Source organism: Pseudomonas sp. PA15(2017) (assembly GCF_001945395.1).
GTDB lineage: Bacteria > Pseudomonadota > Gammaproteobacteria > Pseudomonadales > Pseudomonadaceae > Aquipseudomonas.
On the sequence record NZ_MSXV01000003.1, the window covers coordinates 1 to 57,671 of the forward strand.

Here is a 57,671-nt window from a genome sequence, read left to right on the forward strand (position 1 = left end):
TGCTCACCTGAAAGGTTGGTCGCGACCTTTCGAATCGTACAAAAGCAAACGCCCCGAACAATGTCGGGGCGTCTGATGGGATCACTACCTGCATCAGCGACTTTTCACACGCTCTGCTCGGGAGCCTTTTTCTTGGCCGCTACTCCAGCGGCCCGATGGGGAAGAATACCCCGCCACTCCACACGCCCAGCCAGGGTTGGCCATCGATTTCGCGAGTCTGCGCCAGCTCCACCAGCTGATAGAACACGTTGCGGTGAATCAGTGCTTCCAGGTTGGCGCGCACGTGCACGTAGGGCGAAGGCTCCTGGGTTTGCGGGTCGAGTTCTACCCGCAGCGGATGCTCGGCACCTGCTTCGACCTCGTCGCCGACGTTGGTGACGAACTTCAGCACCTGGGTTTCGCCCTGCCCGCTCGCCTGCAGCGACACCGCCACGAAGGGTGCGTCATCGACGGTGATGCCGACCTTCTCCACTGGCGTGACCAGGAAGTAATCATCGCCATCGCGGCGAATGATGGTCGAGAACAACCGCACCATCGCCGGCCGCCCGATCGGCGTGCCCATATAGAACCAGGTGCCGTCGCGGGCGATGCGCATGTCGATGTCGCCACAGAAATCAGGGTTCCACAGGTGTACCGGCGGCATGCCCTTGCTGCCCGCCGGCGGAATCTGCGCCAGCAAGTTGCCGGCCTTGTCGCCCTCGCTCATTGCCACTCCCAGGTTATCGGCTGAAACCCAGGAGTGTACGCGCATAATCCTCGAGCGGCGCCCGGATCAGGTCTTCGGGCCTGGCATCGTAAAAGGTCAGGAAGCCGCCGCGGCTGCGAATGCGCGCGGTGTCGACCAGAAAACGGGTGTTGGTTTCGATCAGCATCAGTTGCAGCACGCTGCGGTCGGTGCCCAGGCGATCGAACTCTTCCTGATTCTCCCATTCCTCCATCGTGCCGATGCGATCGTCTGCATAGGCGAAACGGGTGTAGAGCAGATAGTGGGCGCCAGCGGCACGGGCCTCACCCAGCGCTTCGTCCAGGCCGACCGGCGTGCGGGCGCGGCGAACCATGGGGAAATACTCGACGAAGCCGCGAAACGCTTCCTCGGCCACCACGTTGGGCCGCGGGTAGGCGTGCTTGCCGCTGGGGGTGAATGGGCCCTGGGCGATGTAGATGAACGAATCGGGCTGCAGGCGCCAGGAAGCCGAACGGCGGATCGTGCTGTGGTCCAGCACGCCGGCATCGCGCAGGTGGTAGGTGGCACCATCGGCCATGTCGCTGACGTTCATGCAGCCGGTCAGGCTCAGCACGAAAGCCAGGGCGAACAGGTTACGCATATGAAATCTCCCGACACCGGCGACGGAAAACCGGCGAATGACTGCCTCAAGCAGGTTTCGCGCCAGGAGACCCGCGCGACCTCGACAGGCCTCGCCACGACTCAGGCGGGAGGCGTTTCGCTGTCGCGCTTGCGCTTGTTGCCCATGCGCACGCCGATGTCCATCAGGAACTGGAAGAAGCCTTCCTGATCCTCGAGCACGTTGCTCCAGAACGGCGAGTGATAGAGCGCCACGGCGCCGTGCACCAGCGCCCAGGCTGCGCAGTAGTGGAAGTACGGCGGCACGTCCTCGAGCTTGCCTTCGGCGATGCGCCCCTTGATCAACTGGGTCAGCCGCTCGAAGTTGGAGGCGCGGATGGCATGCAATTGCTCGACCAGTTCCGGCACCTGGTTGCCCTTGACCACCTTCTCTTCCAGGCGATCGAACAGACGGTAGCGCTGCGGGTCGCGCATGCGGAACTCGAAATAGGCCCGCGACAACGCCTCCTTGTCACGGTCGATGTCGGACGAGTGCAGCAGCTCGTTCAGATCACGCTCGTAGTCGAGCATCAGGCGCAGGTAGATTTCCGCCTTCGACTTGAAGTGCTTGTAGATGGTGCCTTTGCCGATGCCCACGGCGTCGGCAATCATCTCCACCGTCACGCTGTCCTCACCCTGCTCGAGGAAGAGTTTCAGAGCGATGTCGAGGATCTCCTGCTCACGGCGGCGAAACTCACGGATCTTGCGGGGTTCTTTCTGCATAGGGAAATGACAAGGTCGGAATTCAAGTCCGCTATTATGCCCAACTAACGCCAAATTGCACGGATCACGCGACATGAATGCCATCATTGACGAGTTTCCCCAGCCGACCGATCTCTACTACCTCAATCACGCCGCCGTTGCACCCTGGCCAGCACGCAGCGCACGGGCCGTGGAGCGCTTCGCTCGGGAGAACATCGCTACCGGCGCCCGCGACTACGCGCAATGGCTGGTCATTGAACGCACCCTGCGCGAGCGCTTGGCGCGTTTGCTCAACGCCGCCTCGCGCGCCGATATCGCGCTGGTGAAGAACACCTCCGAAGCCTTGTCGTTCGTTGCCTTCGGCCTGGACTGGCGCGAAGGTGACCAGGTGATCATCAGCACCGAGGAATTCCCCTCCAACCGTATCGTCTGGGAAGCGTTGCGCCCGCGCGGCGTGAAAGTGGTGCAGGTCGACCTGCAGGGCGGCGATGCTGAAGGCGCCCTGCTCGCCGCCTGCACGCCGCGCACCCGGCTGATGGCGATCAGCGCCGTGCAATACGCCAGCGGCCTGCGCCTGGACCTCGAACGCCTGGGCGTGGGCTGCGAGCAACGCGACGTGCTGCTGTGCGTCGATGCCATCCAGCAACTGGGCGCCCTGAGCATGGACGTGCAGCGCAGCCGCTGCGCCTTCGCCATGGCCGATGGGCACAAATGGATGCTCGGCCCGGAAGGCCTGGGCGTGTTCTACTGCCGCCAGGACTTGCGGGAGCGCCTCGCCCTGCACGAATACGGCTGGCATATGCTGGAAAACGCCGGCGACTATGACCGCGATGACTGGGCCCCCGCGCGCAGCGCCCGCCGCTTCGAGTGCGGCAGCCCCAACATGCTCGGCGCCATGGCCCTGGAGGCCAGCCTGTCGCTGCTCGAGGAAGTGGGCATGCCTCAGGTCGAACGCGCATTGCACGAGCGGGTGCAATGGTTGCTCGATGGGTTGGCCGAGATGGCCGGCGTACGCCTGCTCAGTGCCCAAGAGCGCGACCGGCGCGCCGGCATCGTCACCTTCACGGCGGACGGCTGGGACAATCGCCAACTGCACGAACGTCTCAAGGCCGAGCAGATCATCTGCGCCCAGCGCGGCGGCGGCATTCGCCTGTCACCGCACTTCTACACAGAAGCGCGGGTGATCGACCACACCCTGCAACGCCTGCGGGCGATCCTCAGCGAATAGGCACTCACAGCCGGCGGGAGTATTCCAAATCCGTTTAAAGCCGCCATGGATGATGGCCGCGGATGATCGATACTCAAGCGTACCGGTGCGGCATATTCCCCCAAGTGTCGCAGCGGCCGAAGTGCCGAGGACCGCGCACTTCGTTTGACTCCTAATGGTCTTGACCCGGATTCCGTCCCGAAGCCGGGTTTTTTTATGCCTCTTTCGCATAGATTAGAAAGTTAGGGGTGCTACCGGACTGGCCATAAAGTTTCAGCTGCCGATGGCTTGGCTCTCTCCATTCGGGCTAGGCGCCCCCGCCCTGCTGCGCCGGGGTTTCCTCGCTCTATCACCACTCCAGGGGCACGCTGCGAAGGGCCATCCCTGGCCCATCGCAGCTCTCGCGACATCCATGTCGCTCAATCCCTTACATAGCGACTCCACTCGGCCTCCTGGAGGGGGCTTGGGCGTCGCTTATACGATCGCAGCTCGAGAGCAAAAGCGAAACTAGACGCCGCCGAACTTGAGTCTGCGGAAATCTTGCAAGCTCGCGCTCCGATCCCGTCAGGAAGCCGAGTGCAGGTGTTGCGTAGGGGAGCGAGCCGCATGGATGCGGCGAGAGGCTTAAAGGGCCAGGGACGGCCCTTGTAAGCCGGCCCCCGGAGCGGCGCCGGAGCGAGGGAAGTTTCGCGTAGCGAAACCTGGATGTCGGGGTGCCCTTCTTTGGCACACCTTTCTTGGGCAAGCAAGAAAGGTGTGGCGCCCGTAGGGGGCGCAACAAATAGGTTCAGTCGACGCGTTAATGGATAGTGTCAAGCTAGTAAGTGATATGCACACAAGCTTGCCAGTCTGGTGGCAAGCAGATCTTCACAGCGAAGACGACAAAACCGCTAGCGGTTTTCCTGGGCACGTCAAGCGTCAGCGGCGACTCGGGCCAGGGGGAACAACCGCCTGAAGTTGTCGCCAGTCTGCTGCGCAAAGGTTTCGTAGCTGACACCACGCAGCGTCGCCAGATACTCGGCGACATCGCGCACGTACTCCGGCAGGTTCGGCTTGCCACGGTGCGGCACGGGGGCGAGATAGGGTGAATCGGTTTCCACCAGCAGCCGGTCGGCCGGCACCTGGCGAGCGACTTCGCGCAGCGCCTCGGCATTGCGGAACGTAACGATGCCGGACAGCGAAATGTAGAAGCCGATATCCAGCGCCGCCCTGGCCATTTCCCAGTCCTCGGTGAAACAGTGCAGCACGCCACCCTGAGGCAGCGCGGCTTCGCGCAGCAACTTCAGGGTATCGGCGCGGGCTTCACGGGTATGCACGATGACCGGCTTGCCGGTAATCTGCGCGGCCTGCAGGTGCAGGCGAAATGCTTCCTGCTGCAGCTCGGCCGCTTCGGGCTCGTAGTGATAATCCAGACCGGTCTCGCCGATGGCCACCACGCCAGGATGGTCCAACTCGGCGAGCAGCCAGTCCAGCGCCGGCGCACTGCCGGGCTCGAGATCCAGCGGGTGGATGCCGACGGAGCAATCGACATCGGCATAGCGACCCGCCAACTCGCGCACCGCGGCAGCGTTGTCGGCGCTCACGCCAATGCACAGGAAATGGCGGACGCCACGGGCGCGGGCAGCGGCCAGCGCATCGTCCAGGGAACCGCCATGGGCGGCCAGGTCGAGACGGTCGAGGTGGCAGTGGGAATCGACGAGCATAAATCAGAACCTTGAGCGGCAGGCGGGATGCGGCACGTCACCTGACAGACCAAGGGGTCTGCCAGCCATGCGCATAAAGGGCCGCTGTTACATCGTATGGGTGGGACGATCGGACTTGAGGGCGCCAGCCAGGTAGGTCTCGATCTTGTTGCGAGCGGTATTGTCGCCTTCGTTGAACTGCACGCCTACGCCAGCGGCGCGGTTGCCCTGGGCGCCTTTCGGGGTGATCCACACCACTTTGCCGGCCACCGGGATCTTTTCCGGCTCGTCCATCAGGTTGAGCAGCATGAACACTTCATCACCGAGCTTGTAGCTCTTGTTGGTGGGAATGAACAGGCCGCCATTCTTGATGAAGGGCATGTAGGCGGCATACAGCACGGACTTGTCCTTGATGGTCAGGGACAGGATGCCGTTACGGGGTCCCAGATTAGGTGGCAAGTTCATGCGTGATTCCTGAAGTCATGACGTGAGCCCGATTCTAGCTCGGTCCAGGCAGGCTTGCCCACTGCACCAGCAAGGCTTCGAGAAGCAGCACACGGTTGAGGTTGGCTTTGCCCAATACTTTCTGGCGCTGCTGCAGCAACCATTCCTGGATGGCCATTACCTTGGCCTGGGACGCTTTCTGCGCCAGGTACTGGACCACCTTGGCCATGTCCGCCGGGCCAAGGCCCTGTTCGTCCTGGGTCAGCTGGTAGCGCAGGGTCAGGTGCGCCCAATCGCAGAACCAGTCGAACAACAGCGTCAGCGGCACGTCCTTCCAGCCTTCGGCCAGTTGGCTGGCAGAAGCCTGCTGCTTGTGCAGCTTCTTCACCCCGTCGACCACCAGCGCGCGCTGCTCGCGCACGCCCTGCTCCTGCAGCCTGGCAGCCGCCAGCGGCGAGCCCGCCGCCAGGTACAACAGTTCGCGGATTTCCTCCTCGTTGCAAGCAGGCAGGGTTTCGCTCAACCACTGCAGGCTCATCGCCTCGCTAGGCAGTGGGCAAGCCTGCTGCACGCAACGACTCTTGATGGTCGGCAGCAGGCGGCTCGGCTGATGGCTGATCAGCAGCAGCACGGTATCGCCCGACGGCTCCTCGAGGCTTTTCAGCAGCGCGTTGGCCGCGTTGAGGTTCATCGCTTCGGTAGGCTCGAGCAGCACCACCTTGCGCCCGCCGAGCTGCGCGGTCTGCACCACGAAATGGACCAGCGCACGTACCTGGTCGACCTTGATCGGCTTGTCGGCCTCTTCCGGCTCCAGCACGTAATTGTCCGGGTGACTACCGGCCGCCAGCAGATGGCACGACTTGCACTGCCCGCACGGCTGCAGGTCCACCGGCGACTTGCACAGCAGCAAGGCCATCAGGCGCTCGGCCAGCGCGCGCTTGCCGATACCGGCCGGGCCATGCAGCAGATAGGCATGCGCGTGCTGCGTACGCCCAGCCAGTTGCTGCCAGAGCGCGGTCTGCCAGGGGTACACGTCAGCCACGCTGCAGCTCCATCAGTTGCGGCAGTAGCGCATCCAGGTCCCGCTGCACCGCCTCGAGGGACTGCGACGCATCGAGAATCCGATAGCGCGCAGGCGCCGCCTCGGCGCGCTGCAGGTAGGTAGCACGCACCGCGTCGAAGAAGCCCCGGACTTCCTGCTCGAAGCGATCCAGGCGACCGCGCGCGGCGGCACGGGACAGACCCACTTCCACCGGCAGATCGAACACCAGGGTCAGGTCCGGGCGCAGCGAGCCCTGAACGAAGGTTTCCAGCTGAGCGATGCGCTCGACATCCAGGCCACGACCTCCGCCCTGGTAGGCATAGGTGGCATCGGTGAAGCGATCGCAAAGCACCACCGCGCCACGCTCGAGGGCTGGAACGATAACCTGGGCCAGGTGCTGGGCGCGGGCGGCGAACACCAGCAGCAGTTCGGTATCGCTGGCCATGGGCTCATCACTGGGCGCCAGCAGCAGCTCGCGCACCCGCTCGGCCAGTGGCGTGCCGCCGGGCTCGCGGGTCAGCAGCACGTCGATCCCCTGCTCGCGCAGACGCGCCGCCAGGTACTCCCGATTGGTGCTCTTGCCGGCGCCCTCGGGGCCTTCCAGGGTGATAAACAAGCCGCTCACTGGGTGTCCTTTTCGCTGGTCTGGGGAATGGGCGCCGGGCTGGAACGGTAGTCCGCGCGGCGCTTCAACTGGTACTCGCGAACCGCGCGGTTGTGCGCGTCGAGGGTTTCCGAAAACACGTGGCTGCCGTCGCCGCGGGCGACGAAATACAGGGTCTTGCCATCGACCGGATGCAAGGCCGCATGGATCGCTTCACGACCGACCAGAGCGATCGGCGTCGGCGGCATGCCGTCGATGGTGTAGGTGTTGTAAGGCGTGGGTTCGCGCAGGTGCGCACGGGTGATGCGCCCCTGGTAGCGCTCACCGAGACCGAAGATCACCGTGGGGTCGGTCTGCAGGCGCATGCCGATGGCCAGGCGGCGCACGAACACGCCGGCGATCTCGCCGCGCTCTTCGGGCACGCCGGTTTCCTTCTCGATCATCGAGGCCATGATCAGCGCCTCGTAGGCATCCTTGTAGGGCAGCGCGTCGGCGCGCTTCTCCCACTCCTCGTCGAGCACCACCTGCAGGCGCTTGTGGGCCTGCTTGAGTAGGTCCAGGTCGCTCATGCCGCGTACGTAGCGGTAGGTATCGGGGAAGAAGCGCCCTTCGGGGTTTTCGCCGGGCTGGCCGAGCTTGGCCATGATCTCGGCGTCGCTCAGATCGCTCAGGGTCAGTTCCAGCTTGTCCTGGCGCGCCAGGGAAGCGCGCACCTGGCGGAAGGTCCAGCCTTCGACCAGCGTCAGGCTGTACTGCACCACTTCACCGCGGCGCCACAGGTCGAGCATGTCGCGTACCCGCAGGTCGGGGGTCAGGCGGTACTCGCCGCTGTGCAGCGGCTGGCCCTGCAGGTTGAAGCGCCAATACAGGCGCAGCCAGAAGGCGCCGTCGATCATGCCGTCGGCCTCCAGGCGATTGAGCACGCCGCCGGGGGTGGCGCCGGCCGGCACTTCGATCAGGCGCTCCTCGCTGAGGGTCAGCGGCTGCTCGAGCGCGCGATGCTGCTGCCAGGCGACCAGGCCAAGGCTAAGGCCGGCCAGCACCACGACGATTTCGAGCATCAACAGTAATTTGCGAATCACGAATCAGCGGTCCAGTAGATGTCGGGCAAGGGTCTGCAGTTTACGGGTGAGCGGGCCCACCGGCCAGTGACGGGCCTGCAGCCGACGTACCGGCCACACGCCATACAGGCTGTTGCAGAGAAAGACTTCATCGGCGCCCAGCAGTTCGTCCAATTCGATATCGCGAACCTGGCACTCGATGCCCAGCGCCTGCGCCTGTTCGAGCAGTTCGGCGCGCATCACCCCGGCCACGCCGCAGCGCTGCAGGTCGGCCGTGACCAGCACGCCGCCGCTAACCAGAAACAGGTTGCTGAACACCCCTTCGATCACCCGCCCGGAAACATCGCGCATCAGTCCTTCGGCGTACTCGGCATCCTGCCATTCGGCGCGCGCCAACACTTGTTCGAGGCGGTTGAGGTGCTTGAGGCCGGCGAGCAGCGGCTGCTCGGCCAGGCGCGTGCTACAGGGATGCAGACAAACGCCCTGCTCGGCGTGCTGGGCGGGATACGCCGGCGTGGCGGCGGACTGCAGGATATGCCGCGGTGCGCCGGTCGACGGCGCATAGCCGCGCTGGCCATCGCCGCGGGTGACGATCAGCTTGGCAACGCCCTCACCCAGCCCGACGCAGAAGGCCGTCAACTCGCGGCGCAGCCGGTCGACATCCAGGCCGATATGCAGGCGCGCACAACCAGCCGTGACCCGCGCCAGATGCCGCTCCAGCAGCACCGGCCGGCCGCCACGCACCGCCATGGTCTCGAACAGGCCGTCACCGTAGGCCAGGCCGCGGTCAGCCAGGGGCAGCGACGCCACTGGCTGACCGTCGACCCACTGCAGCATCAGTCGGCGTACCGACGGAATACCAGCGAGCCGTTGGTGCCACCAAACCCGAAGGAGTTGGACAGCACCACGTCCATCGGCATCTTGCGCGCCTCAAAAGGCACGAAGTCGAGGTCGCAGCCTTCGTCCGGCTGATCCAGGTTGATGGTCGGCGGCGCGATCTGGTCACGCAGTGCCAGCACGCTGAAGATCGCCTCCACCGCACCAGCGGCGCCCAGCAGGTGGCCGGTCATGGACTTGGTCGAACTGACCGCCAGCTTGTGGGCGTGCTCGCCGAACACGGTCTTGATCGCCGCCACTTCCGCCTTGTCGCCGGCCGAAGTCGAGGTGCCGTGGGCGTTGATGTACTGCACCGCGGACGGCTCGATACCGGCATCACGCAGGGCGTTGGCCATGCAGCGGGCAGCACCGGCGCCATCTTCGGGTGGCGAGGTCATGTGAAAGGCGTCGCCGCTCATGCCGAAGCCGATCAGCTCGGCATAAATGGTCGCGCCGCGGGCCTTGGCATGCTCGAGCTCTTCGAGCACCAGAGCGCCGGCGCCGTCGGAGAGCACGAAGCCGTCACGGTCCTTGTCCCACGGACGGCTCGCCCTGGTCGGCTCGTCGTTGCGGGTGGACATCGCCCGCGCTGCGCCGAAGCCGCCCAGGCCCAGGCCACAGGCCGCCATCTCGGCGCCACCGGCGATCATCACGTCCGCCTCGCCATAGGCGATGTTGCGCGCAGCCATGCCGATGCAGTGAGTGCCGGTGGTGCACGCCGTGGAAATGGCGTAGTTGGGGCCCTGCAGACCCAGGTGGATCGACAGGAAACCGGAAATCATGTTGATGATCGAGCCCGGCACGAAGAACGGCGAAATGCGCCGTGGCCCCTGCTCATGCAGCGATTTGCAGTTGTTCTCGATGTTGGTCAGGCCGCCGATGCCGGAGCCCATGGCCACACCGATGCGGTCACGGTTGGCGTCCGTGACTTGCAGCCCGGAATCGCGGGCGGCCTGGAAGCAGGCGGCCAGGCCGTACTGGATGAACAGGTCGAGCTTGCGCGCCTCTTTGGGCGACAGATAGGGCTCGACATCGAAATTCTTCACCGAACCGCCGATGCGGGTCGAAAAAGCGGAAAGATCCATGTGTTCGATCAGGCCGATACCACTGCGGCCGGCCAGAATGCCCTGCCAGCTGCTCGGCACATCGTTACCCAGCGGCGACAACATGCCCATACCGGTAACCACGACGCGTCTACGCGACACAGCAATCTCCTCTTATCAGGTTTTTCGACACCGCGATGCACCTGGCAAACCGTTGCCCAGGCCGTCGATCATCCGGCGATTGGCTCAGGGTAGCGGTTACCCGAGCGGATGACGCCCAAAGGCGCTCTTGCAAACTTTTACAGCGAGCCTTCAAAGAAAAGCCGCACGCCTTTGCAGACGTGCGGCTTTTCCGATTCGGGAAGCGACGAACTGCTTACTGAGCGTGAGCAGTAACGTAGTCGATGGCTTCCTGAACAGTGGTGATCTTCTCGGCTTGTTCGTCCGGGATCTCGGTCTCGAATTCTTCCTCGAGAGCCATCACCAGCTCAACGGTGTCAAGCGAGTCGGCACCCAGGTCTTCAACGAAGGAAGCGCTGTTGGTTACTTCTTCTTCCTTCACGCCCAGTTGCTCGGCAACGATTTTCTTGACGCGTTCTTCGATGGTGCTCACGTGTTATCACTCCTATTGGACAAATCCAGCCAGCTGGTTGTGCCGGCAAGTGTATAGAAAGGGTTTTCAGCTTTTCAAGCTGAAAGCCAGCGGCGCCCACGGAAATACGCCAACGATTCGGTGCGCAAACTTACAGCTTTATCACCAAGTTTGCATCGAATCGCAGACGTTCGCCGACGGCGCCCCTCGGATTCAGCTCATGTACATCCCGCCGTTCACAGGGATAGTAGCCCCTGTGACGTAAGCTGCACCATCGGAAGCGAGGAAAGAAACCACGTTGGCGATCTCTTGCGCTTGCCCCAAACGGCCCAGCGGAATCTGTGTCAGCAGCGCTTCACGCTGCGCTTCGGGCAATTCACGGGTCATGTCGGTATCGATGAAACCCGGTGCCACGGCGTTGACCGTGATCGAGCGCGAGCCCACTTCACGGGCCAGCGCACGGCCAAAACCTTCGAGGCCGGCCTTGGCGGCTGCATAGTTCACCTGCCCGGCGTTGCCCATGGCACCCACCACCGAACCGATGTTGATGATACGCCCGAAACGGGCCTTGGTCATGCCGCGCAGCACGGCCTTCGACAGGCGATACAGGCTGTTGAGGTTGGTATCGATCACGTCGTACCACTCGTCGTCCTTCATGCGCAGCATCAGGTTGTCACGGGTGATGCCGGCGTTGTTGACCAGCACCAGTACCTGGCCAAAATCCTTCTGGATCTTCTCCAGGGTCGCCGCGACGGACTCGTCATTGCTGACGTTGAGCATCAGGCCGGTGCCTTCGATGCCGTTTTCCTTGAGGGTCGCGGCGATGCGCTCGGCACCCGCCTCGGACGTGGCGGTACCGATCACCACGGCGCCCTGACGGCCCAGTTCCAAGGCGATGGCCTGGCCAATACCACGGCTGGCACCAGTGACCAGCGCAACCTTACCTTGCAGACTCATAGCATTCTCCCTTGTTCAGGACTGTACGTCGGCCAGTGCGGCGCGCGCAGCGGCAAAGCTTTCGGGGGTGTCGAGATTGTGGGTGTTGACGCCCTTGACACAACGCTTGTTCAGGCCCGACAGCACTTTGCCCGGGCCACATTCGACCAGATCGGTAACGCCCTGCTCACCCAGGCGAACGATGGACTCGACCCAGCGCACCGGGCTGTACAGCTGAGCCAGCAGGTCGCGCTTGAGGGTATCGAGGTCCGTCACCACGGCCGCGCTGACGTTCTGTACCAGCGCAAGCTGCGGCGCCTGCCAGGCGATGGCGTTGACTGCCTCGGCAAAGCGCTCGGCAGCCGGGCGCATCAGCTCGCAGTGCGACGGCACGCTGACCGGCAGTGGCAGCGCACGCTTGGCGCCACGGGCCTTGCAAGCCTCGACGGCGCGGGCGACAGCGGCCGCGGAGCCGGCAATGACCACCTGCCCCGGCGCGTTGTAGTTCACCGCGCTGACCACATCGCCCTGGGCAGCTTCGGCGCAGGCAGCCTGCACGTCAGCATCTTCCAGGCCGATGATCGCCGCCATGCCGCCCTGCCCGGCCGGTACGGCCTGCTGCATCAGCTGGCCACGCAGCTCGACCAGCTTGACCGCTTCGGCGAAGCCGACGGCACCGGCAGCGACCAGCGCACTGTACTCACCCAGGCTGTGCCCGGCGACGAACGCCGGACGCGCACCACCTTCGGCCAGCCACAGGCGCCACAGGGCGATGGAGGCGGCGAGGATCGCGGGCTGGGTCTTGTCGGTCTGGTTGAGCTGCTCTTCCGGGCCCTGCTGGGTCAGTGCCCACAGGTCATAACCCAGGGCGCTAGAAGCTTCGCCGAAGGTATCGAGGATCAGCGCGTGCTCTGCGCCGTGTCCGGCCAACATGGCCAGCGCTTGCGAGCCCTGACCGGGAAAGACGAATGCGAGGGATGCAGACATGGAACGGTTCCCTTAGTGATCTTCTCGTCGAAAAATTTACGCCCGCCACTCGCGAGCGCTGGAAAACTGACACCTTGGATGGCTGGCCATCCCGAACGGTCACATATTACGGATCAAGTGCTCGATTCGACCACCCAGTCGCGCCGGTAAATTCTCCTGCACATCGGTCATCGCCCGGCGGATGGCGCTCTTTATACCATCCGGCCCGGCACTGCCGTGGCTCTTCACCACGATGCCCTGCAGGCCCAGAAAACTCGCACCGTTGTGACGCGCCGGCGCCAGTTCGCCACGCAAGCGGCGCAGCAGCGGCAAGGCCAGCAGACCGGTGACACGCCCCAACAGCGTGCTGCGAAACAGCGCCTCGAGCCGCGACACGATCATGGTCACCAGCCCTTCACTGGACTTGAGCAAGGCATTGCCGACGAAACCATCGCAGACCAGCACGTCAGCCTCGCCGCCATACAGGCCATCGCCTTCGACGAAGCCGATATAGTTGAGGCCATCGACGCCCTCGAGCAGCGCAGCGGCCTGTTTGACCTGCTGGTTGCCCTTGGTTTCTTCGCTGCCCACGTTCAGCAAACCGACGCGCGGCGCATTGGCGCCCTGCACTTCGGCCGCCACCGCCCCCATGATCGCGAACTGGCACAACTGTTCGGCCGTGCAATCGACGTTGGCACCCAGATCCAGCAACAGGCATACGCCCTTGCGACTGGGAATGGCGGCGATCATCGCCGGCCGATCGATACCCGGCAGGGTTTTCAGCACGTGCCGCGACAGCGCCATCAGCGCACCGGTGTTGCCCGCGCTCACGCAGGCATGGGCCCGCCCGTCGCGCACCGCCTCCAGCGCCACGCGCATGGAAGAGTCGGGTTTGCCACGCAGCGCCTGCCCGGGGCGCTCGCCCATCTCGATGCTTTGCGCCGCGTGCTCGACGCGCAGGCGCGCGCGATCCACACCGGCAATACCAGCGAGCAGTTCTTCAATCAGGGGAGCTTGGCCAACGAGGACCAGATGCAGCGAGGGGAATTCGGCCAGACAGGCGACGCTGGCTGGAACAATGCAGTGGGGACCGAAGTCCCCACCCATTGCATCAATCGCGATGATCGGAGCGGACAAGATTTACTCGTCAGCGCCCTTGTCGATCACTTTGCGACCACGATAAACGCCTTCCGGCGATACGTGGTGACGCAGGTGAACTTCACCGGTGCTCTTCTCAACGGACAGAGCGTTACCCTCGAGCGCGTCATGCGAACGACGCATGTCACGGGCGGAACGGGATTTTTTGTTCTGCTGAACAGCCATACTAGTTAACTCCTAAACGTTTGGGTCACGCTTTAACTGTGCCAATACACTGAACGGGTTGGACCGCGTCACCTCGTCCTCGCTCGGCTCGGGCTCATCGAGGCCCGCCGGCTGCTGGCAATCTTTCGGGTCATGCATCGGCACGATGGGCAAGGCGAGCAACAGCTCATCCTCGACCAAGGCCAACAGATCCAGAGGATCTTCACCCATTTCCAGTACGTCATAGCCTTGCGGCACGGACTGGGTATTCGCGCCTTCCTTCACCACAGCGTAATCACATTCGCTGCGGATCGGTAAGGTGACCTGATCCAGACACCGCTGGCAAACCATCTTGACTTCGACCTCAAGCTGGCTGTGGATAACCACAGCATGGCGCTCGTCACGCTCGAAGCTGAGCTTCGCACGCACGTTACCGCCATTATCGGCGAGAGGATCACAGAGCCTCGAAAAATCGGCTAGCGGCAATTCACCTTGAAGGGTGGCGCCGCGATCAGCGAGTTTGCGTGGATCAACGTGAGGTGGAATCGGGCCATTTGACATAGGCGCCGCATTCTATGGATGCAACCGTGCGCTGTCAAAGGAAATTCCGCCTGTCCAGGCCCTTGGCCGACGACTAGAATCGGCGCTCCGTTCCACACGAGGTCAATGCCCATGCTGCCCCTGGTTCTCGCTTCCAGTTCTCCCTATCGCCGCGAGCTGCTGAGCCGCCTGCGCCAGCCCTTCGAATGGGCCGCGCCGAGTATCGACGAGTCGCGCCAGGATGGCGAGCCGGCCGAGGACCTGGTGCGCCGCCTGGCCCAGGAAAAGGCTGCGGCATTGGCCGGGCGATTCCCCGCTCACCTGATCATCGGCTCCGACCAGGTGGCCGTGCTCGACGGCCAGGTGCTCGGCAAGTCCCACGGCTTCGAGCGCGCCCATGCCCAGCTCAGCGCCGCCAGCGGCAAGCGCGTGACCTTTCTCACCGGCCTGGCCCTGCTCGACAGCAGCAGTGGCGCCTGCCAAGTCGACTGCGTGCCTTATACCGTGCATTTTCGCACCCTGGATGCCGAACAGATCACTCGTTACCTGCAGGCCGAAGAGCCCTACGACTGCGCCGGCAGTTTCAAGGCCGAAGGCCTGGGTATCAGCCTGTTTCGCCGCACCGAAGGCAGCGACGTCAACAGCCTGATCGGCTTGCCGTTGATTCGTCTGGTGGAAATGCTCGATGAGGCGGGGGTGAAGGTGCCCTGAGCTCAGAGGTCTGGTAGATGGGTTCGCACTCCCCCTACGATCCATCTAATGTGGGAGGGCGCCATGCGCCCGATTCGCGGGCATGGCCCGCTCCCACAAAATAGGTAGGTAGCCGCTACGGCGCACTGGCAACCAACCGCTCCCACAAGCCACTGCGCCTTTCGACTCGTCGCCCAATGGCCGCTTCGAAAATACCGGCACGGCTCTCGATCAGACTGAAGCAATCCCGCGCGCGGGTGATGCCGGTGTACACCAGTTCCTTGGTCAGCACCGGGTTGAGGGTATCCGGCAGCACCAGGGCGCAATGGGCAAATTCAGAGCCCTGGGATTTGTGCACGGTCATGGCGAACACGGTTTCCACCGCACCCAGGCGGCTGGGCAGGATCGAGCGCAGCTCGCCCGAGCCATCGTTGCGTGGGAACACCACGCGCAGCGCTGAGCGCAAAGGGCCACCCGTCTCCAGCGCCGGCTCGGGCAAACGCAGGGCGATGCCGATATCGCCATTCATCAGGCCCAGGCCGTAATCGTTACGGGTGACCAGCACCGGCCGCCCTTCGTACCAGCCATGCTCCTGCTCGATCAGCCCACGCTGCAGCAGCGAATGGGCGATACGCCCGTTGAGCACCTCGACGCCCCAGGGGCCCTTGCGCACCGCACACAGCAACTGGAAGCGATCGAAGGCCGCCAGCACCGCGGCCGCCCAGCCGTTCCAGCGCTCCTCGCTGTCGATCAAGCCTGGGCGCTGCTCATGCAGCACGCTCAGGTAATCCGCGTAGCCCACTGCCCGCCCCTCAGCGCCGGGCAAGCCATCGAGCAGCAAGCGTTCGAAGGCGCGATCATGCTCGCCGGCCAGGCGCAACTGGTGCAGGTCCGCCCCGCCACCTGCCAGCACCTCACGGGCCTCAAGGGCCGCACCGCGATTCACCGCCAGGGCCAGGCGGCCGATACCCGAGCCCCCGGCAAAGCGCCGGGAATGGCGGAGCATCACGATGTGCTGCGACAGCGCCTGCTCGCCCGGCTGCAGCCCTGCCCCTTCGATACGCTCGCCGGTCTGCTGCGCCAACCAGGTACGGGTGGCCTCGCTGTAGCCGCCGGCTTCGGCATCGCGGCACAAGTCGCCGAGTACCGCACCGGCCTCCACCGACGCCAGCTGATCCTTGTCGCCGAGCAGGATCAGCCGCGCATGCATCGGCAGCGCGTCGAGCAGGTTGGCCATCATTTCCAGGTCGATCATCGAGGCTTCGTCGACCACCAGCACATCCAGCGGCAGCGGGTTGGCCGCATGGTGACGGAAATGACGGCTGTCCGGCCGGCTGCCAAGCAGGCGGTGCAGCGTGGTGACGGTATTGGGAATCTGCTCGCGCACCTGCTCGCTGACCGGCAGGGTCGCCACCTGGGCGCCGATGGATTCGGTCAGCCGCGCCGCCGCCTTGCCGGTAGGCGCGGCCAGGCTCAGGCGCAGCGGCGCGCCGCGATCCAGCGCGGCGGCCTGCAGCAGCGCCAGCAGGCGCACCACGGTCGTGGTCTTGCCGGTACCGGGGCCACCGGTGATCAGCGTGAAGCGCCCCCGCGCCGCCAGGGCGCAGGCCAGTTTCTGCCAGTCGGTGAGGCGCTGGCCATCGAGCTGCAATGGCTCGGGGAACAACACGGCCAGGCGCTGAGCGAGATCGGCCGGCGCATCGCCCGCCGCCCGCAGGCGCTCGCCGATATCCTCGGCGACGCTGCGCTCGTAATCCCAGTAGCGGCGCAGGTACAGGCAGGTGCCGCGCAGCACCAGCGGTGCGACTTCATCTTCGGCATCGCGCAACAAGGCGCTGTCGGCACAGGCTGCCAGCCAGGCGCCCGCACTCAGGCCGACCAGCACCTCGGAGGGCAGCAGGCTGACGCCCTCGGCGTCCCCCTCCGGCGGCAGCGACAACGCCGAATCCGGATCGGCCAGGGTGGTCTGCAGGTCGAGGCACACATGGCCCTGGCCCAGTTGATGGCTGGCCAGCGCCGCCGCCAGCAACAGCAACGGCGGTGCCTGGGGGTCCAGCTCGGCGAAGAAATGCGCCAGGGTTCGGTCCAGTTCGCGCAGCCAGCCGCGTTCGCTCCAGGCGGCGAGCAGCTCGAACAGCGTGTCGCGGTTTTCCAGCATCGACGTCATGCCGGCTCCTCCACCAGATCGCCGAGAAACAGCGCGTCCAGCCTTTCGATCAGCGCCCGCTGCGGGCGCGCCAGATACTGGCCCGCGCCCGGCGCACGCAGGAACAGGTACAGCGCGCCGCCCACATGAGTGTCGTAGTCATAGTCGGTCAGGCGCAGCCGCAGGTGGCGATGCAGCGCCAGCACGTAGAGCACGTACTGCAGGTCATAGCGATGGCTGGCTACGGCAGTGTTCATGGCCTCGGGGGTATAAGCCTGTTCGTCAGCGCCGAGCCAGTTGGACTTGTAGTCGACCACGTAGTAACGCCCCTCATGTTCGAACACCAGGTCGATAAAGCCTTTGAACATGCCATTGAGGGTGTCCGGGCTGAGCACGGGCCGCGCCACGGTCGGCATCTCGAAATGGCGCACCAGCGCATCCAGGCGCAGCACGTCGACCCGGCGGGCCTCGAACCAGAACTCCAACTCGGCCTGGTAGTCGCTCAACTGCGCCAGGCTCACCGTGTTTCCATTGCCCAGCGACAGGGGCTGCACCAGCAGGCTCTGCAGCCACAGCCACAGCGGCTCGATCCAGGTTTCCAGGCCGCGCCGCTGGCAACGCCGCGCCAAATGCTCACGCAGCACATCCGGCGCCGCTGCCATGGCCGCGAAGCCTTCGGCGGCGGCGATTTCCAGCAGGCCATGGAAAAAGGTGCCGGGATTGGGCCCGCGGGGAAAGCGATGCAGCCCCTGGGCCGAGACCGGAATCTGCTCCAGCGCCAGTGCCGGATCTTCGTCGTCACTGGCGATCTGCACGGCCGAACTGTCCGGCGAAACGTCGTCGTGGCGATCCACTGGGTGGCGATCCACTCCGGCAGCTTCGCCCTCCTCCATACGCAAGGCGCTGTAGGAAGCGATCCACCAGTGTTCGGCGGCGCGCCGTGCTGGCGTGCGCCAATGGGGCTCGAAAGCGTCGGCATCCTGGGCGCGATAGGCCTGGTCGCTGGCCTCGGGCGCAGGCAACGCCACGCAGCGCGGTGGATCGGCCAACGGGCTGAGCCAGTCGATCAATTGCCCGCTCTGGGCCAGGGGCTGGCCAGCGCCGAGCAGGTAACCCAGGGCGCTCTGGTGCAGGCGCGAGGTCTTGGCGGTGCCGATCTTCAGGTCGACGATACCCAGCCAGCAGGCATGCCGCGCCCGGGTCAGCGCCACGTAGAGCAGGCGCAGGTCTTCGCCGAGGCGCTCGCGCTCGGCCTTCTCCAGGCTCTCCTCATCGGGCTTGAGCAGCAGGCGGCGGCGTTCGCCGTCGTGCTCCTGCACCGGCTTCTTGTCGTCCAGCGGGCGGAACGAACAGATGAAGGGCAGGAACACCAATGGGTATTCCAGGCCCTTGGATTTGTGGATGGTCACCACGCGCACCAGGGCATCGTCGCTTTCCAGGCGCAGCACCTGCTCCTCGGCTGCCTGCCCACGCCCGGCCAGGCAGTCGCCCAGATGACGGATCAGCGCCAGCTCACCGTCCAGCTCGGCAGCGGCCAGCTGCAGCAATTCGGCCAGGTGCAGCAGATTGGTCAGCACCCGCTCGCCATCAGGGCGGCTCATCAGCCGTTGCGGCAGGCCGAAATCCTGCAGCAACTGGCGCAGCATCGGCAGCGCGCCCTGGCGCTGCCAGCGCTGGCGGTAACCACGGAACTGCATGACCCGCGCCTCCCAGAAGCGCTCGTCGAGGTTCAGTTGCTCCAGTTCGGAGAGGCTCAGGCCCAGGGTCGAGGTGGCCAGCGCGGCACGCAGGGGGCGATCCTGATCGGGCTCGGCGCAGGCACGCAGCCACAGCAGCAGATCGTGGGCCTCGACCGTGGCGTACACAGAATCCTTGTCGGACAGGTACACGCTGCGCACCCCGCGGGCCGCCAGCTCGCCGCGAATCGCCTGGGCTTCCTTGAAATCGCGCACCAGCACGGCGATATCGCTGGGGCGCAGGGGCGTCAGTTCGTCGCCCTTGAGAAAACCGGCGCGCTGCTGCTGGCCGAGCACCAGCAGGCGGACGATTTCGCTCGCCGCGCTGGCGGCCAGGGCATCCAGATAGCGCCCCTTGGCGACTGCTTCCTCGCTGGGCAGGTGCCAGAGGTTGAGCGCCGGCTGCACCTGGCCCTCCACCGTCCAGACTTCCTGGCGGCCCTGGGCACCGACCGCGATGAACGGCAGGTCGTCACGCAGCAGAAAGGCGCCCTGCCCGCCTTCACGGGTCTCGGCCCGTTCGAACAAGCCGTTGACCGCCGCGACCATGGCCTCGCTGGAGCGGAAGTTGGTGTCCAGGTTGTAGTGCCGTCCGGCCGTGGCCCGGCGAGCGCGCAAGTAGGTGTGGATGTCCGCGCCGCGGAACGAGTAGATGGCCTGCTTGGGGTCGCCGATCATGAACAGGCCGCAGTCGTCGCGATTGGCCTCGACCTGATACAGGGTATCGAAGATGCGGTATTGCAGCGGGTCGGTGTCCTGGAACTCGTCGATCAGCGCCACCGGGAACTGCTGGCGAATCACCTCGGCCAGACGCGGGCCGCTGTCGCCCTGCAGCGCATCGTCCAGGCGGGTGAGCATGTCGTCGAAGCCCATCTCGGCGCGTCGCCGTTTCTCGCGGTCGAAGTGCTGGCGAATCCACGCGGCGGCATGGCGCAGCGCGGCCTCGTCCGGTGCCGGCAAGGCGTCGAGCTCGCCCTTGAGCGTGACCATGGCCTGCAGCGCCGGGTGCGCGGGTGGCGAGCCGATCTTCCAGGCCTCGGCCAGGCCGTCCGGGGTCAGGCGGGTGAAGCCGGTGCCGATATCCAGCGCCTCGTCGTCGCCATCGGCCCAGGCGCGCAGCTTGTCGAGCCAGGGGTTGTAATAGCGCGCCTGCAGCTTACGGGCATCGACCTGTTTCTCCGCAGCGGCCTGATCGAGCAGGCCCTGCAGAGCATCGGCCCAGGCGCTCCAGGGCTCCTTGAGCGCCTGCAGTGCGCGCTGGCGGTCACGCAGGGTGCCGTCGAGCAGATCGCCCAACGCCGGGGCAGCGCCGTCGTTCTGCTCGCCCAGCAGCGGGCGGATGCGCTGGCCCAGCGCATCCGGCGCGTTCCAGGTTTCCGCTACCCAGTCCAGAGCCAGGCCCTGCAGCGGATAGCAATGCTGACGCCAATAGTCGCGCACCACTTCGGCGAGCAGCTCGCTGTGGTCGGTTTCCAGGGTTTGACTGAACAGGCTGCCACTGTCGAAAGCGTGCTCACGCAGCATGCGCTGGCACCAGCCATGGATGGTCGACACCGCCGCCTCGTCCATCCACTGCGCCGCCAGCTCGAGGCGCCGTGCGCATTCGGGCCATTCGGCCGAAGCGAAGTCGGCCTTGAGGGTGGCCAGCAGCGCGTCGCCTTCGCCATCACCGCGAAACACCGTGGCCGCTTCCACCAGACGCGCGCGGATGCGGTCGCGCAGCTCACGGGTGGCGGCATCGGTAAACGTCACCACGAGGATCTGCGGCGGCAGCAGCGGCTCGCGAAAGGCCGCGTCGCCGCCGTGACGCAGGATCAGACGCAGGTACAGCGCCGAGATGGTGTAGGTCTTGCCGGTGCCGGCGCTGGCCTCGATCAGGCGGCTGCCGTGCAGCGGAAAACTGAGCGCCAAGGGGCGTGCTGGCTGGCTCATGGCTGGTCATCCTGAAGTTCGCTGATCGCCGCCTCGAACAGCGACTGGTAGAGCACGGCGCCCCAGTGGGCGAACTGGCCATTGCCCAGCAATGCGTCGAAATCCGGGTACTGGCGGGCCAGGCTGGCGCTCTGCTGCACTTCACCGGTGGTGGTGTGGCCGTCGCCTTCGTAGACCTTGCGGGCCGCCTCCGTGACCTTGTCTTCATCCTCGCGCTTGGCGAGCAGGGCGAACCAGGCCGCGACCGTTCCGATCGCCACCGGTAGTGGCGCCTGCATGCCAGCGGCGTAGGCGTCCAGCCACTGGCGCAGCAGGTGGTCCGCATCGGCCTGGCTCAGCGGCTCGATGGCCAGACGCACGTCTTCGGCGACCAGCAGCGTGGTCAGCGGATGGCCACAGGCAGCGGCCGCCACATGACTGACCCAGGGCCGCAGCAGGCGATGCCACTTGTAGGAACGGTCCTTGCGCTTCAGCCCGCCAGGCTGCAGTTCAAGGCGTGCCAGGGCGTCGCCGGCCGCGTGCAGATCGCCGAGCCAGTCCTCCAGCGCCAGGCCGGCATGGGCGAAGCTCAGGCGCAGCGGCGATGGCAGGCGCTCAGGCCACCGCGCCAGCATCGCGGCGTAGCCTTGCAGCTGCGCTGGCAACGGTTCGAGCAATTGCGCGCGCAGGCGCTCACCGAAACCGGCCACCGGTAACCGGCCACTGCGCTGAATGCGCCGCGCGGCCCGCTCGAGTGCCGCATCGACAGGCTGGTTTTCCTGCAGGGCCAGCGCGGCAGCCTGCAGCAACGCCTGCTGGATTTGGTGGCGCTGCAAGCCATCGAGAGCAAAGGGCTCGGCATCCAGCTCGGCCTGTTCGGCTTCGTCCAGGTGCACCTTGAGGCGCGCGGTGAAGAACTGCTTCACCGGGTCACGCAGGAAGCGTTGCAGGGTTTCCAGATTGAGCGCGTCGTCCACGACGAATGCGCCCAGCGGCTGCTCGCCGGGCTGCGCCAGCGGCGCGCGGTGGGAGGCAGCCCATTCGTGCACATAACTGAACAGCGGCCCATCGCCGGAGAAGTAACGGCGGCTGAAGGGCTGCAGCGGGTGCTCGGTGGTCAGGGCATGCAGTAGATCGCTGCCGTCCGCCAGGCGCCAGGCGCTGGCCAGGTGATCACGCAGTTGTCCGATCAGCACTGAAGGCGGTCGCTCGGTATTGTCGCGGATGCTGCGCCCGACCCAGCTGATATAAAGGCGCTCGCGCACCGCCAGCAGCGCTTCGAGCAGCAGGTAGCGGTCGTCCTCGCGGCGCGAGCGGTCGCCAGGGCGGTAGTCGCCGCCCATCAGGTCGAAGTCCAACGGCGCCTGGCTGCGCGGGTAATCGCCATCGTTCATGCCCAGCAGGCACAGGTGACGGAACGGGATGGCGCGCATCGGCATCAACGTGCAGATGTTCACCGCCCCGGCCAGAAAACGCTGGCTGAGGCCGCCCTGATCCAGCCCACCGAGCCAGGCTTCACGGACCACGGTCAGCGGCAAGGCTTCTTCCAGGCTGGCCGCCTCGCACAGTTCCAGCCAGCCCTCCAGGGCATCCTGGGCCTGGTTGCGCAGCACTTCGTCGCGTTCGTCCTGGGGCAGGAAGAAGTCGTCCAGCAGCGCCCGCAGGCGCTCGCCCCAATTCACCGGCAGCAGGGTTTCAGCGAGGCTGTCGCCGTGCAGCTCCAGCGCATCCAGCAGCCGGGTCAGCGGGCCTATCAGCGCAGCATCCAGGCCACCGATCTCGTCGAAGGGTTCGATGCCCGCCCGTGCGCCGGCGCCACCCACGGCGTAGCCGAGCAGCATGCGGCGCAGGCCGAAGCGCCAGCTGTTCTGCTCCAGCCCGGCGCCCAGGCCGAGGCCTTCGCGCTGCTCGGCATCCAGCCCCCAGCGCACCCCGGCGCCTTCCAGCCAGAGGCGCAGCAGCGGCAGTTGGTTATCGGCGATGGCGAAGCGTGCGCGCACCGCAGCCACATCGAGCAGGTCGAGAATCTCGCTGACGCTGAAGCGGCTGTCCGGCAGGCGCAGCAGGTGCTCCAGGGCGATCACCAGCGGCTCTTTACCGCGCAGCCCCTGGTCCGCCAGGGTGAAGGGAATGAAGCGCGGGTCGTCGCTGGCGAATTGGCCGAACACCGCGCGGATATGCGCGGCGTAGGTGTTGACGTCCGGCACCATGACGATGATGTCGCGCGGGCGCAGCGTCGGGTCCGCGCTGAATGCGGCGAGCAAGTGATCGTGCAGCACCTCGACTTCGCGCTGGGCACTGTGGGCGACATGGAAACGCAGCGAATGATCCCTGGCCGGGTCGACTGCCGGCCAATGGGTGCGGCTTTCTTCGACCGGGCGCAGGTCGAGAATGTCGTTGTGCAGTTGGCCCAGCAGCTTGTCTTCGCTCATCGCGCTGAACAGGTCGATGCGCTCGAACTGCTCGCGGTAGCGCTGCGGTTCGTCGTACTGGTCGAGCAGGTTGATGTAGTCGCGGCCCTGCTTGCCCCAGGAAGCCAGCAGCGGCTGGCCATGCTGGTGCAGCGCCTCGACGTCGAACAGGCCAAGCTGACCGACCTGCCCCGCCTGGCCGTCGGCCTTGCGCTTGTGCCGGCGGTACTCGTGGCGCAGCAGGTCCTTGTCTTCGACGATATCGCCCCAGTGGTGCTGTGACGGGTTGTGCACGTAGAGCATCACCTGGCTGAAGCGCGCCATGGCCGCCAGCGCCTCGAGCATCTGTGCCGGCAATGAAGAAATGCCGAACACCGTGACCCGCCGCGGCAGGCCGCGGGGTGGCGCATCCAGCTCGGCCAGCCTGGCGACGAAGCGCGGATGCACGCCGGCGCGGCTTTGCGACAGATGCTCCTCACCGACATCGGCCAGCAGCGTGCGCCACAGCAGCGGCTGCCACAGCGCGGTGTCATCGAGCGGTTTCACGCCGCCACGGGCGTTGCGCAGTTGATCGTGCCCTGCGGCCCAGTCCGCCAGCCAGTCGGCACGGTACATCTGGTACTGGTCGAACAGGTCGGCCAGGCGCTCGGCCAGTTGGTGACGCTTGCGCAGGTCGGCGTCGTCGGCCAGGAAACGGCGCAGCGGCGCGAAACAGGGTTCGTCGAGCAGGCTCGGCAACAGGCGCATCAGCCGCCAGGTCAGCGGCGCCTTGTCCAGCGGCGACTGCGGGGGAATCGCCTCGCTGCCCAGCACCGTGCGGTAGGCCTGCCAGAGAAAGCGCGCCGGCAGGCTCACATCGGTGGCCGCTGCGATGCCGCAGCCGTCCTGCTCGGCCAGCGCCAGCTTGAGCCACTGGGCGATGCCGTTGCTCTGCACCAGCAGCACCTCGTTCTCCAGCGGGCGCAGCGGGTACCGACGCATCCACTCCACCGCCAGGGCGCGCAGCTCCTCGAGGCGGTTGCCATGGATGACGATCAGACCGGGGTTAAGCGCCGACATGCAGAATTCCTGAGAGCAGAATCAGACGGCGAATGATGACAGAGCATGGCGCCGGAGTGTGATGCAAGACGGCAATTGATTGGCGACCCCAGGCGCTGGGCCGCCGGGCATCGGATTTCCTGAACACCGGCACATGCCGGTACTCATTTGTATGACCACGCCGTGGCGATGCCCCATAAAACAACGATAACCGTAACCGAGGTGCCTGCATGCAGCCTATTCAGCCGCTACCGTTTCAAGCTGATTTCGAACAGCCCGGCGATGACGAAGCCGACACCATCCAGGAAATGGTCGAGGTGATGCGCAGCATCGGCGACAAGACTTACGAGGACACCGGCCACGGACTGCGCACCGTACATGCCAAAAGCCATGCGCTGATCCAGGGAACGCTGCACGTGCTCGACGGCCTGCCGCCCGCCTACGCCCAAGGCGCCTTCGCCACGCCGGGGCATTATCCGGTGATCATGCGCCTGTCCACCAATCCGGGCGACATCCTGGCCGACAGCGTGTCGACCCCACGCGGCCTGGCGATCAAGATCATCGGTGTAGCCGGCGAGCGACTACCCGGCAGCGAGGGCGACCGCACCCAGGATTTCGTGATGCAGAACGCCCCCGCCTTCACCGCCCCCGACCCGAAGGCCTTTCTCAAGACGCTGAAACTGCTGGCCAAGACCACCGACCGCGCCGAAGGCCTCAAGAAAGCGCTGTCCGCCGTGCTGCGCGGCACCGAAAAGGTGGTCGAGGCATTCGGCGGCGAGAGCCCTACGCTCAAGAGCCTGGGCGGCCATCCGCAGACCCATGTGCTGGGTGAAACCTTTTACACCATGGTGCCGGTGCTCTACGGCCCCTACTTCGCCAAGCTCAGCGTGGCGCCGGTCAGCGCCGAGCTCATCGCCTTGACCGACGCCCCGGTGGACTTGAAGGACAAACCAGACGGCTTGCGTCAGGCCGCCTGCGAGTCACTGGCGCAACATGGCGGCGTATGGGAAGTACGCGTGCAACTGGGCGTCGACATCGACAAGACGCCGATCGAGGACGCTTCGGTGCAATGGCCAGAAAACCTGTCGCCCTATGTGGCAGTAGCGCGTATCGAGATACCGATACAGTCCGCCTGGGACGAGGAACGCGCTGCGCGGATCGACGATGGCATGGCCTTCAGCCCCTGGCACGGCCTGGCGGCGCACCGCCCCCTTGGCGGCATCATGCGCTCGCGCAAGCCGGCCTACGAGATGTCCGCCAGGCTGCGCGGCCAGCGTAATGGCTGCCCGATGCACGAGCCGACGGCGGATGTAAGGCCTTAGTTCAGGTACAGCCGTACTGAACATCCGATCGAGAGGGGCACGAGGAGGCGTGGCGCCTTGCCGGTTCGGCTACCCGACATCCTTGCGCGTGGTGCGCTCGTTGCTGACCCGCGCGCGGCGAAAGTTCCAGCCCAGGAACAGCCGCGAGGCCAGGTTGTCGCGGCTGTGGGGTTCGCCGTAATGCAGTAGCACGGTGGAGCGCAGCGCCTGCGGGTCGCAGGGCTCGTTGGCGTGCAGCGAGCGGTAACCCCAGAAAAAGTAGGCGTTGCCGGGCACGATCTTGATGGTGACCGGTTTCAGCCAGCCGCGTTTGACCGCGAAGGTGACCAGCTTTTGGGTCAGGGTGTTCTGCATCACGGCCTTCTCCAGAATGTTGAAATACAGGTTGGAGCGGACGTTGCGCAGGTTGGGGAAGAAGATGAAGTCGCCGCAATAGCGACCCTCGGTGGGTGTGACCAGCGGGATCAACGCCGTAAGCGCCGCGGCGTCGTAGTGGAAGTAATAGGACTCGCGTTTGCCGGTCTGCCCCTGCAGGCAGCGCAGCGCCGGAAAGATGTCCGGTGAGCGCGGCGGCTGGCCGATGCCGCCCTGGTAGATCCGCCGGAACAGATCCTTGACCTGGGGCGAGACGCTCATCTGCTCGAAGATGCTGCCCTTCACGGCAGCCTGGCCCTGCAGGGCGAAATACTCGTGCTCGTGGCGCTCCACCTCGTATTTGACATGGGCACGGGCGGCTTGCAGTTGTTCCTCGCTGAGAAACCCTTCGATAACGGCATACCCTTGCTGCTGCATGTCATGGAGCAGGCGCGGCACCACCTGCGGGTCGGCTTTGGCGAAGTCGGGCATGGGGGCGGCGTCCTTAACTGAGAGCGACGATCAGGCTGCAGACGACTCGATGCATGGTGCTTTCGAATCGCCTGCAATTGATACAGGTTTTCACTGTGTAGCTACTGGAACGCCGCAGCACCCGCTTTAGCGCGCGGTTTCTGACGAATGGGTGCTGGCCTTAAGATGGCCATCACGCCTCGATCAGGGCTGTTGCGCCGACCAGCCCGTGCGTATTTCACCGTTATCCAGGCCCTGCACCGAATTGCCGAAAGCGTCCCTGGCGTTCAGGTCGGCGCCCTTTTTGGCCAGGCCATCGAGCATTTCCTTGCGCTGGAACAACGCCGCATACATGGCCGCTGTCTGGCCGCTGTCGTTGCGCTGATCGGGGCTGCAGTCGGCGTCGAGCAGGCGCCTGGCGATGCGTACCTCGCCCTTGAATATCGCGCCCATCAGCGCGGTATTGCCACGTCGGTCCTGGGCGCAGGCGTCCGCCCCTGCACCCAGCAGGCGCTCCACCGCGGCGCGGTGGCCGTGGTAGGCCGCCAGGATCAACGCGGTGTAGCCCTTCTCGTCTGCGCTATTGAGGTTGTAGCCGGCAGCGACGAACTCATCGAGCATCGCCACGTTGCCCTCGCGGGCGGCCTGGAAGTAGTAGTCGCGCAATTGCGCCTGGATGCGCTCGGCATCCGGCTGCGGTGTGCCGGCCAGCAGCGGTGTGGCGCTACTCAGGGCCAGGGTGAAACAGAAGGTACGCAGCATGCAATCCTCCCAAGCGGCATTGCGCCGCATCTGTCGCGGCGTGCGGCTCGCCCGAGCCGCACGCCATGGGCTGCCAAACTTAGTCCTGCAGTTTGGCAGCCAGCGCCTTGACGCGGGCCAGGTCGCCACCAGCCACCTTGGCCAGGCCTTCGCCGTATTGCGCATCGGCCTTGTAGAAGAACGACAGCATGATGTGCTTGCTCTCGTCTTCGGCCTCGGCCAGAGCGCCGCCCAGGCTGGCGATCAGGTCGCCCCGCATCTTCTTGTCATAGGAGCGGTACAGCTCACCGGCCTGCTTGAAGTTCTGCTCGCGCTGAATCTTCTTCTGCTCGGTGCTGCCGCTCAGTGGCAGGTTGCTGTAGCGCGCATGCTCACTGGCCGGGCGCGGATTGATACGGCTGGGCTCGTAGTTCACCTCGGTGGTGGTATGGCCGCTGTTCGCCGCGCCGTCCTGGTTGCCGTTGTTGACCGGCACCTTGGCCTGATTGATCGGCAGGAAGGCATGGTTGGCGCCCAGGCGATACATCTGCGTGTCGGCATAGGAGAACAGCCGGCCCTGCAACAGACGATCCTCGGAGGGCTCGATGCCCGGCACCAGGTTGGAGGGCGCCATGGCCACCTGCTCGGTTTCCTGGAACACGTTGTCCGGGTTCTTGTTGAGCACCATCTGGCCGACTTTCTTGTAGGGCACGTCCGGCCAGATCTTGGTGGCGTCCAGCGGGTCGAAGTCGTACTTGGCCAGGTCAGCCGGTTCGAGCACCTGGATGTATAGATCCCACTTGGGGTAGTCGCCGGCGTTGATCGTGGTGATCAGGTCGCGGCTCATGTGGTTGAAATCCTTGCCCTGAATCTGTTCGGTCTGCTTGGGGTCGTTGTTCTTGATACCCTGCTGGCTGCGCCACTGAAACTTGACGTAGCGATACTCGTTCCTGGCGTTGACCAGCTTGTAGGCGTGCACGCTGTTGCCGTTCATTTGCCGGTAGTTGGCCGGCGTTCCCTCGTTGGAATACAGCAGCGTCAAGGTGCGAGTCGCCTCGGGCACGTGGCTGAAGAAGTCGAACTGGGTGCGATTGCTGCCGTAGTTGGTGTTTGGGTCGGGCTTGAAGGCATGCACCATATCCGGGAACTTGATGGCGTCACGGATGAAGAAGGTCGGGAAGTTGTTGCCGACCAGGTCCCAATTGCCTTCGCTGGTGTAGAACTTGGTGGCGAAGCCGCGCGGGTCGCGCAGGGTTTCCGGGGAGTGGTTGCCGTGTACCACGCTGGAGAAGCGCACGAACACCGGCGTGGTAGTGCCCTTGGTGAACACCTTGGCGCGGGTCAGGTCGGCAATGTCTGCCGTGGCGGTGAACTCGCCATGAGCGCCGGTGCCGCGAGCATGCACCACGCGTTCGGGGATACGCTCGCGGTCGAAGCGCTGCAGCTTCTGGATCAGTTGCACGTCCTGCAGCAGGGTCGGGCCCGTGCTGCCGGCGGTCTGAGAGTTCTGGTTATCGCCTACCGGTGCGCCATTGTCGCGGGTCAACGGCGCCGCGTGGGCCGACAGTCCGAGCAACGAAGCGGACAACGCCGCAGTCATCAAGCCAAGGGTGGGCGCCCATGGGGTCGTGGGTTTCATCGGTGAATCCTCGTCGTTTTTATGAGTACTTGCGCGTCATGCGCTTGCACTAAATTACGAGAGGCCCGCCGCTTCGCTAAATTGGAAAAAGGCAGTGCCATGATAGGCAATGTTTATTATCCGATAGAGCGAGGTCGTGATAAGCGAAGCGGTAATAACCCGCCGCACATGTAGGAGCGTCGCCCCGGCGTAAGGGTTCGTGGCCATGCCGCGATTACGGCGCAGACCAGACCATTCGCCCCGAGGCAGGGCTCCCACAGGACGCCGGCCGGCCCACGCTATCTCGGATAACCCACCCTGCGCCTCACACCCGGAAGTGGCTGACCATGGTTTGCAGTTGATTGCCCAGACGCGCCAGCTCGACGCTGGAGGCGGCGGTTTCTTCGCTGGCCTCGGCGGTCTGCTCGGAGATGTCGCATACGTTGACCACGCTGCGGCTGATCTCCTCAGCCACTGCGCCCTGCTGCTCGGCGGCAGCGGCGATCTGCTGGTTCATGGCCTGGATGTTCGACACCTTGCTGGTAATCGCGCCCAGAGCGTCACCGGCGCGGCGGGTCAGCGCCACGCTGCTGTCGGTCAGCTCGCGGCTGCCCTGCATGATCACCGCCACTTGCTGGGTGCCCTGCTGCAGGCCGGCGATCAGCCCCTCGATCTCCTCGGTGGACTTCTGCGTGCGCTGGGCCAGGCCGCGCACCTCGTCCGCCACTACCGCGAAGCCACGCCCGGCCTCCCCGGCCCGCGCCGCCTCGATGGCCGCGTTGAGGGCCAGCAGGTTGGTCTGCTCGGCTACGGCCTTGATCACGTCCATCACCCCACCGATCTTCCTGCTCTCGCTTTGCAGCTCACCCATGGCCTCGCTGGAGCGGCTCACTTCGGCGGCCAGGCGGTCGATCTGGGCGATGGCCTCGGCGACCACGCGATCCCCCTGGCTCGCTTCCCGGTCTGCGTCCACGGCCGCTTGGGAGGCCTCCGCCGCGCTGCGGGCGACCTCCTGCACGGTGGCGGACATCTCCTGCATGGCCGTGGCCACCTGATCGGTCTCCACCTTCTGGCTATTCACCCCGGCGCTGGTCTGCTCGGTCACCGCGGACAGTTGCTCGGCCGCGCTGGCGATCTGGGTGACGCCATCACGAATGCCACCGATCAATTCGCGCAGGGTGCTGCCCATGCGCCCGATGCCCTGCTGCAGCACGCCCAGCTCGTCACGGCGGCTGACCTGCAGCGTGTGACTGAGGTCGCCACTGGTAATGCGCTCGACAGCGATCAGGGTTTCCTGCAGCGGCGTGGTGATCTGCCGGGTAATCAGCCAGGCCGAGAGAATGCCCACCAGCAGTGCCAGCAGCGTCGCGGCAGTCATCATGCGGGTGGCGAAGGCGCTGTCGTCATCGCGCAGGGTGACCTGCATGGCCAGCAATGTATCGCTGCCCTTGACGATCTCCTGCACCTGGGCGGTCATCGTATCGCGTAGCTGCACGCGCTCGGCGGTTGCCGTACGGTAGGTGACGAGCAGGCTGCGGTAGTCGCGCACGGTGCTTTCCAGCTGCTGGATCACCTCGCTGTAGTCACCGGCAAAGGCCGTGGTCAGGCCGTCGAGGCCCTGGTCGACCCGCTCGATCTGCTGGTTCAGCGCCTGTTCGGTGCGCTCGCTGACATCGGCGGTGTAGTTCAGCACCCGGTAGCGCAGGGTCTGCACGTCGTCCTTGGTGCGAGCGATGGCCTGGTAGCGTGCGAAGCCCGTTTCGCTGCCGGCAGCATTGCGTGATACCTCGTCCCTGACGCGGTCGATCAGCTCACCGGCGCGGTCGGCCAGGTCGACCATCTCGACACGGGTCTTGTTGGCAGTGGCGTACAGCAGGCTGGTCTTGTCGTAGGCCTGCTGGTACTGCTCGATCAGCTCGATCTGCTGCTTGATCAGGCGGATGTTCTCCGGGTTCTGGAAGTGCGGCAGGATTTCCTGTTGCCGCTGAGCCAGCGCACGAATCTGCTGCTGTACCTGCTCGCCCTCCGCAACGCCGCCATTGGCGAGCAGGTACTGCAAGCGCGCCACACGCAGGTCGGTCAGGGAGTGGGTCAGCTCGTTGACGTCCGTCATGCGCTCGCTGCGCTGCACCACGCTGCTCAGGCTGGTCCAGCCGACAAAGGCCAGGGCCATGGTCAGTAACAGAACCAGGCCAAAGCCCAAAGCCAATTTGCGGGTGACACTGATGTTGCCAAACCATGCCTTCATGGATCGCTCCGACTACTCGAACAGATGATCAGAAAAGTGCGCGATGGCCGGCCGTGTTGCCCAAGGCTAAGCCCAAAAGCAGCGCTCAGCATCGCGAGATATCACTTTGATATCGCATTGACGTGATACCGCTCACCTTGGTTCAACCAATTTGCAGGCCAGCTCGTCTAGCACGGCGCTTCGCTGGCCGGGCAGATCGAGTTCGACCCATTCCGATGCCAGGCGGTCTCAATCCACATAGGCAGGTTGGCGGAGCGGTGGATGAGCGCGTTCGATTGGCAGCGCATGCTGCTGGGTGATTTCCCATTGCTGTTTCTGGGTGAAGTGGCGTTTCGTGCGCTGTTCGCCTTCGTGGTGGTGTTCGTGTTTCTCAAGGTCAGCGGCCGGCGCGGCATTCGCCAGCTGTCGCTGTTCGAGCTGGTGGTGATCCTCACCCTCGGCTCGGCGGCCGGTGACGTGTCGTTCTACGACGACGTGCCGCTGCTGCCGGTGGCCATGGTGTTCGTCACCCTGCTGGTGCTGTACCGCGCCACCGTGACGATGATGCGCCGCAGCGAGCGCATCTCCGACTGGATGGAAGGCAAGCCCGTGACCATCATCAAGGACGGCCTCTACGAGCTGAACAGCCTGGATCACCTGAACATCTCGTCCGACGAGTTCTTCATGGAGCTGCGCCAGCAAGGCGTCGAGCACCTGGGCCAGGTGCGCCTCGGTATTCTGGAAACCGACGGCGACATGAGCCTGTACTTCTTCGCCGACGACGCGGTAAAGCCCGGTCTTAGCGTGTTGCCGACCGAGCACCGCCATGACTACCAGCAGGTGCCCGAGACCGGCACCTACGCCTGCGTGCGCTGCGGCTACACCCAACAGATGGCCGGCGGGCAACCGCAAAGCTGCCCGCGTTGCAGCCAGAGCACCTGGTCGCCAGCGCTGAGCCACCAACGGCAGCGCTGAAGCAGGACAGCCCTGCAAAAAACACCTGAACGGATCCGCGCCGCCGCGCCTCTACCTTTCCATCGCGCCGGCAACGAGGCGCCCCAGATAAGGCCCGCACCATGACTGCATTTCTGATCGGCTCGGCAGTGGTATTCCTCGCTCTGTTCGTGATTGGCCTGTACTCCGGCGTCACCCTGCTTCACGAACTCGAATAAACACTACGCTGACAATAAACCCGGCAAATGCCGGGTTTTGTCCTTTAGCGGCAGGCACTTCTCCATCACACGCCCAACGCGGCTCCGCGTTTTACTGCGCCCGGCGACACGCCCACTGAACGTTTGAAGGCCCGGCTGAACGCTGCCAGCGAGCCATAGCCAAGTGCCTCGGCCACCCGCTCGACCGATACTTGCTCATCACGCAGGCGCTGCAGCGCCAGGCGCATCCGCAGGTCAGTCAGGTAACGCAATGGCGCGACACCCAAAGCGCGCAGAAAGCGCTGCGCGAACACCGAGCGCGACTGCCCTGCTTCGCCTGCCAACGCGGCTACCGTCCACGGCCGCTCCGGGTGCCTATGCATCGCCAGCAGCGCCTTGCTCAACCGCGGGTCGTGCAGCGCACTGATCCACCCGCCCGCCTCGCCATCACCGGCAGTAATCCAGCCCCGTACGACCAACGCAGCCACCACCTCGGCCAGCCGCGCCAGGATGCCGCTGTGGCCGGCCAGCAGTAGCAGGGACTCGCGCTCCATCGCCTCGAGCAGTGGGCGAATCTCCGGCGCGCAGTTGAGCAGCGTGTCGACACGCATCACCTCCGGCATAGCCGCCACCAGCGGCTGCATGCCGCCCAACTCCAGCTCCATGCAACAACTGAAGATAATCGCCGCCTGCGGATCGCACGGCTGAGCGTCGGCCGGCAGACTCAGGTCGAACGCCTGAATGGCGCGGCTGCCAACCTGCGGCGTCGCCAGCATTGCATGCTGCCCGCCGCGGGGCAGCAATAGCGCATCGCCGCTTTCCAGGCGGTGCATGTCGCCACCTGGGCTGCGCAGCCAGACCGGCCCACGCGCCACGAAATGAAACTGCCCGCGCCCCAGCTCATTGGTAAAGCCAATACCCTGAGCCGCCCGCACCGTGAGGCGACGAAACTGCACACCGCAGAGGCGCATGCCGCCCAGCAGCTCGCTGATCAGGTCATTCGCGCTCATGATGGTTCCTCAGAAGATCAGGACGATCGATCAATAATCAAAAACGAAGCGTCATGGATCGTCCCAGATCAGCGCCATAGACTCAACGCCATTCGTTCAGCCCCAGGAGCCCCCATGTATCCCTCGTACCTTTCCAGAACAGTGCGCGGTCTCTGGCTAGCACTGCTGATCGCTGCATTTTCCAGCGGCGCTTTGGCCACCGAAAAACACTACCGCGTGACCACGCCCGACGGCCTGCAACTGGCCGTGCAGGAAGCGGGCAATCCCCATGGCCCGGCCATCGTGTTCATCCACGGTCTGCTGGGCAGCCGGCTGAACTGGCAACGCCAGATCGAAAGCCCAGCGTTGCAGGGTTACCGGTTGATCACCTACGACCTGCGCGGCCACGGCCTCTCCGACAAGCCGGCCGACAGCAGCGCCTACAACGATGGCCGCCGCTACGCTGACGACCTGGCAGCCGTGCTAGCCGCCACAGGTGCCAAGCGGCCCGTGCTGGTGGGCTGGTCCCTGGGTGGGCTGGTGATGTCCGACTATCTGGCCGCCCATGGCGATGCCGCTATCGGCGGGGCGGTCTACGTCAATGCCGTTATCGAACTGAGCGAAGCGCTGATTACCCCGCACCCCGAGGTGTACGCCGGCCTGGCCTCGGACGACCTGAAAACCCACCTTGATGCCCTGCGCGCCTTCGTGCGCCTGTGCTTCCACACCCAGCCCGATGCCGACAGCATGGAGCTGCTGCTGACTAACGCAGCGATGGCCTCCTGGCCGATGACCCGCGCCATTCCAGGGATGCGCAGTGCGGCCGCTGACGGGCTACCCAAGGCGCAGGTGCCGCTGCTGTTGCTCTACGGCGCCAGGGACCAGCTCGTGCAGGTGCAACCGAGCATCGCCCGCGCCCAGGCGCTCAACCCGCGGGCGCAGGCGAAACGTTATGCGCAGTCCGGGCACGCGCCCTTTTTCGAAGAAGCCGAGCGCTTCAACGGGGATCTGGCGGCTTTCATGAAGACTGCCGCAGCCAGGCGGTAGACGTGAAAAAGCCCGGCCATCCCTGGTCGGGCTTTCACACTGGGGCTCTGGATTCGGGCCAGTGGCCCTGGCCTTACTGGCCGAACGGCGCGGGCCGGCTGTTGCCACTGCCCTTGTTCTGGCAATAGGCGGAAGGCTGCATCAGGCCGAAGCTGGCGACAGCGAAGGAGGCGCCGCTGGCGCCGCTGGGCACGGTGCAGTTGTAGTCACCCGAACTCGTACGCGCGACGAAATAGGTCTGCATGGAGTCGCTGCGCACGTTGCCGACGCTGCTTACCGGCTCACCCAGGTTGGTCTCGGCCAGCGACTTGAGCTTGTCTTCGGACGGTTTGATATTGCTGCAACCAGCAAGGCCAACGAACAGGGCGCCAAGCAGCGCGAAGGTGGTGACCGGGGAACGCAGTTTCATGGTGTGCTTCCTTGAAATTGTAGTGATGCTCCACAACGAACGGTTGCCTCGCCGCGATTGCGCAAGGGCTTGAAAACGTTGGAGATACCACCGAACCATAACCCCGCATCACAGCCCGGTCATTAGCACAGGCGTGCTAATGGCACTATGAAACCGAGTGCAATCATCCGCTGCGTGTCGCCTTGCCTAAGCCGCCGACAGCCGCCCTGCTCAGCTGTCCACCACCTCGTAGTCCTCAGCCTTCAGCGGCTTCACACCGCCGGCCCGGGTGATGCCATACAGCACCACGCCGACCAGCAACAGCGCGCCGGCACGCAGCCAGGTTTGCGCATCCTGCTGGCTCATCAGCAGCAGGCACGAGGCCACGCCGAGCACCGGCACCCAGGTCGGCACACGGAAGTGATCCGCTTCAACCTTGTCCCGGCGCAGCACCAGCACCGCCAGGTTGGTGCTGATGAACACGAACAGCAACAACAGCACCACGGTTTGCGCCAGGGTGGCTAGCGAGCCGGTCAGCGTCAGTACGATAGCCACCAGCGTGGTCGCCACGATGGCCGCCGCCGGTGTGCGCCGCTCTGCCAATACACCGCCCAGCAAACGCGGCAACAAGCCCTGATGGGCCATGCCATAGGCCAGGCGGCTGGCCATGATCATCGTCAGCAAGGCGCCGTTGGCCACGGCGATCAACGCGATAAAGGCGAAAAGCTGCGCCGGGATGCCCAGCCCCGAGGCCTTCACCACCTCCAACAGCGGTGCCGTGGAATGGGCCAACTGCTCGACAGGCATCACCACCGCCGCACCGATGGCCACCGCCATATAAATCGCTCCGGCAATCAGCAAGGCGCCAAACAGCGCCCGTGGGTAGGTTTTGCGCACGTCACGAATTTCTTCGGCCAGATTGGCCGAAGTCTCGAAACCCACGAAGGAATAGAACGCCAGCAGCGCCGCACCGAGCACCGCATAGGCCGGGTTGACCCCCGCCTTGAACTCCACCACCCGGCTGAAATCCCCCTCGCCGCCGCGCAGGAACCACGCCGCAGCGACTATCACCAGCAGCAGCCCGGACAGCTCGATGGTAGTCATCACCAGATTGGCCGACAGCGACTCCTTGATGCCGCGTGCATTGAGCAGGCCGATCACCAGCAGAAAAACCAGCGCCGCCACATGGGCGGGAATGTCGACGAAAGCCGCCAGGTAATCCCCGGCGAACGCCAGGGACAGCCCCGCCGCACTGGTCACCGCCGCCGCCAGCATGCAAAAGCCCACCAGAAACGACACCAGCGGCGACTTGTACGCTCTGGCCGCAAACACCGCCGACGCGCCGGCATGGGGGTACTTGGTGACCAGCTCGGCATAGGAGCCCGCGGTGAGCAAGGCAAAACCCAGGGCCACCAGCAAGGCGACCCACACCGCACCGCCCACCTCGCCGGCAATCACCCCGGCCAGGGCATACACCCCGGCGCCGAGCACGTCCCCGAGGATGAACAGGGTCAGCATCGAGCCGGTGATGGCGCGTTTCAGGGGTGGGCTTGGCGGGGTATTGGCGGTGGGCATCGTTCACGTCCTGTTGGTAGTGCGCAGGTGCGGCGACAGCCGCCTGCAGACCGGTCATGGCTGACCGTTACATTTTGAAAGATGCCGCCCACCGGCAAAGATTCAACAAGCCAGCCGGCCGGTATGCCGGGGCCAGGACCTGATTGGAGCGCAAAGGACGAGTCGAGCGGTTTTGCCGGCAAGCCCTACGGCTGGCGGGAGCGTAGGCGTTGCCGGGTGACTGCACCCGCCCACCCCAATCGTTGCAACGGAATAGACGGCGCCAGGAAAGGCCACCACCGACCTGCTTCTGTGGGAGCGCGCCATGGGCGGGAAATCAGGGGCGAGGCCCTTTCTCGGATGGGTGGTGGCCCGTCGCTTGGGTCGGGCCAGGTAGGTGAAACCCATGGAGATTTCGCCGGGTTTCACCGGAGGCTAGCGCCTGCAGATCGACAACCGACGCTTAGCGCTCATTCGTTCTGGCGGTGCCGTTTTCACGCTCGTCCAACGCATCCTGATCCGAACCCGGGTTGCCCGCCGGCGGGTTCCACTCCACCCGGTTCTTCTTCGCCTCGGCTTCGTTGCTGCCCTGCTTGGGTTCCGACTTGGCCTTTTCCAGCCCCGAGCCGTGCCCTGCCCCGGTATCCACTCCCTTGTCGCTGGAGGACTCGAAGGCGGATTCTGATTGGTTATGTTCGACTGCCATGACAACACTCCCGTAACGACGCAGGACATCTGCGCATACCGTTCTGAAAGGCCGCCCGGGCCCGGAGTGCAATGCTTTCGACAGGCGGCAGCGCCAGCGAACAGCGAGACGGACGGCGCGTTGCGCGGCTGAAGCAATTGCCAGGGCCGCCGATAACCTGCCAGTCCCTATTCAAATGGCTGTTCTCATGTTCAATCGGCTCTCCATCCAGTTCAAGCTGACCGCCCTCGCCGGCCTCTGCCTGTTCCTGGTCGTGTCCCTGCTGGTGCTCGTCTCCCAGTTCTATGCGGCGCGCAGCAGCGATGTCGTCAAAGGCACCAGTTTCCAAATGCTCGGCGACTCCGCGCAACTGCGGCTGCAGGCCATCGGCGAGGCACAGGCGCAAAGCATGCGCAGCGAATTCCTCGAGGTTTACCTGTACGGCATCGGCCTTGCCAAACAGGTTGAGCTGCTACGTAAACAACACGCCAAGGGTGTGCTCAGCGCCGCGACGCTGCGTAGCGACCTGACCGCCGTGCTGGCCGATGCGCTGAAAGCGCGCCCCGAATCCCTGGGTATCTACATCGCCTTCGAGCCCAACGGCCTGGATGGCCAGGATGCAGCCTTCATCGACGACGAAGCCGCGAGCAGCAACGAGGTGGGCCGCTTCGCGCTCTATTGGGCGCAGAGCACACCCGGCGCGTTCGAAGCCGAAGTGATGACCGAACAGGAGTTGGCCGACACCACTCCCGGCCCCAGCGGTGCAGCCTACAACGCGTGGTACAGCTGCCCGCTCAGGACCGCCACGGCGTGCCTGCTCGACCCTTACGTCGACCAGGTGAATGACCAGCCCGTGCTGATGACCAGCGTGGCCCTGCCCTTGCAGGACGGCGGCAAGGTGATCGGCGTGATCGGTATCGACATCAGCCTGGCCGCGCTGCAGGCACTGGCCGAATCCGCTAACCGCAGCCTGTATGACGGCCAGGGCGACATCAGCATCATCAGCCCCGCCGGGCTGCTGGCGGCCTACACCCGGGACGCGACCCAGCTCGGCAAGCCTCTGGACAACGCCGACCAGGTCCAGGCCAGCGCACTGCGACAGGCGCTGCAGGCCGGCCAGCCTTCGGTGGTCTCGAGTGAGCAGTCCCTGGGCGTCATGCAGCCCGTGAAACCGATTCCCGGGGCCAAGACCTGGGGCGTTCTGATCCAGGCGCCGAAACCGGTGGTGCTCACCCGCGCCCTGGCCCTCGCCGACACCCTGGAGGCGCAGCGTACCCGCGACAGCATGATCTCCTGGCTGGTGGGCATCGGCGCCATCGTGCTGGGCCTGGTGCTCATGAACATCATGGCGCGCCGCGTCACCCGCCCGATCCTGTCGGTCGCCGATAGGCTCGACGACATTGCCAGCGGCGAAGGTGACCTGACCCGCCGTCTCCAGTACCCGCGGCAGGACGAACTCGGCCGCCTGGCCGATGGCTTCAATCACTTCCTCGACAAGCTGCAGCCGATCGTGGCCAAGGTGAAGGACTCGGTGCAGTCCGCCCGCCAGACCGCCGATCAATCCGCCGGTATCGCCACCCGCACCAGCCAGGGCATGCAAGCGCAGCTCAGCGAAGTCGAACAGGTGGCAACCGCCTCCAATGAAATGAGCGCGACCGCCCAGGCCGTGGCGCAGAATGCATCCGAGGCCGCCGCCGCGGCACGCAGCGCCGACGAAGCGACCCGCGAAGGCCTCCAGGTGGTCGACCAGACCACCCAGCGTATCGAGCGGCTGGCCCATGACCTCGGCACCGCCATGCGCGACGTCGAAGGCCTGGCGGCCAGCAGCGAGCAGATCGGCTCGGTGCTCGAAGCCATTCGCAGCATCGCCGAGCAAACCAACCTCCTTGCCCTCAACGCCGCCATCGAAGCCGCACGAGCCGGTGAAGCGGGCCGTGGCTTCGCCGTCGTCGCCGATGAGGTCAGAAGCCTGGCCATCCGCACCCAGGTCTCGATCGAGGAGATCCGCCAGGTCATCGAACGCCTGCAACAAGGCACCCGCGACGTGGTGGACTCCATGCACGATGGCCACCTCCAGGCCCAGGACAACGTCAGCCACGTCGCCCTCGCCGTCAGCGCCCTCAAGCGTATCGGCGATGCGGTCTCGGTGATCACCAGCATGAACCTGCAAATCGCCAGCGCCGCCGAAGAGCAAAGCGCCGTCGCCGAGGAGATCAACCGCAACGTGTCGGGCATTCGCGACGTCACCGAATCGCTGGCCGAACAGGCGGACGAGTCCGCCCAGGTCAGCCGCTCGCTGAATGCCCTGGCCAACCACCAGCAGGGGTTGATGGATCAGTTCAAGGTCTAGGGCTTTTTATGCAGGGCCTTGCTGGTGTGGGGAACCGCACAATTCTGCCCTTTACAGCGGGTGGCTCCATCGGGATGAGGCAGCCATGCCAGGTGCGGGCGCCAGCGACAAAAAAGCCGGTAGGCAACGTTCAGCACCGGCCTGGCCCAGCGCCATGACAGGGGCGCAGCCCAGAAGCCGAGGCCAGCGGCGCGCCAGCTCCACAGCGTTGCGTCGAGGCCGGTGACCCAGGTCCCGTCGGCAAACCTGGCGTGCAGTAACGACTCCATCTGCGCAAAGGTAAGCGCCATGGATTCGGGCTCGAAACCTTCTTCGCGGATATCCACGAAACGCAGGCGCTCCGGGGCGGCGCGCCCGCGCAGGGTGTTTATCTCCCGGGCGCAGAGTGGGCACTCGCCGTCAAAATAGAGGGTCAGCGGCCATGTTGGTTTTCTGTCCATTAACGATCAGCCCCGTCGCGATTTTCCATACCCGATGCCCAGGATCCCACGCCGACAATCATCACCTCGGATAGATGCAGATCTTGCCTCCGAGACGGTCGGCCCCTCCCCCAATCAACCGCCATTGCCGGCAATGGTCAGGTAATCCGTATAGAGCTGAGGTGCGCCTGAAAAAGATGCCAGCTCACGCCACTCTTCGTTCATGCGCTCCGCGTCCTGGTGCTCGCGTACGAACTGGAGCGCCCGCTCGGTAGAGACATCGAGTTCCGGGTGGAAGGCATTGAGGGACTCCAGGCTTTCGATTTCCAGCATGACCACGTATTGATCGATGCGGCTGCCACCCTGGCATTTCATCATATGGAATTTCCAGCCCGGATAGTCGGCGATGCGGTGGATATTACTGGTGATGAACTGTTCGAAGGTCGCCGGGGATACACCGGGCCGCAGCGCCAGGTTATGAATACCGATGACCCTAGCAACGGGTTTCTGCCCGGCCAGCGCCTGGTAGTTGGGTCCCTCCGGCAGCGTGCTGCGGGTATTCTCGGCGACCTGCGCGTAGTGCGAAAAGATGGTGGGTCGCTCGGAGAAGGTCGCGAAGGTCTTCCATTGCGCGATCAGCTCCAGGGCCTGGGGGCGCTGCTGCCAGAAGGCCTGGGCCAGCGCGGTGTGATCGCCGTTGGCGTCGATATAGCGGGCGTAGTCCTCGGCGCTGGGTGCTTCATGCAGCATCAGGTATTGATGCTGCCGCTCACCGCGCAGGCCCTTGAGCAGCGTCCATTGCCAGCCGGGGTAAGCCGGAATCTGGATGCCGCGCTCACGGGCGAAGGCTTCGAAATGCGCGGCGGTGACGCCTTTCTTCAGATTGAGGCCGATATAGTGCAGGCTGAATACAGGCCCGGATACGTTGTTCATGGGGACTCCCTGGTAGTTAGCGACAGGACACTGGGAAGGTTGCAACCGCGCGAGCCCCTGGCCCCTCGCGGCAACGACGTGAGGCGAAAGGAACACCGATCAGCCGGCACCGTGACGGGCAATGCGCCGGGCGCTGGCACAAATCAGCAACATGATCACGATCCCCGCGGAGAACGCTGCGGTCAGGCTCCAGTGCCGGGCCACCACGCCAATCAGTGCCGGGCCGCTCAGCAAGCCCGTGTAGCCGATCAAGGTGACCGCAGACAGGGCGAAGCTCGACGCAACCCCGGGCTGGTTGCCAGCGGCGGTGAACAGGATGGGCACGATATTGGACAGGCCGATGCCGGTAAGCACGAAGCCCGCCAGCGCAACGCCTGGCAGATCGATCGCCACGACCAGCAGCAGCCCCAGCGAGGCGCAGGCGCCGCCCAGCATCAGCATGCGCTGGCGACCATGGGCGTTGACCAGACGGTCGCCATACAACCGGCATACGGCGACGGCGATCGCATACAGCGTAAAACCGACCCCGGCATGGCTCTTGTCCAACCCGCGCTCGGTGTGCAGGAACACCGCCGACCAATCCAGCATGGCCCCCTCGATCATGAACACGAAGAAGCACAGCACGGCGATGAACAGCACTCCGGGGTGAGCCAGCGCCTGCAAGGTGCCGCCGGACTCGCCGCTATCCCTTACTCGCCTGGCCAGCAAATGACCGCGGGCGGACAGGGTGAACAGCGCGATCAGCAATACGATCAGGCCGATGGCTTGCAGCGGCGTCAGCCCGGCCCACAGCAGCAGGGTGACCCCGCCGGCACCGGCCACACTGCCAATGCTGTAGAACCCATGGAAACCGGACATTCTGGCCTGCCCGCTTTCACGCTCGACGATGACCGCCTGGGCATTCATCGAGACATCCAGCAGGCCATTGGCCGCGCCGAACACCAGTAACACGGCCGCCATTTCCCAAACGGAGCTGGCAAGCATCATCAAGGGCAGCACCACACAGAAGATCGCCGCGCAGCTCAGGATCAGCTTCTTGCAACCGAACCTGGCGATCCCACGCCCTGCCAGCGGCATCACCAGCATGGCGCCCGCGGCGATACAGAACAGCAACAGGCCCAGCGTACCTTCATCGATGGCCAAGTGGGTTTTGACGAAAGGAATCAGCGGCGCCCAGGACGCCATGCCGAGCCCGGCGACAAAGAAGATATGGCGGGTGGCACGCTGCTGGAGGCGATTGGTGGCGACACTCGGGCAGGCTGCATTCATGGCACGAAACTCTAGGTTCTTGTTATGAGCGGCGGTGGCCACGCTTGCACTGCAGCGCAGCCCACCGCGGTTCGCCAGGGCAGGGAAACGCCTGCGCTCAGCCCAGGCTTTGCGCCACCGACAGGTAATCGGTGTAGATCTGCGGCGAGCCGGAAAACGACGCGAGTTGCTTCCACTCCTCGTACATCTGCTTGGTATCGCGATGCGCCTGGGCAAACAGCGCGGCCTGGTCGGTGGCGATATCCGGTTCCGGGTAGAACACGTCGAGCGCCTGCAGGCTGGCTATCTCCATCATCACCACGTACTGATCCAGCCGGTTGCCCCGCTCGCCCTTGAGCAAATGGAATTTCCAGTCGGGATAGTCCTCGATGCGGTGGTGGTTCTCGGCGATGAAGGTCTCGAAGGTGTGCGCCTCGACGTCTTCAAGCAGCGCCAGGTTGTGAATGCCGATGACCCGCGCTACCGGCTCCTGGCCGGCGCGCGCCTGGTAACGTGGGCCGCGGGGCACGTCGCTCCTGGTGTTCTCGGCCAGCAACCGGTAATCCGTGTAGAGGGTCGGCCGTTCACTGAAGGTGGCGTAGCGCTTCCATTGGCCGAGAATATCCAGGGCCTCTGGCCGCTCGTGCCAGAACTGGCGGGCAAGCGGGGTCTTGTTGCCCTCGGCGGTCAGGTACAGGTCGCGCTGCGCGGCGCTCTGTATTTCGAAAAGCATCAGGTATTGCCCGGCCCGCTCGCCGCGCAGGCCGCGCAACAGGGTCCAGTTCCAGCCGGGATAACAGGGAATGTGCACGCCCTTTTCCTGCACGAAGCCTTCGAATTGCTCGGGCGTTACCCCGGCCTCGGTATCGATGGCGATGTAGTAGAAGCTGAACACCGGCGCGGCTGAAGCGTCTGGCTGTGTCATTGGCGGGCCCTCCTCAGGCATGGGGCTCGGCGAACTGGGTATTGATGATGGCCTCGACCAGGGTCACACCGTTGGGCGTCAGGCTGACCAGGTCGCCCTGCACGGTGACCAGGGCCTTTTCCACCAGGGTGTCCAGGGTGCGGCTGATGATCGGGTTGTCGTAAAGACTCCTGCCTTCGAAACGTTGCCTGAACACCTGGTCGTCCACGGGCACCAGCGTGGAGAGCGCCATCTTGAAGGCATTGACTTCCCGCTGCAGGGGCGACACGCCGCGGCTCCCTTCGATGGGCAGCCGGTTGTCGTCGAGCGCTTCCTTGTAAGCCTTGTAGCCGGTGATGTTGATCGCCTCGGCGCGGGTGCACTTCGAGCTGCCGCCGAGGCCGATCGCCACTTCCGGGTACTGGGTCGGCAGGTCGGTGATGAGCCCCTTCCACTTCTCCGCCTGCAGGTGGTTCTGGTGGAAGTACATGGTCGGGTGTTCGCGATAGCCCGAGGCGAGGTAGCGCTCGACCAGCTCGCGCATCTGGTACTGCTTGCCCAGGCCCGGAAAGGTCATGCTGTCGGTGCCGATCAGGCCCTTGCGTTGCCAGTGGCTTTGCCGCTCACCGGAAACCCCGGTGCGGGTTTTCATGAACTCTTCCATGTGCAGCTTGGTGATGACCACATGGGAAAGCTCCAGCTCGAGCACCTTCTCCAGGTCGTACTTAACATCGTCCACGCCCTGCCCCAGCATGCCGTAGATAAGGTCGACACTGACCCACTCCAGGCCGATTTCCCGGGCATGCAGGATGGTCTGCACGCACTCTTCGGCCGAGTGCATGCGCCCGCAGGCGGAGATGATGCGGTCGTCGAAAGACTGCGCGCCAAAGCTGATCTTGGTGAAGCCAAGCTCCTTCAACAGCAGCAGATAGTCGCGCGTCAGGGTGCCCGGCTCGCCTTCGAAACGCATGGTGGCGGCCGAGAAATTGAAATGGCTCAGGTAGAAGTCCATCAGGCGGCGCAGTTCCGGCTCCGGCAACAGCGACGGCGTTCCACCGAAGATATTGAATTCGCCCACCTCGGCGCTGACCAGACTGGGGACCTTCTGCAGCCACATCCTGGCTTCCTTGATGTTGTAGTCCACCAGGTCGACGAACACCTGTTGTGAGGACGCCGCCTTGGGATTGAGGATGACCGTGGGGTACTGGCAGAAGTGGCAGCGGTAACGACAAGTGGGGATATAGGCCCACAGGTGAATCTGCCGGGCCTGGCCGATTTCACGGTCCATGTCCGCGAAGAAGCCCTCCAGCGGGTAGTCGGCGATGTCGCCGGGAAACACGTGGCAGCCAAAGGGGTCGTTGAATACGTAGTCCAGCATGGCGCTGTTCTGCGGGCGGGAGAGAAACTCATGGACCCGGGGCAGCGGATAGTTGGGATCGATATCGTTCAGTGAATTCAGTGCTTCGAGGTTCATCAGAACACCCCGCCGTTGGCAAAGTAGTTGTGCGCTTCGCCGGATTCGCGGTCCTCGCAGAAGTAGTAGACGAAGCGCTGGAAATCCTCGGGCTTCACGGCCGCAAAGCACTCGGGCAAGGCCGGCGGGTAACCGATGTCCTCGCCCACCGCCCGGCGCAGCGCGCTGAACAGCTCGTCGCGAAACTCGAAATACAGGTGATAGGCCGGCGTCTTGTAGGCATGGATGGGTTTGAAATCGATGACTCGTGACTCGTATTTGATCTCGTGGATACGCTGGTAAAGACGGTCAGCCACCGGCCCGCCGAAGAACTCACGCACCGCTCTGTTCTCCAGCAGGATGTGGGGGTTGAGCAACGCCGGCAGCACGATGTTCTTGGGCACATAATCCTTGATCGAATACTCCCAGGCCTGCCGCGACTGCTCGGCGCTGGTGTCGGCCAGGGTGGGCAGCTGCCGCTCCACGTCCGGGCGCACGTCCTTCATGATGATGATGCCGTCCTGGCCGTAGGCCTTGCCGGTGATGACCTCCTCCAGAATGGTGTCCACCCGGCGGCTGTTGATTTCGATGCGCGAGTCATGGGCATACACGGGTTTGCCGCCCCAGGCGATGACCCGGATGCCGAAGTCCCAGTCATCGGAGAGGTGCTCCACGAACCGGCCGTCCTGCAACTGGTAGAAGATCTCGATGCCGCCTACCTTGTCGTAGAGCGTACGCTCGACGGCAAAGCCCTTGCCGTCCGGGAAGCCGCCGAACAGCGAGAACGACATCGCGCGGCAACGCAGCGTCTTGTCGATTTCGGCGTACAGGTTCGGCCGAGTCTGAAAGGCGGCCTGGTTGTAGTAGTAGTTACAGGTACCGAGGTCGGCGTTCTCATCGACCATCTTTCTGATCAGCGCGTGCAGCCAGTAAGAATCCACCGTGCAGTCCGCATCGGCGGAGGCGATGTAGTGCCTGCTGCTGGTGCCCAGCCGCAGGTCGCGCTGCCGGGAGCGCACGCTGGCATAGTCCATACCGCGTTTGCGCGCCGAGGAAACACCCTGCACGCGCTCCTCGATGACATGAATATCCAGGGCCGGATTACGCGCCCTGAAGGCGTTGATTTTCTCTACCGAGTCATCGCTGGAGTTGTTGTCGACGATGATCAACTCGTAGCTGTCATGGGTGATCAGGCCGTCCCGGGTCTGCTGCTGAAACAGCGACTCCAGCACGCTGTCGATGCGGTCACGCTCGTTATAAACCGGCAGCACGACCGATACAAAAATGGTGTCACGCATAGTTCCTCCAGGTTCATTCAAATCGAGCATGCCGGCGACGTTATTGGCGAGCACACGCTGGCCAATAGCGAAGTTTCTCCGCGCCATGTCGGCCATCAGTAACTTGTCGTTCAGCAGGCGATAAACTTCATCGATGAAGGCTTCATCCGGTAGCCCATCATTGGCTTGGGAAATATTCATGATCGGCGCCTCGAAGCCGTGCCGGCCATACACTTCCTGGTAATACTCATAGCGGGAGGTGATGTAACACCGCTGGCTGCTGATGGATTCGCCTATGGGGTTGCCGTAACTGTCATAGCCCCAGGAAGTCAGAAAGGAAACCAGATCGCAAGAACCATAAAGATCCTCGATGGTGATCGCGTTCTGCTTCGCCGGCATGCAAGCGTGGGATAACGAGCCGACGAACTTCACGAACGGTTCGATGTTCAGTTCCCTGATCTGCTTATTCAACGCGGCGAAGTAAGCCGGGTGTTCCTGAGGGTCTCCAGCGACCACCAGATAAACCTTGCGCCCACTGCCGCTCTGGGCGAATAGCTGGTTCAGCCGGTAGGTCAGCCAGATGTCACGATCCTGGCGTTTTTGCGGAATGATGCGCGTGGTACGGGCGATCAATACGTCGCTATCGCGTATATCCAGGCCTTCCCTGATGTTGCTGTAGGTGCCTTGCCAGTCGAAGTCATAGGTGTTCTTGCGCACCTCGACCTGCATCTGGTGGTCGCACCATTGCTCGAGCTGGTTCTTCAGGTGGTTATTGAGGGTCACGTAGCGGATATAGGGCGAGCGCACAGGCTTGACGGCATGGGGGTAAGGCTCGGGGCCATACTTCATGACGGCCTTTTCACTGTTCCACATCAGGTCGTGATCGCGCCAGATCACGAAACTCCCCAGGCCATGCTCTCTGCCATAGGTGGCGATGGCCTGGTACAGCGCCCGGGTGTAGATGATGTTTTCCGGCAGCGTGCCGTTTTCGACGATCACATAACGGATATTCAACGATTCCCACAACTGAATGATTCGCTGGGCCAATGCCTGCGACGACTCATGCACCGCCTCGAGAAGTTGCTGTTCTTGCTCAGACGAAACGGACACTCGTTGCCCGATCAGCACTTCATGCGAATGCGTAATGAACGGCACCCTGTAATGAGGAACGGTGTCGATGCCCTCGACACGAACGAGGCTGAACACGCCCTGATAGATTTCTTTCTCTTCGTCGTAGGGCTTGTTGAAGTTGCCTTTGTCGACCTTTATGTCGTAACCCACATCCAGATAACAGGCGATATCATTACGTCGAAGTTGCTTGGCCACCTTCAGGGCCTCGACGGTGATACCCGATACCGCAACGGCATCGAATGATATGAAAATTGCCCCCGGTTGCATGTTCTACTCCTTCAGTCTTTCAGGGTTTTATTGATCACCACGAACTAAAGAACCAAATTCAGAGAACAGTTACCCACCGAATGCATCGCCGGAATTAACGAAGGTGTTGAACTACTTGTGGCAAGTGTTCTACGAGGCACCTAACAAGTGCAGTTCATCGGGAGACGATAGAGAAGCGTTACCCCGGCTTGACCAACCGCCAGGGCATCACTCATTCGCTACACACGCAGCGCCTCAGCCGGTTTCAGCCAACGGCGCTTCCACCGGCGTCAGCACATGCACCACGCCTTTGCCCAGCACCATCACCGCGGGCATGCCAGGCGCCTGCAACGCCGGCTCGTCGAGGTGTTCGGTGTCGCGCAGCTGCACGCGGATGCGGGTTATCGCGACGCGCTGTTGCGAGGCCAGGTTCTTCTCGCCGCCCAGGGCCTCGACGACGTTGGCTGGCAGCAGAGTCTCAGGCGCCGTGGTCGCCTTGGGCTCGTCCGGCACCAGGTCCGGCGTCAACGCCTTCCAGAAGGCACTTTGCAATTTATTGAACATGCTCAGCTCTCCAGCACAGGTGACAGGGGCAGCGGCGAGGGCCGCCATGACAGCAGCGCTTCACGAACCTGGGCGGCGCTCTCCAGCGTCAGCGCCTGGCGCGCAATGGCCTCGCAATCGCTGAGTTGCACGTCGCGAATCGCTGCCTTGATGGTTGGAATCAGCGGCACGCTGGCCGACAGCTCATCCACCCCCAGGCCCAGCAACAGCGGCACGGCCAGTGGTTCGGAGGCCATGGCGCCGCAGACGCCGACCCACTTGCCATGGGCGTGGGCAGCTTTAACCGTGGTGGCGATCAGGCGCAGAACCGAGGGGTGAAAGCTGTCGGCCTGGCTGGCCAGGCGTGGGTGGTCGCGATCCATCGCCAGGGTGTACTGGGTCAAGTCGTTGGTGCCGATCGAGAAGAAGTCGACTTCCGGCGCGAACACATCGGCCATCAACGCCGCGGACGGCACCTCGATCATGATGCCGAGCTTCGGCAGCGTGGTGAGGCCGAGGCTCGCCGCCTCCTCGTCGAGGATCTGCCGGGCTAGGCGCAGTTCGGACAACTGGCTGACCATCGGCAACATGATGTGCAAACGCGCCAGGCCGCTGCTCGCCAGGATGGCGCGGAACTGCTCGTGCAGCAGTTGCGGGCGCTCCAGGCACAGACGTACCCCGCGCATGCCCAGGAACGGATTGGCCTCGGCCTCCATCGGCACATAGGCCAGCGGCTTGTCACCGCCAACGTCGAGGGTACGCACCACCAGGTTACGCTCCGGCCCCAGGGCGCGGGCGATGGCGCTATAGGTGGCCGCCTGTTCGTCCTGACTGGGCGCACTGCTGCGCTCCAGGTAGAGAAACTCGGAACGCAGCAGCCCGACGCCCTCACCGCCCAGCTCCAGCGACTGCTCGGCTTCCGCCAGCGAGGCAATATTGGCCGTCACCTCGAAGCGATGGCCATCGCGGGTGGTGGCGGCCAGCGAGGCCTGCTCGAGGTCGCGCTGCTGGCGCAGAGTTCGTTGCTCGCGCTGGGCCTGCAACTGCTCGATGGAAACGGGATCGGGGTCGAGGTGCAGCTCGCCCTTGTCGGCATCGAGCAGCACCCGTGTGCCGTCGGCCAGGGCAAGCACCTCGGCCGGCAGGCCGCACACCGCCGGCAGCCCCAACGCCCGGGCCAGAATCGCGACGTGACTGGTGGCCCCGCCGCCCACCGTGGCAAAGCCCACCACCTTGCTGGTATCCAGTGCCGCGGTCTGAGACGGGGTCAGTTGCTCGGCCACCAGAATGGCCTGGTCGGGCAGCACCCAGGCGCTGTCGTGCACATCCAGAATCAGCTTGAGCACCCGCTGCCCGACATCGGCGAGGTCCAGGGCACGTTCGGCCAGGAACCGGTTGCCGCTGGCCTTGAACAGCTCGGCGGTCGCTTCGGTGACCGAGTTCCAGGCGAAGGCGGCGCTTTTGCCCTGGTTGATCAGCAGCCGGGCCTGCTCCAGCAAGCTCGGGTCCTCCAGCAGCTCCTGGTGGGCCTTGAAGATCTCCTCCTGGGCCTCGCTCGCCGCCCCGTCGCGCAGCTTCTGCAAGGCAGCCAGGGCCTCTGCCAGCGCGCGATCCAGCACCTGCAGCTCGGCGCGCGGGTCGCTGGCGGCCTCGACAATGTCCAGTTTGCGCTCAACCACCTGAACCACCTGGCCAAGGGCCGAGCCAGCCGAAGCACAGACGCCCTGCAGCGACATCGCCGAGGGCTTCGCTACCGGCACCGCTTCGATGGCCGGCGCGCTGACCGAGACCGGTGCCACGGATTCCCCGCAGCCATCGGCCAGCAACTCGGCAAGGGTCTCGATGGCCGCGGCGGCATCCTCACCGGTGGCGCTGATGGTCAGCATGTCGCCAAGGGCCGGCTGCATGGCCATGATCGCCACCAGGGATTTGCCGTTGGCACTGTCCTGCTGCCGGTGCAGGCGGATATCGGCCTTGAAACCCTTGGCGGCCTGGGCGAACACCGCTGCTGGCCGAGCGTGCAGCCCATTGGCGTTGGGCAGGCGGATCGGCTGCGAGACCAGCGCCTCACCTTCATTCACCGGCGCATCGTCCGCCAGCCCGACGTGGCCAAGCTCCAGCAACGGCTGGCCACCGACCACCCTGGCGGTGTCGCCGGTCAGCATGCTGAACGGCTCGGCGCTGACCACCAGCATCAGCGTCATCAGGCTGCGCGCATGCACGGCGATATGGTCGGCATCGAACTCGATCAACGCCTGGCCAGGCTCCACGCGCTGGCCTTTTTCCACCAGAGCCGTGAACCCCTTGCCGGCCAGGTTCACGGTGTCCAGGCCGATATGCAGCAGGATCTGCGCGCCGCCCTCATGGGTGAGGGTGATGGCGTGGCCACTGGCTTGCAGGTCGCTGACCTCCCCCGCCAGGGGCGCACACAGGGTCTGCGAGGTCGGGTCGATACACAGGCCATCGCCGATCACGCGATTGGCGAACACCGGGTCAGGCACATGATCAAGAGGCACCAGCACCCCGGAGAGCGGTGCCAGCAGTTGCAAGGGTTGAGGTACGGTCATGGCTTCACCTGCGGTTTTGTTCTTGGAATGCATGGCGTAACTGGGTTGCTCGGGATCGGGCGCCGCGCGGCGACTCGGGCAGGCGCGGCGCCACCCGCATCAGGTATCGGTGAGGTGCAACACGAAGGACTCGTAAGGCCTGAGGTACAGCTGGCGCCCCCGCGGTTCGCAGTGCGGGTAGTTGCTGATCACCACCCGCTGGCGACTGGCGGTATCGATCACCCGCTCAGGCAGCTCGACTTCGCAGGCGGTGCCATAGAAGTTGTTCACCACCAACAGCCGTTCATGGGCGCTTTCACTTTCGCGCAGGTAGATCCATACCTGCTCATGCTCCGCCAGCAGCTGGCGATAAACGCCCTGCTGGATCAACGGCTCCTGACGGCGCAAGCCAACCAGCTGACGGTAGTAGTGCAGCACCGAGGTGGGGTCGTCGAACTGCTTGGCGACGTTTATCTGCCTGGCATTGCCGGGCACGCCTATCCAGGGTTCGGCGGTGCTGAACCCGGCGTTCGCCTCGCCATTCCACTGCATCGGCGTGCGCCCGTTGTCGCGGGACTTCTGCATGATGGTGGCCATGATCGCTGCCGGGCTTTCGCCAGCGTTGCGTTTGAGGCGGTAGATATTCAGGCTCTCGACATCGCGGTACTGCTCGATGCTGTCGAAGCCCGGGTTGGTCATGCCCAGCTCCTCGCCCTGATAGATGAAGGGCGTGCCCTGCAGAAAATGCAGCGCGGTGGCGAGCATCTTGGCTGAAACCACGCGGTATTCGCCGTCATCCCCGAAACGCGACACCACCCGCGGCTGATCATGATTACACCAGAACAGGGCGTTCCAGCCGCCGCCGGCCTGCATGCCGGTCTGCCAATCGGAGAGGATGCGCTTGAGCGCCAGGAAGTTGAAATCGGCCTGCACCCACTTCTGCTGGTTGGGGTAGTCCACCTTCAGGTGGTGGAAGTTGAAGGTCATCGACAACTCTTTCGAGTCGGGGCGTGAATAGCGGATGCAGTGTTCAAGAGAAGTGGAAGACATCTCGCCGACGTTGATCAGATCATGGCCCTCGAACACCTCGCGGTGCATTTCCTGCAGGTACTCATGCACGTTGGGGCCGTCGGTATAGAAGCGCCGCCCGTCGCTGGCGTCCTCGGGAAAGTCGGCCGGCTTGGAGATCAGGTTGATCACATCGAGGCGGAAGCCACCCACGCCCTTGTCGCGCCAGAAGCGCATCATCTTGAAGACTTCCTGGCGCACCTTGGGGTTGTCCCAGTTGAGGTCGGCCTGGGTGTGGTCGAACAGATGCAGGTAGTACTGCCCGGTCTGCGCCTCGTACTCCCAGGCCGAGCCGCCGAATTTCGACTCCCAGTTGTTCGGCTGGTCGCGCCAGATGTAGAAGTCGCGGTACGGGCTGTCGAGGCTGCTGCGCGCCTGCTGAAACCAGACGTGCTCGATGGAGGTATGGTTGACCACGATATCGAGCATCAGCTTGATGCCGCGCTTGCCCGCCTCGGCGATCAGCAGCTCGCAGTCGGCCATGGTGCCGTAGCTGGGGTCGATGGCGTAGTAGTCGCTGATGTCGTAACCGTTGTCACGTTGCGGCGAGCGCAGAAACGGCGTGAGCCACAGGTAGTCGACACCCAGCCACTGCAGGTAATCGAGCTTGGCCACCACACCGAGCAGGTCGCCCGTGGGGTTGCCGGCTTGGCTGTAAAAGCTCTTCGGGTAGATCTGGTAAATCACCGAATGCTGCCAGTCTTGCATGGCGCTATTCCTTCATCTGTTTTAGAACAACGAGCGGCACGCCATGGCGCTGCCGCTCGCCAAGCGATGGTTCAGGCCACCCGGTAGCCCGGGCGGACGATCTTCACGCTGAGGGCGCAGGTGAGCAGGAACGGCACCGCGATGGCGATGACCATGCCCACGATGAACACCGGGATGTACTGCGGCATGATGGAAATGAAACCCGGCAGGCCGCCGACGCCGATGGCCGAGGACTGCACCTTGTTCAGCGACAGGAAGATGCAGCCCATGGCCGAGCCGATCAGGGCGGCGTAGAACGGGAATTTGTAGCGCAGGTTGATACCGAACATCGCCGGCTCGGTAATGCCGAAGTACGCGGAAATCGCCGAGGTGGACGCCATGCTCTTGTCCCGCACGTTGCGGGTCATGTAGAACACCCCGAGCGCGGCGCTGCCCTGGGCCAGGTTGGACATCACGATCATCGGCCAGATGAAGGTGCCGCCATGGGTGGAGATCAGTTGCAGGTCCACGCCCAGGAACATGTGGTGCATGCCGGTGATCACCAGCGGCGCGAACAGCACGCCGAAGATCGCCCCGCCGACCAGCGGCGCGAAATCGAACAGCATCACCACGCCCTCGGTGATGAGGATGCCCAGGTGGCGGGTGATCGGGCCGATCAGGGCCAGCGCCAGCACGCCGGTAATGACGATGGTGGTGATCGGCACCACCAGCAACTGGATGGCATTGGGCACCCGGGCGCGCAGCCATTTCTCGATCACGCTCATCACATAGGCGGCCAGCAGGATCGGCAGGATCTGCCCCTGGTAACCGACCTTCTCGATTTTGAACCAGCCGAAGATATCGAAGTACGGCATGCCCTGATCGCCCAGGCCGGCGACCACTTTGCCGTAGTTCCAGGCATTGAGCAGGTCGGGGTGCACCAACATCAGGCCGAGCACGATGCCGAGGATTTCACTGCCCCCGAAGCGCTTCGCCGCCGACCAGCCGACCAGCGCCGGCAGGAACACGAACGAGGTGTTGGCCATCAGGTTGATCAGGCTCCACACGCCATCCAGCGCCGGGTAAGCCTCCAGCAGGGTGACCCCCTCGATGAACATGCCCTTGGCGCCGATCAGGTTGTTCACCCCCATCAACAGGCCGGCAATGATCAGCGCCGGTAGGATGGGCATGAACACGTCGGAGAGGATGCGCACCAGGCGCTGCATGCCGTTGATCTTGGCAGCGCTCTGCTGCTTGAGATCGGCGATGGTCATGGCCGCCAGGCCGGTCTGCTCGCGCAGCGCGGCATAGACCTTCTCCACATCGCCAGGGCCGATCACTACCTGGTAGAGGCCGCCGGTGAAGAACGAGCCCTTGACCAGATCGATCTGGTTCAAGGTGCCCACGTCGACCTTTTTCGGGTCCTTGAGGGACAGGCGCAGGCGCGTCACGCAATGGGCGGCCTGCTCGACATTATCGACGCCGCCGAGGCTCTGCAGCACGTCGCGGGCAATGGCTGAATAATCGTGACTCATGCGCTTGTTATCCTTCGAGGATTTTGTTTTTGGAGAGCGGCATAGGTAGCAACCTGACCAGACCTTACTCGTACATACGAGTTAAAGCAACAACTCGTATAGACCAGTTTAGCCGGGTTTGCCAAAGCGCCAGTCAGCAGGGAAATTTCCAGCCACCGCCGCCCCTCAAACCATAGACAAAGCGCCACGCGCTCCCTAAGGTTCCTCGCTTGACGACAACCGGCATCGAGCCTGCACATGAGCAAATACAGCCAGATCTACAACGATCTGCTTGCCAGCATCACCAGCGAACGCCTGGAGCGCGGCGCCCGCCTGCCCTCGGAAACCGAGCTGATGGACCACTACCAGACCAGCCGCGGCACCGTGCGCAAAGCCATCGAGCAGCTGCAGGAACGGGGCTTCGCGCAGAAGATCCACGGCAAGGGCACCTTCGTGCTGTCGCGTGCGCCAATCGAATTCCAGCTCGGCGGCATCGTCAGCTTTCAGGAGACCTACCCCCGGCTGGGCGGCAACGTGCGCACCGAGGTGGTCGAGCTTAGCCAGCTACCGCTGGAGGGCAGCCTCTGCGAGCACATTCAGGCTGCAGAAGGAGCGCTGATCACCCGCATCAAACGGGTCAGGCGCATCGATGGCCGGCGGGTGATCCTGGATATCAACCACTTCGTCGCCGACCTGATCCCCGGCCTGGATCGCAGCATCGCCGAGCACTCGATTTACCACTACATCGAAAAGACCTTGCAGCTGCAGATCAGCTATTCGCAACGCACCATCGAAGCCGTTCCCCGCAGCGCGGACGACCTCAAGCACCTCGACCTGGACGACCAGAGCCACGTGATCGTCGTCAGCAACCAGACCTTTCTGCAGGACGGCCGACAGTTCGAGTACACCCAGTCACGGCATACGCTCGACAAGTTTTACTTTTCGGATGTGGCGCGGAGGTAGGGAGTGCAGTGATCCAGGGGAAATAACCAGCATGGGCAAATACACCGCCACCCTGCTCTCCCTGAGCGAGTCGACGCCCGTCTAAGAAGCTGTAACAGCTGAGCCAACCAGCAAGGTTGCCATCTGAAAACCTGCGGGCTAGAGTGCGCGGGTCGTGGTCAATCCCGCGACCGGGTGTGACAACCTGAAAAACCAAGACGCGGTGCGTCGTAATTGCCTAGCCGGTATCTGATGCCGTGCTACCGCATTTCTATGGCGGGCCGTACGGGGCAGGCTTCGGCCTGGCCGGTTCCCTTGGTTTCCGGTTTGTCACCCCCGTACGGTCCGTCACCATAACCGCGTGACAACGGCGGTGGCGGCTCCTTAACGAAACCAGGGAGCATAAGGAAAATGCGCCATCCAGCTTTTACGCCAGGGCACCACCCTGCTCGCCCCAACGGCCCACAGACCTCCACCCCGGAGGTGCCCCATGGCTAACCCACTTGGCCGTGTACTCAACTTTCCCAGACGCCCAAGCCCGATCACGGGCGCCAACTTCCAGACCCGAAGCGCACTGGCCGATGCCGACTTGCGCGCCGTGCTGTTGAGCGAACTACTCGAAGACCTCCTGCGCAAGGAGCGAGAGCGGCCTGACTCTCTAAGAGTCCGAATGGCCTGCGTAGCGGCCCAGGAACTGCTCAACGAATTGACGGTGCTTTACCGCCGAGCAAGCTGCGAAAACCGGGGAGGTAACAGCCATGACTAAAGGCGTTACCACCACCCTGCCCTCGAACGACGGCTATCCCGGCCTCACAATCGCCTGGTCAAAAGACTGCCGCCCGGCCTTTCATAAAGGCATACGCGCTGCAGAACGTTGGCTAAACGGCAAGCGCAGTCATTGGCTATGGGCCGCGCTGATCTTCGAGCGGGACGCACTGCCGGATGAGACGGACCGGAGGGCGTTCGAGGTGGCGTTTATCAGTAGGATTCAGCAGAGGTTAGAAGGCACTGGCTAAGCCGGATCAAAACCAATGAGGACCGAAGCATGAGGCGATTACCGCTGTGCTTCGGAGCTCAAAGCAGATGATACTGAAATCCCTCAGAAGATATAATTCGCGGAGCCATCGTCAGCCCCTCAAATCCCTGCAGCCTAATTCCGCGGCAGTCAAACCAATTTGTCACCTAGCCCGACGTGAAGCCTTAATGAGCAAGGCTATCTCTACGCCGTATCCAACACAGCCCTTTCACGTAATGCGCAGGCGATCCACAATAGGCGTGTTTTACTGGGGCCACATAAGAGCGCAGAGCACCCGCAATGAGTGAGCAAAAAATCGAACAGGGCTTTATCGACAAGCTAGTTGAGCTCAAGTACACCTACCGCGACGACATCACCGATCGCGACTCGCTGGAACGCAACTTTCGCGAGAAATTCAACGCACTCAACCGCGTCACCCTGACCGATGGCGAGTTCGCCCGCCTTCTCGACGAGATCGTGACACCCGATGTATTCACGGCTGCACGCACCCTGCGCGAGCGAAATGCCTTCACCCGCGAAGATGGCACACCGCTGAACTACACCCTGGTCAACATCAAAGACTGGTGCAAGAACAGCTTCGAGGTGGTCAACCAGCTACGCATCAACACCGACAATAGCCACCACCGCTTCGATGTGCTCATCCTCATCAACGGTGTGCCGTGCGTTCAGGTCGAGCTGAAAACCCTGGGCGTCAATCCGCGTCGCGCCATGGAGCAAATCGTCGAATACAAGAACGACCCCGGTAACGGCTACAGCAAAACCCTGCTGTGCTTCCTGCAGATGTTCATTGTCAGCAACCGCGACAACACCTACTACTTCGCCAACAACAACGTCCGGCACTTCTCGTTCAACGCCGATGAGCGCTTCCTGCCCATCTATCAGTTCGCTGACGAGGCGAACAAAAAGATCACCTACCTCGACCGTTTTGCCGAAACCTTCCTCGCCAAATGCACGCTCGGCCAGACCATCAGCCGCTACATGGTGCTGATTGCCAGCGAGCAGAAGCTCATGATGATGCGCCCGTATCAGGTCTATGCGGTCAAGGCCATCGTCGAGTGCATCGAGCAGAACTGCGGCAACGGCTACATCTGGCACACCACCGGCAGTGGCAAAACCCTCACGTCCTTCAAGGCCTCCACCTTGCTCAAGGACAACCCCAAGATCGAGAAATGCCTGTTCGTGGTCGACCGCAAAGACCTCGACCGCCAGACCCGTGAGGAATTCAACAAATTCCAGGAAGGCTGCGTCGAGGAGAACACCAACACCGCTGCCCTGGTGCGCCGGCTGCTGTCCGAGGACTACGCCGACAAGGTGATCGTCACCACCATCCAGAAACTCGGCCTTGCCCTGGATGAAAGCAGCAAGCGCAACAAACAGCGCAAACGCAACGACCAGCCCACCTACAAAGAGCTGCTGGCCCCGTTGCGCGACAAACGCATGGTATTCATCTTCGATGAATGCCACCGTTCCCAGTTCGGCGACAACCACAAGGCCATCAAGGCGTTCTTCCCCAAGGCCCAGCTCTTTGGTTTTACCGGCACGCCCATCTTTGAAGAGAACGCCACACGGGTAAAAGTGGAAGGCGAACAGGCGTCTTATCAAACCACCGATGAGTTGTTCGAGAAGCAGCTCCACGCCTACACCATCACCCACGCGATCGAAGACGCCAACGTGCTGCGTTTTCATATCGACTACTTCAAGCCAGAAGGCAAGAAAACACCCAAGCCAGGGGAAGCCCTGGCCAAGCGCGCCGTGGTCGAGGCCATTCTTGCCAAGCACGACATGGCCACCGCCCAGCGCCGTTTCAATGCCATTCTGGCCACGGCCAGCATCAACGACGCCATCGAATACCACGGCCTGTTTGCCGAAGTACAACAGGCCAAACGCCAGGCCGACCCGGATTATCAGCCGCTGAATATCGCCTGCGTGTTCTCGCCGCCTGCCGAAGGCAATGCCGACGTCAAACAGATTCAGGAAGACCTGCCGCAGGAAAAGCAGGACAACGAAGAAGACCCGGAAGGCAAGAAAGCCGCGCTAAAAACCATCCTGGCCGACTACAACCAGCGCTACGGCAGCAACCACAGCATCGGCGAGTTCGACGCCTACTATCAGGACGTGCAAAAGCGCATCAAAGACCAGCAATGGCCCAATGCCGATTACCCCCATGCGCTGAAAATCGACATCACCATAGTGGTCGACATGCTGCTCACCGGCTTCGACTCCAAATACCTGAACACCCTGTATGTGGACAAGAACCTTAAGTACCACGGCTTGATCCAGGCCTTCTCGCGTACCAATCGCGTGCTGAACAGCACCAAGCCCTACGGCAACATTCTGGATTTTCGCCAGCAGCAAGAGGCGGTCGATACCGCCATTACCCGTTTCTCTGGCGAGCAGAGCGGCAAACCGGCCCGTGAAATCTGGCTGGTGGACAAAGCCCCGGTGGTGATTGAAAAACTCCAGGCCGCCGTGCAAAAGCTCGACGACTTGATGCGCTCGCAAGGCCTGGCCTGCGCACCGGAAGACGTACACAACCTCAAAGGAGACGAAGCTCGC

General features: G+C 63.9%; 46 protein-coding genes and 3 pseudogenes (1 of these 49 running past the window's edge). 11 read left to right on the plus strand and 38 right to left on the minus strand.

All coding sequences use genetic code 11. From position 1 onward, the window contains the following. Positions 1–139: 139 nt before the first annotated feature. The 3 genes from BVH03_RS01235 to BVH03_RS01245 all read right to left on the minus strand — a co-directional run bounded on the left by BVH03_RS01235 (position 140) and on the right by BVH03_RS01245 (position 2,065). The gene (locus BVH03_RS01235; RefSeq protein WP_075959502.1) at positions 140–706 is read right to left on the minus strand and encodes a DUF1285 domain-containing protein; all 567 of its coding nucleotides are present in this window, start codon (positions 704–706) and stop codon (positions 140–142) included. Between the two features lie 13 nt (positions 707–719). Continuing rightward, a complete protein-coding gene (locus tag BVH03_RS01240) occupies positions 720–1,325 on the minus strand; it encodes a DUF4823 domain-containing protein (RefSeq protein ID WP_075959503.1) in 606 nt (201 codons plus the stop codon). 101 nt (positions 1,326–1,426) lie between these two features. Then, a complete protein-coding gene (locus tag BVH03_RS01245) occupies positions 1,427–2,065 on the minus strand; it encodes a TetR/AcrR family transcriptional regulator (protein WP_075959504.1) in 639 nt (212 codons plus the stop codon). Between the two features lie 73 nt (positions 2,066–2,138). Here BVH03_RS01245 and BVH03_RS01250 point away from each other — a divergent pair, with 73 nt between their 5' ends. Continuing rightward, positions 2,139–3,272, plus strand: coding sequence for an aminotransferase class V-fold PLP-dependent enzyme (locus tag BVH03_RS01250; RefSeq protein ID WP_075959505.1), 1,134 nt, complete (start codon positions 2,139–2,141; stop codon positions 3,270–3,272). A gap of 890 nt (positions 3,273–4,162) precedes the next feature. On the opposite strand, the gene BVH03_RS01255 is transcribed toward BVH03_RS01250, so the two are convergent. The 13 genes from BVH03_RS01255 to BVH03_RS01315 all read right to left on the minus strand — a co-directional run bounded on the left by BVH03_RS01255 (position 4,163) and on the right by BVH03_RS01315 (position 14,360). Then, entirely contained in the window at positions 4,163–4,954 is a 792-nt protein-coding gene (locus tag BVH03_RS01255) for a TatD family hydrolase (RefSeq protein WP_075959506.1), read from the minus strand. An 87-nt stretch (positions 4,955–5,041) separates the two neighbouring features. After that, positions 5,042–5,398 (minus strand): PilZ domain-containing protein, encoded by a 357-nt coding sequence (locus BVH03_RS01260; protein WP_013791815.1) that lies wholly within the window; start codon positions 5,396–5,398, stop codon positions 5,042–5,044. Positions 5,399–5,432: 34 nt separating this feature from the next. Next, positions 5,433–6,419 carry a DNA polymerase III subunit delta' gene (locus BVH03_RS01265; RefSeq protein ID WP_075959507.1) on the minus strand — a complete coding sequence of 329 codons (987 nt, stop codon included), beginning with the start codon at positions 6,417–6,419 and terminating at the stop codon, positions 5,433–5,435. Continuing rightward, positions 6,412–7,044 (minus strand): dTMP kinase, encoded by a 633-nt coding sequence (gene tmk / locus BVH03_RS01270; protein WP_075959508.1) that lies wholly within the window; start codon positions 7,042–7,044, stop codon positions 6,412–6,414. Before tmk ends, BVH03_RS01265 begins: the two co-directional genes overlap by 8 nt. Further along, a complete protein-coding gene (gene mltG, locus BVH03_RS01275; RefSeq protein ID WP_075959509.1) occupies positions 7,041–8,105 on the minus strand; it encodes an endolytic transglycosylase MltG in 1,065 nt (354 codons plus the stop codon). Before mltG ends, tmk begins: the two co-directional genes overlap by 4 nt. A 3-nt stretch (positions 8,106–8,108) precedes the next feature. Next, positions 8,109–8,921 (minus strand): aminodeoxychorismate lyase, encoded by an 813-nt coding sequence (gene pabC / locus BVH03_RS01280; protein ID WP_075959510.1) that lies wholly within the window; start codon positions 8,919–8,921, stop codon positions 8,109–8,111. Continuing rightward, positions 8,921–10,165: a beta-ketoacyl-ACP synthase II gene (gene fabF, locus BVH03_RS01285; protein ID WP_075959511.1), complete on the minus strand. Its 1,245-nt coding sequence runs from the start codon at positions 10,163–10,165 to the stop codon at positions 8,921–8,923. Before fabF ends, pabC begins: the two co-directional genes overlap by 1 nt. A gap of 214 nt (positions 10,166–10,379) precedes the next feature. Continuing rightward, positions 10,380–10,616, minus strand: coding sequence for an acyl carrier protein (gene acpP / locus BVH03_RS01290; protein WP_003245177.1), 237 nt, complete (start codon positions 10,614–10,616; stop codon positions 10,380–10,382). 192 nt (positions 10,617–10,808) lie between these two features. Further along, positions 10,809–11,552: a 3-oxoacyl-ACP reductase FabG gene (fabG, locus tag BVH03_RS01295; RefSeq protein ID WP_042556697.1), complete on the minus strand. Its 744-nt coding sequence runs from the start codon at positions 11,550–11,552 to the stop codon at positions 10,809–10,811. Positions 11,553–11,567: 15 nt separating this feature from the next. Next, positions 11,568–12,518 carry an ACP S-malonyltransferase gene (gene fabD, locus BVH03_RS01300; RefSeq protein WP_075959512.1) on the minus strand — a complete coding sequence of 317 codons (951 nt, stop codon included), beginning with the start codon at positions 12,516–12,518 and terminating at the stop codon, positions 11,568–11,570. Between the two features lie 99 nt (positions 12,519–12,617). After that, complete coding sequence (gene plsX / locus BVH03_RS01305; protein ID WP_075959513.1) at positions 12,618–13,634, minus strand: phosphate acyltransferase PlsX; 1,017 nt, start codon at positions 13,632–13,634, stop codon at positions 12,618–12,620. Positions 13,635–13,637: 3 nt separating this feature from the next. Further along, positions 13,638–13,820: a 50S ribosomal protein L32 gene (rpmF, locus tag BVH03_RS01310; RefSeq protein WP_025167420.1), complete on the minus strand. Its 183-nt coding sequence runs from the start codon at positions 13,818–13,820 to the stop codon at positions 13,638–13,640. Positions 13,821–13,832: 12 nt separating this feature from the next. After that, positions 13,833–14,360, minus strand: coding sequence for a YceD family protein (locus tag BVH03_RS01315; RefSeq protein ID WP_075959514.1), 528 nt, complete (start codon positions 14,358–14,360; stop codon positions 13,833–13,835). A gap of 111 nt (positions 14,361–14,471) precedes the next feature. Here BVH03_RS01315 and BVH03_RS01320 point away from each other — a divergent pair, with 111 nt between their 5' ends. Then, on the plus strand, positions 14,472–15,050 hold the full coding sequence (locus BVH03_RS01320) for a nucleoside triphosphate pyrophosphatase (RefSeq protein ID WP_075959515.1): 579 nt from the start codon (positions 14,472–14,474) through the stop codon (positions 15,048–15,050). Between the two features lie 115 nt (positions 15,051–15,165). On the opposite strand, the gene recD is transcribed toward BVH03_RS01320, so the two are convergent. From recD to recC, 3 genes are read right to left on the minus strand one after another with little or no spacing between them, the layout of a single operon-like run. Continuing rightward, positions 15,166–17,196, minus strand: coding sequence for an exodeoxyribonuclease V subunit alpha (gene recD, locus BVH03_RS01325; RefSeq protein WP_075959516.1), 2,031 nt, complete (start codon positions 17,194–17,196; stop codon positions 15,166–15,168). Then, a complete protein-coding gene (gene recB, locus BVH03_RS01330; RefSeq protein ID WP_075959517.1) occupies positions 17,193–20,843 on the minus strand; it encodes an exodeoxyribonuclease V subunit beta in 3,651 nt (1,216 codons plus the stop codon). The genes recD and recB overlap by 4 nt, the downstream gene beginning before the upstream one ends. Next, positions 20,840–24,292: an exodeoxyribonuclease V subunit gamma gene (gene recC / locus BVH03_RS01335; protein ID WP_075959518.1), complete on the minus strand. Its 3,453-nt coding sequence runs from the start codon at positions 24,290–24,292 to the stop codon at positions 20,840–20,842. Before recC ends, recB begins: the two co-directional genes overlap by 4 nt. Before the next feature lie 209 nt (positions 24,293–24,501). On the opposite strand from recC, the gene BVH03_RS01340 reads away from it, so the two are divergent. Beyond that, positions 24,502–25,593, plus strand: coding sequence for a catalase family protein (locus BVH03_RS01340; protein WP_075959519.1), 1,092 nt, complete (start codon positions 24,502–24,504; stop codon positions 25,591–25,593). A 69-nt stretch (positions 25,594–25,662) separates the two neighbouring features. Here BVH03_RS01340 and BVH03_RS01345 read toward each other — a convergent pair whose 3' ends face one another. From BVH03_RS01345 to BVH03_RS27110, 5 genes and pseudogenes are all read right to left on the minus strand, one after another. After that, positions 25,663–26,439 (minus strand): hypothetical protein, encoded by a 777-nt coding sequence (locus tag BVH03_RS01345; RefSeq protein ID WP_075959520.1) that lies wholly within the window; start codon positions 26,437–26,439, stop codon positions 25,663–25,665. Between the two features lie 183 nt (positions 26,440–26,622). Further along, entirely contained in the window at positions 26,623–27,177 is a 555-nt protein-coding gene (locus tag BVH03_RS01350; RefSeq protein WP_371915328.1) for an ankyrin repeat domain-containing protein, read from the minus strand. 82 nt (positions 27,178–27,259) lie between these two features. Beyond that, complete coding sequence (locus tag BVH03_RS01355; RefSeq protein ID WP_075959521.1) at positions 27,260–28,798, minus strand: catalase; 1,539 nt, start codon at positions 28,796–28,798, stop codon at positions 27,260–27,262. A 304-nt stretch (positions 28,799–29,102) separates the two neighbouring features. Continuing rightward, positions 29,103–29,966, minus strand: a complete 864-nt coding sequence (locus BVH03_RS27105; protein ID WP_371915329.1) for a methyl-accepting chemotaxis protein — start codon at positions 29,964–29,966, stop codon at positions 29,103–29,105. A gap of 39 nt (positions 29,967–30,005) precedes the next feature. Then, a pseudogene (locus BVH03_RS27110) lies at positions 30,006–31,025 on the minus strand (methyl-accepting chemotaxis protein); the annotation flags it as partial. Positions 31,026–31,286: 261 nt separating this feature from the next. On the opposite strand from BVH03_RS27110, the gene BVH03_RS01365 reads away from it, so the two are divergent. Continuing rightward, on the plus strand, positions 31,287–31,979 hold the full coding sequence (locus BVH03_RS01365) for a DUF421 domain-containing protein (protein ID WP_075959523.1): 693 nt from the start codon (positions 31,287–31,289) through the stop codon (positions 31,977–31,979). Between the two features lie 262 nt (positions 31,980–32,241). On the opposite strand, the gene BVH03_RS01370 is transcribed toward BVH03_RS01365, so the two are convergent. Then, positions 32,242–33,165 (minus strand): AraC family transcriptional regulator, encoded by a 924-nt coding sequence (locus tag BVH03_RS01370; RefSeq protein WP_075959524.1) that lies wholly within the window; start codon positions 33,163–33,165, stop codon positions 32,242–32,244. Positions 33,166–33,279: 114 nt separating this feature from the next. On the opposite strand from BVH03_RS01370, the gene BVH03_RS01375 reads away from it, so the two are divergent. Beyond that, the gene (locus tag BVH03_RS01375; protein WP_075959525.1) at positions 33,280–34,191 is read left to right on the plus strand and encodes an alpha/beta fold hydrolase; all 912 of its coding nucleotides are present in this window, start codon (positions 33,280–33,282) and stop codon (positions 34,189–34,191) included. A 73-nt stretch (positions 34,192–34,264) separates the two neighbouring features. On the opposite strand, the gene BVH03_RS01380 is transcribed toward BVH03_RS01375, so the two are convergent. From BVH03_RS01380 to BVH03_RS01390, 3 genes are all read right to left on the minus strand, one after another. Then, positions 34,265–34,600, minus strand: coding sequence for a hypothetical protein (locus BVH03_RS01380; RefSeq protein ID WP_075959526.1), 336 nt, complete (start codon positions 34,598–34,600; stop codon positions 34,265–34,267). A gap of 210 nt (positions 34,601–34,810) precedes the next feature. Continuing rightward, positions 34,811–36,154 carry an APC family permease gene (locus BVH03_RS01385; protein WP_075959527.1) on the minus strand — a complete coding sequence of 448 codons (1,344 nt, stop codon included), beginning with the start codon at positions 36,152–36,154 and terminating at the stop codon, positions 34,811–34,813. A gap of 442 nt (positions 36,155–36,596) precedes the next feature. Then, entirely contained in the window at positions 36,597–36,839 is a 243-nt protein-coding gene (locus BVH03_RS01390; RefSeq protein WP_075959528.1) for a hypothetical protein, read from the minus strand. Between the two features lie 388 nt (positions 36,840–37,227). Here BVH03_RS01390 and BVH03_RS27115 point away from each other — a divergent pair. Both BVH03_RS27115 and BVH03_RS27120 read left to right on the plus strand, forming a co-directional pair. Next, positions 37,228–38,310, plus strand: a pseudogene (locus BVH03_RS27115) (HAMP domain-containing protein); the annotation flags it as partial. A gap of 264 nt (positions 38,311–38,574) precedes the next feature. Beyond that, positions 38,575–39,168, plus strand: a pseudogene (locus BVH03_RS27120) (methyl-accepting chemotaxis protein); the annotation flags it as partial. Here BVH03_RS27120 and BVH03_RS01400 read toward each other — a convergent pair. The 10 genes from BVH03_RS01400 to treP all read right to left on the minus strand — a co-directional run bounded on the left by BVH03_RS01400 (position 39,165) and on the right by treP (position 53,158). Then, on the minus strand, positions 39,165–39,608 hold the full coding sequence (locus tag BVH03_RS01400) for a thiol-disulfide oxidoreductase DCC family protein (RefSeq protein ID WP_075959530.1): 444 nt from the start codon (positions 39,606–39,608) through the stop codon (positions 39,165–39,167). The pseudogene BVH03_RS27120 and the gene BVH03_RS01400 sit on opposite strands and share 4 nt — an antisense overlap. Before the next feature lie 114 nt (positions 39,609–39,722). After that, complete coding sequence (locus BVH03_RS01405; RefSeq protein ID WP_075959531.1) at positions 39,723–40,520, minus strand: hypothetical protein; 798 nt, start codon at positions 40,518–40,520, stop codon at positions 39,723–39,725. Between the two features lie 99 nt (positions 40,521–40,619). Further along, entirely contained in the window at positions 40,620–41,789 is a 1,170-nt protein-coding gene (locus BVH03_RS01410) for an MFS transporter (protein WP_075959532.1), read from the minus strand. Between the two features lie 97 nt (positions 41,790–41,886). Continuing rightward, the gene (locus tag BVH03_RS01415) at positions 41,887–42,693 is read right to left on the minus strand and encodes a hypothetical protein (RefSeq protein WP_075959533.1); all 807 of its coding nucleotides are present in this window, start codon (positions 42,691–42,693) and stop codon (positions 41,887–41,889) included. A 13-nt stretch (positions 42,694–42,706) separates the two neighbouring features. After that, positions 42,707–44,146, minus strand: coding sequence for a radical SAM protein (locus tag BVH03_RS01420; RefSeq protein WP_075959534.1), 1,440 nt, complete (start codon positions 44,144–44,146; stop codon positions 42,707–42,709). Beyond that, positions 44,146–46,800 carry a glycosyltransferase gene (locus BVH03_RS01425; RefSeq protein WP_075959535.1) on the minus strand — a complete coding sequence of 885 codons (2,655 nt, stop codon included), beginning with the start codon at positions 46,798–46,800 and terminating at the stop codon, positions 44,146–44,148. Before BVH03_RS01425 ends, BVH03_RS01420 begins: the two co-directional genes overlap by 1 nt. Positions 46,801–47,034: 234 nt before the next feature. Further along, positions 47,035–47,343, minus strand: coding sequence for a PTS transporter subunit EIIB (locus tag BVH03_RS01430; protein ID WP_075959536.1), 309 nt, complete (start codon positions 47,341–47,343; stop codon positions 47,035–47,037). Positions 47,344–47,345: 2 nt separating this feature from the next. Next, complete coding sequence (gene ptsP, locus BVH03_RS01435) at positions 47,346–49,889, minus strand: phosphoenolpyruvate--protein phosphotransferase (RefSeq protein ID WP_075959544.1); 2,544 nt, start codon at positions 49,887–49,889, stop codon at positions 47,346–47,348. A gap of 99 nt (positions 49,890–49,988) precedes the next feature. Beyond that, on the minus strand, positions 49,989–51,644 hold the full coding sequence (gene treC / locus BVH03_RS01440; RefSeq protein WP_075959537.1) for an alpha,alpha-phosphotrehalase: 1,656 nt from the start codon (positions 51,642–51,644) through the stop codon (positions 49,989–49,991). Positions 51,645–51,715: 71 nt separating this feature from the next. Continuing rightward, a complete protein-coding gene (gene treP / locus BVH03_RS01445) occupies positions 51,716–53,158 on the minus strand; it encodes a PTS system trehalose-specific EIIBC component (RefSeq protein WP_075959538.1) in 1,443 nt (480 codons plus the stop codon). Between the two features lie 237 nt (positions 53,159–53,395). Between treP and treR the strand changes: the two genes are divergently transcribed. The 4 genes from treR to BVH03_RS01465 all read left to right on the plus strand — a co-directional run. Beyond that, on the plus strand, positions 53,396–54,100 hold the full coding sequence (treR, locus tag BVH03_RS01450; protein WP_075959539.1) for a trehalose operon repressor: 705 nt from the start codon (positions 53,396–53,398) through the stop codon (positions 54,098–54,100). 469 nt (positions 54,101–54,569) lie between these two features. Continuing rightward, entirely contained in the window at positions 54,570–54,845 is a 276-nt protein-coding gene (locus BVH03_RS01455; RefSeq protein WP_075959540.1) for a hypothetical protein, read from the plus strand. Then, positions 54,838–55,095, plus strand: a complete 258-nt coding sequence (locus tag BVH03_RS01460) for a LasR-specific antiactivator QslA (protein WP_075959541.1) — start codon at positions 54,838–54,840, stop codon at positions 55,093–55,095. Before BVH03_RS01455 ends, BVH03_RS01460 begins: the two co-directional genes overlap by 8 nt. A 299-nt stretch (positions 55,096–55,394) precedes the next feature. Next, positions 55,395–57,671, plus strand: the 5' portion of a protein-coding gene (locus tag BVH03_RS01465; protein ID WP_075959542.1) for a type I restriction endonuclease subunit R. The gene runs 732 nt beyond the window's last position; the window shows 2,277 of its 3,009 coding nt (coding positions 1–2,277); it begins with the start codon at positions 55,395–55,397; its stop codon lies beyond the right edge, outside the window.

Bases quoted from the DNA above. Each gene is read 5' to 3' on its own strand.
- BVH03_RS01315 (WP_075959514.1), bottom strand. From the start codon at position 14,360: ATGTCAAATGGCCCGATTCCACCTCACGTTGATCCACGCAAACTCGCT.
- BVH03_RS01390 (WP_075959528.1), bottom strand. From the start codon at position 36,839: ATGGCAGTCGAACATAACCAATCAGAATCCGCCTTCGAGTCCTCCAGC.
- BVH03_RS01375 (WP_075959525.1), top strand. From the start codon at position 33,280: ATGTATCCCTCGTACCTTTCCAGAACAGTGCGCGGTCTCTGGCTAGCA.
- recC (WP_075959518.1), bottom strand. From the start codon at position 24,292: ATGTCGGCGCTTAACCCCGGTCTGATCGTCATCCATGGCAACCGCCTC.
- fabG (WP_042556697.1), bottom strand. From the start codon at position 11,552: ATGAGTCTGCAAGGTAAGGTTGCGCTGGTCACTGGTGCCAGCCGTGGT.
- BVH03_RS01235 (WP_075959502.1), bottom strand. From the start codon at position 706: ATGAGCGAGGGCGACAAGGCCGGCAACTTGCTGGCGCAGATTCCGCCG.
- ptsP (WP_075959544.1), bottom strand. From the start codon at position 49,889: ATGACCGTACCTCAACCCTTGCAACTGCTGGCACCGCTCTCCGGGGTG.
- recD (WP_075959516.1), bottom strand. From the start codon at position 17,196: ATGACGTCGATGCTGGAAAACCGCGACACGCTGTTCGAGCTGCTCGCC.
- fabD (WP_075959512.1), bottom strand. From the start codon at position 12,518: ATGTCTGCATCCCTCGCATTCGTCTTTCCCGGTCAGGGCTCGCAAGCG.
- BVH03_RS01355 (WP_075959521.1), bottom strand. From the start codon at position 28,798: ATGAAACCCACGACCCCATGGGCGCCCACCCTTGGCTTGATGACTGCG.
- BVH03_RS01380 (WP_075959526.1), bottom strand. From the start codon at position 34,600: ATGAAACTGCGTTCCCCGGTCACCACCTTCGCGCTGCTTGGCGCCCTG.
- BVH03_RS01370 (WP_075959524.1), bottom strand. From the start codon at position 33,165: ATGAGCGCGAATGACCTGATCAGCGAGCTGCTGGGCGGCATGCGCCTC.
- recB (WP_075959517.1), bottom strand. From the start codon at position 20,843: ATGAGCCAGCCAGCACGCCCCTTGGCGCTCAGTTTTCCGCTGCACGGC.
- BVH03_RS01340 (WP_075959519.1), top strand. From the start codon at position 24,502: ATGCAGCCTATTCAGCCGCTACCGTTTCAAGCTGATTTCGAACAGCCC.
- treC (WP_075959537.1), bottom strand. From the start codon at position 51,644: ATGCAAGACTGGCAGCATTCGGTGATTTACCAGATCTACCCGAAGAGC.
- BVH03_RS01365 (WP_075959523.1), top strand. From the start codon at position 31,287: ATGAGCGCGTTCGATTGGCAGCGCATGCTGCTGGGTGATTTCCCATTG.
- BVH03_RS01245 (WP_075959504.1), bottom strand. From the start codon at position 2,065: ATGCAGAAAGAACCCCGCAAGATCCGTGAGTTTCGCCGCCGTGAGCAG.
- BVH03_RS27105 (WP_371915329.1), bottom strand. From the start codon at position 29,966: ATGGGCAGCACCCTGCGCGAATTGATCGGTGGCATTCGTGATGGCGTC.
- BVH03_RS01425 (WP_075959535.1), bottom strand. From the start codon at position 46,800: ATGCAACCGGGGGCAATTTTCATATCATTCGATGCCGTTGCGGTATCG.
- BVH03_RS01260 (WP_013791815.1), bottom strand. From the start codon at position 5,398: ATGAACTTGCCACCTAATCTGGGACCCCGTAACGGCATCCTGTCCCTG.
- rpmF (WP_025167420.1), bottom strand. From the start codon at position 13,820: ATGGCTGTTCAGCAGAACAAAAAATCCCGTTCCGCCCGTGACATGCGT.
- BVH03_RS01255 (WP_075959506.1), bottom strand. From the start codon at position 4,954: ATGCTCGTCGATTCCCACTGCCACCTCGACCGTCTCGACCTGGCCGCC.
- BVH03_RS01460 (WP_075959541.1), top strand. From the start codon at position 54,838: ATGACTAAAGGCGTTACCACCACCCTGCCCTCGAACGACGGCTATCCC.
- BVH03_RS01405 (WP_075959531.1), bottom strand. From the start codon at position 40,520: ATGAACAACGTATCCGGGCCTGTATTCAGCCTGCACTATATCGGCCTC.
- BVH03_RS01240 (WP_075959503.1), bottom strand. From the start codon at position 1,325: ATGCGTAACCTGTTCGCCCTGGCTTTCGTGCTGAGCCTGACCGGCTGC.
- BVH03_RS01415 (WP_075959533.1), bottom strand. From the start codon at position 42,693: ATGACACAGCCAGACGCTTCAGCCGCGCCGGTGTTCAGCTTCTACTAC.
- BVH03_RS01345 (WP_075959520.1), bottom strand. From the start codon at position 26,439: ATGCCCGACTTCGCCAAAGCCGACCCGCAGGTGGTGCCGCGCCTGCTC.
- treP (WP_075959538.1), bottom strand. From the start codon at position 53,158: ATGAGTCACGATTATTCAGCCATTGCCCGCGACGTGCTGCAGAGCCTC.
- treR (WP_075959539.1), top strand. From the start codon at position 53,396: ATGAGCAAATACAGCCAGATCTACAACGATCTGCTTGCCAGCATCACC.
- BVH03_RS01250 (WP_075959505.1), top strand. From the start codon at position 2,139: ATGAATGCCATCATTGACGAGTTTCCCCAGCCGACCGATCTCTACTAC.
- BVH03_RS01400 (WP_075959530.1), bottom strand. From the start codon at position 39,608: ATGGACAGAAAACCAACATGGCCGCTGACCCTCTATTTTGACGGCGAG.
- BVH03_RS01455 (WP_075959540.1), top strand. From the start codon at position 54,570: ATGGCTAACCCACTTGGCCGTGTACTCAACTTTCCCAGACGCCCAAGC.
- BVH03_RS01385 (WP_075959527.1), bottom strand. From the start codon at position 36,154: ATGCCCACCGCCAATACCCCGCCAAGCCCACCCCTGAAACGCGCCATC.
- BVH03_RS01430 (WP_075959536.1), bottom strand. From the start codon at position 47,343: ATGTTCAATAAATTGCAAAGTGCCTTCTGGAAGGCGTTGACGCCGGAC.
- pabC (WP_075959510.1), bottom strand. From the start codon at position 8,921: ATGCTGCAGTGGGTCGACGGTCAGCCAGTGGCGTCGCTGCCCCTGGCT.
- BVH03_RS01420 (WP_075959534.1), bottom strand. From the start codon at position 44,146: ATGAACCTCGAAGCACTGAATTCACTGAACGATATCGATCCCAACTAT.
- BVH03_RS01320 (WP_075959515.1), top strand. From the start codon at position 14,472: ATGCTGCCCCTGGTTCTCGCTTCCAGTTCTCCCTATCGCCGCGAGCTG.
- BVH03_RS01410 (WP_075959532.1), bottom strand. From the start codon at position 41,789: ATGAATGCAGCCTGCCCGAGTGTCGCCACCAATCGCCTCCAGCAGCGT.